This is a genomic window from Teichococcus aestuarii (assembly GCF_003116135.1).
GTDB lineage: Bacteria > Pseudomonadota > Alphaproteobacteria > Acetobacterales > Acetobacteraceae > Pseudoroseomonas > Pseudoroseomonas aestuarii.
Window position 1 is genome coordinate 555125 of the sequence record NZ_PDOA01000001.1, and the last position, 55462, is coordinate 610586.

Below are 55462 nucleotides of genomic sequence, written 5' to 3' on the forward strand. Positions count from 1 at the left end.
GCCCTTTTTTATGCCTTGCGGGGCGGGGTGGCGGCCTTCTATCGTTGTGACATGTCAGTGACACTGAGAGAGACCTGTCATGTCGATGCTGCTGCCCGTGGAGATGCCGCCCTCGCTCACCGAGCAGGCCGTCACGGCACTGCGGCGTGAGATCCTGACCACCCGCCTGCGCCCCGGCGAGACGCTGAGCGAGACCGCCGCCGCCCAGATGCTGGGGCTCGGCAAGGCACCCGTGCGCGCCGCCCTGGCCCGGCTGGCCGAGGAGGGGCTGGTGCAGGCGGTGCCGCGCCGGGGCTGGATCGTCTCCCTCGTCACCATCCGCGACATCCACGAGGTGTTCGGCCTGCGCCTGCTGCTGGAGCCCGAGGCGGCGCGCCGCGCCGCCGGGCGGGTGGATGCCGAGGCGCTGCGCCGGCTCGATGCCGTCTGCGCCTGCGGCTATCGCCCGGAGGACGAGGAGAGCACCCACGCCTTCCTCGACGCCAACAAGGCCTTCCACGTCGCCGTGGCCGAACTGTCGGGCAATGGCAGGCTGGCGCGGCAGATCGACCGGCTGCTGGACGAGAGCACCCGGATGCTGGCCCTCGGCCTGCGCCGGCGGGACCGCACGGGCGAGATGGCGCATGAGCACCACGCCCTGACCGAGGCGCTGGCCCTCGGCCGCGCCGAGGAGGCCGCCGCCATCATGCACGAGCAGGTCGCCGCCTCGCAGGCCATGGTGCTGGCCGCGCTCACCGCCCCCGATTCCGCCACCGTCATCTGAAGGCCGCGCGCCCATGTCCTTCATCGCCCCGAATCCCGCGCCGCCGGCCAAGCCCTTGGCCGCCCCCCTGGCCGCCATGCTGGCCGACATCGCCGCCGCCGCCCGCGCGCCGGAGGCGGAGCGGCCGGGCCGCGTCGCCGCCGCCATCGCCCCCTACCTGGCGGTGCCCGACCTGCTGGCGCCGGGGGCCTGCCCCTGCAATCCGGAGCGCTATGTGCGCCACCTGCTGCACGCCGACCCGGCCGGTGGCTACGCGGTGGTGGCGCTGGCCTGGCGGCCTGGGCAGATGAGCCCGGTGCACGCCCACCGTACCTGGTGCGCCCTGGGCGTGTACCGTGGCACGCTGACGGAAGGGCACTACGCCCCCGGCACCAGCGGCACCCCCCGCCAGACCGGCAGCGTGCTGCGCCCGCGCGGCGCCACCTGCCACGGCCCCGCCGACCCCGCGCTGATCCACCGCCTCGCCAATCTCAGCGGCGAGGAGGCGGTCTCCATCCATGTCTATGGCGTGCCCTATGAGCGTTTCGGGGCGGATGTGAATCTGGTCTACGCCGATTGATGGGCGCAGTCTGGACGGCAGACCGATTGCCGGAAGGAAGCCCCGCCTTGGCCGAGACCGCCGCCGACCTGCCCCCCAGCCTCTGGGCATCGAGCGCCCCGCCGCCGCCGCCCACCGGCCCGCTCCCGGGCGAGACCCGCGCCGATGTGGCGGTGATCGGCGGCGGGTTCACCGGCCTCTCCGCCGCGCTGCACCTGGCCGAGGGCGGCGCCGACACGGTGCTGCTGGAGGCGGCGCAGATCGGCTTCGGCGCCTCGGGCCGCAACAACGGGCAGGTCATCCCCAACCTGTCGCGGCTGGACCCGGACGACATCGTGGCGGGCGTGAAGCCGGAGCATGGCGGGGCGGAGAAGGGGGAGCAGCTGGTCGCCCTGATCCGCGACAGCGCCAGCCTGGTCTTCGACCTGATCCGCCGGCACGGCATCGCCGCCGAGGCGGTGCAGAATGGCTGGTTCCAGCCGGCGCACCGCCCCTCGCGCATGAAGGTGGCGGAGCGGCGCGTGGCGCAATGGGGCCGGCGCGGCGCCCCGGTGCGCCTGCTGGGGCGGGAGGAGACGGCCCGCCTCGCCGGCAGCGAGTTCTGGCATGGCGGCTGGGAGAACCCGACCGGCGGCCGCATCAACCCGATGGGCTTCGCGCGTGGCCTCGCCGCCGCCGCCATCGCCGCGGGGGCGCGGGTGCACACCGGCAGCCCCGCCACCGCCATCGCCCGCACGGAAGCCGGCTGGCGGGTGGAGACGCCGCGCGGCGCCGTGCTGGCGCAGCGCCTGATCGTCGCCACCCATGCCTACACGCCGCCCGGGCTGTGGCCGGGGCTGGAGCGCAGCCTGGTGCCGGTGCGCTCCTACCAGATGGCCACCACGCCGCTCTCCGATAACGTCCGCAAGACCATCCTGCCCGAGGGCCACGCGCTCTCCGACACCCAGGGCGACCTGCACTTCTTCCGCTTCGATGCCTCGGGGCGGCTGATCACCGGCGGCGGGCTGATCCTGCCCTTCGGCTGGGACGGGCGCATCCGCGCGCGCATCCGCGGCCGGCTCCAGAGCGTGTTCCCGCAGATCGGCGATTTCGACTTCACCCATGCCTGGTGGGGCTACATCGCCGCGACGGACGACAAGGCGCCGCATCTCTACGAGCTGGCGCCGGGGGTGCTGGCCTGGACGGGGTGCAATGGCCGCGGCGTGGCGCTGGCCACCGCGCTGGGGCGGGAGATGGCGCGGGCCAGCCTGGGCAAGCCGCTCTCCGAGATCGCCGCGCCGGTGGAGACGCTGCGGCGGATCGCCGGCCACGCTTTCGCGCCGCTCGGCGTCGCCTGGAACCAGGCGCTGTTCCGCTGGAAGGACCGGCGCGACTGAGGGGCAGGGCCGGGGAAGCGCCCCGGCCCCGGCCGCGTCACGCCGGGTGCTGGTCCGGCGCCGCGTCGCTGTTGAGGGCGATGTACTTGGGCAGGCCGATCTGGCGGATCAGCTCGAACTGCGTGTCCACGAAGTCTGCATGCTTCTCCTCGTCGATGAGGATGCGCACGAACAGGTCGCGGGAGACGAAGTCTCGCGCGCTCTCGCAATAGGCGACAGCCTCGCGCAGGTCGGCGATGGCCTTCTCCTCCAGCTTCTGGTCGCAGCGGAGGACTTCCTCGACATTCTCGCCGATCAGGATCTGGTTCAGCCGCTGCACATTGGGCAGGCCGCCGAGGAAGAGGATGCGGTTGATCAGCTCGTCCGCGTGCTTCATCTCCTCGATCGATTCGGCGTATTCGTGCCGGCCGAGCTTGGTGACGCCCCAGTTCTCCAGCATGCGGGCATGCAGGAAGTACTGGTTCACGGCGGTCAACTCATTGGTGAGCTGGGTGTTGAGGTGCTCGATCACCTTGGGGTCGCGCAGCATGGCGGCTCTCCGTCACGAAATGTCCGGACGACAGAGTGGCCGCGCGGCCGGAAACCGTCAAGTTATTGTATTTCCTTGAAAACGCGAGTGAGAGACGATCTCAGTCGCCCACCGCCACCTGGCTGGCGCCGGCCGGCTGGTCGCGGATGATGGACAGCATCGTGCCGGTGCAGCAGCCGCATTGCGCGTTGCAGTTGCAGGCGGCGTAGACCTCCTTCGGCCGACGCGCGCCGTCGGCGATGGCGTTGCGGATCTGGGTGTCGGTCAGGCCGTTGCAGAGGCAGACATACATGAAGGGCACCGCGTCGGAAGGGACGACGCGGTTGATAGCCATTCGCACTTCCAATTGCAAGTCAGTCGCAATCTCGGAGTGTGTCGAGAACGGCCCGGCCGTAGCGCTCCAGCTTGGTGGCGCCGACGCCGGGGATGGTGCCCAGCGCCGCCAGGCTGTCCGGCCGGCTGGCGGCGATCTCGGCCAGCGTCCGGTCCTGGAAGATGACATAGGCCGGCACGCCCTGGGCGAGGGCGGTGCGGCGGCGCCAGTCGCGCAGCGCGGCGAAGCACGGGTCGCCCGCGCCGGCCGCGACGGCGGCATCGGCGGCGCGGGCGCGGGGCATGGGGCGGCTCGCCGGCGCCACCAGCTCCTCGCGGAACATCACCGGCTGCTCGCCCTTCAGGATCGGGCGGGCGGCGTCGGTCGGCACCAGCTCGCCATGGTTCTCCACCGCCACGTCCAGCGCGCCCTGCGCCACGAGCTGGCGGGCGATGCCCTTCCACGCCGTCTCCGTCAGGTCGCGCCCGACGCCGAAGGTGGGCAGCTGGTCGTGCCCGAACTGCGCCACCTTGGCCGTGGTCTTGCCCTGCAGCACGTCGATCAGGTGGCCGAGGCCGAAGCGGCGGCCGGTGCGCAGCACCGCCGAGAGCAGCTTCTGCGCCGCCACCGTGCCGTCGAACAGGCGGGGCGGGTTCTGGCAGATGTCGCACTGGCCGCAGGGCTCGGGCGCGTCCTCGCCGAAGCAGCGCAGCAGAAGCTGGCGGCGGCAGGTGGCCGCCTCGGCGATCGCCACCATGGCATCGAGCCGCTGCCGCTCCACGCGCTTTTGGTCGTCGCCCGCGCTGCTCTCGCCGATGCGGTGGCGGGCCAGCGCGATGTCGCCCGCGCCGTAGAGCAGCAGCGCCTGGGCCGGCAGCCCGTCGCGCCCGCCGCGGCCGATCTCCTGGTACCAGCTCTCCGGGCTGCGCGGCAGGTCGGTGTGCGCCACCCAGCGCACGTCGGGCCGGTCGATGCCCATGCCGAAGGCGATGGTGGCGGCCATCACCACCGCGTCGCCGCGGGCGAAGCGGCGGTGCGCCTCGCGCTTCTCGCCCGGCTCCAGCCCGGCGTGGAAGACGAGGGAATCGTGGCCGTCGGCGCGCAGCCACTCGGCGGTCTGCTCGGCCTTGCGGCGGCTGCCGCAATAGATCAGCCCGGCGCCGGTGCCGTCGCCGGCGCGGCGGATGAACTGGCGGATCTGCGTCCGCTCCTGCTCGCGCGGCTGGGCGGCGATGAAGATGTTCGGCCGGTCGAAGCTGGCGCGGAAGAGGGGGCTGTCCTCCAGCCGCAGCTGCCGCTGGATGTCCTGCACCGTGCGCGGGTCGGCGGTCGCGGTCAGCGCCAGGCGCGGCACGGCGGGGAAGCGCTCGGCCAGCACGGTCAGGCCGCGGTACTCGGGGCGGAAGTGATGGCCCCACTGGCTGACGCAATGCGCCTCGTCGATGGCGAAGAGGGCGAGGCGCATCTCGTCGAGCCGCGCCAGCGTCTCCTCGTTCACCAGCCGCTCGGGCGAGACGTAGAGCAGCTTCAGCGAGCCGTCGTTCAGCGCGCGCCGTACCGTGCGCGCCTCGTCGGGGTCGAGGTCGGAGTGGAGGGCGGCGGCGGGGATGTCCTGCTGCCGCAGCGCCGCCACCTGGTCCTCCATCAGCGCGATCAGCGGCGAGACGACGACGCCAAGCCCCGGCCGGCACAGCGCCGGCACCTGGAAGCACAGACTCTTGCCGCCGCCGGTCGGCATCAGCACCAGGCCGGAGCCGCCCGCCACGGCATGGCGGACCACCTCCTCCTGCATGCCGCGGAAGCCGGTGTGGCCGAAGACCCGGTGCAGGACCTCCAGCGGCTCTTGCGTCTCCCGCATGAAGTCTCCGTTCAGCGCGCCGGGGCCGGCGCGCCCAGCACGATCTCCACCCGGCGGCTTTCCAGCGGCATCATCTCGAAGGGCACCGGGCCGCGCGGCGCCACGCTGATGCGCGCGGCCGGTACGCCCTGATCGCGCAGGGAGTTCGCCACATGCTCGGCGCGGGCGGCGGAGAGGGCGCGGTTGTAGGCCCGCCCGCCATCGGGGTCGGCAAAGCCCATCACCCGCACCGGCAGGCTGGCATCGGCCTGCGCCTTGCGGGCGGCGTCGGCCACCACGGCCTGCGCCGCCTCGTCCAGCGCGGCGCTGTCCTCGGTGAAGAACACGACATGGACGGGCTCCTGCGATGCCTCGCCGCCGGGCATGGCGCAGCCCGCGAGCAGCGGCAGGGCGAGGAGGCCGAGTAGGAAGGGGCGGCGCATGCGCGCGTTCTCCGGTGGGGAGTCGATGGGGACGGCGCAGAGATGCGCGGCGGGCGGCGCAACGTCAACCGCGCGCCCGGAAAGGGCTGGCCTGCGCCGCGGCCACGCACTAGGTTCCGCGCCTTTCACGCAGGGGAGGGGCGGATGGCGCCGTTGTCGCTCGGCATCGTGGGCTTCGGGATCATGGGGGAGCGGCTGGTGCGCACCGCCTTCCCGCATCCGGAGATGCGGCTGGCAGGCGTTTGGGATCCTTCGCCCGAGGCGGCGGCGCGGCTGGAGGCGGCGGCGCCCGGCGTGCCGATGCTGGCCGACGCGGCGGCGGTGATCGCGGCCTGCGACGCGCTCTACATCGCGGCGCCGCCGGCCGCGCACATCCCGCTGGCGCGCGCCGCGCTGGCGGCCGGCCGCGCCGTGTTCCTGGAGAAGCCGCTGGCCACCGGCCTGGAGGAGGCGGAGGCCTTCGTGGCCGAGGCGGAGGCCGCCGGCGCGCGGGCGGCGGTGAACTTCCCCATGGCCTCCTCGCCGGCGGTGGCGCAGCTTTCCGCCTGGCGGCAGGCCGGGGCGGTGGGGGCGCCGCAGCGGCTCGAGATCGTCACCGAGTTCGGCCGCTGGCCGCGCGGCTGGCAGAGCGACGCGGCGGGCTGGCTCGCGCGCCGTGCCGAGGGCGGCTTCACCCGCGAGGTGGTGTCGCACTTCCTGTTCCTGACGCGCCGCCAGCTCGGCCCGCTGGTGCTGCATTCGGCCCGTGTCACCTATCCGGCCGGCGATGGCGCCGAGACGGCGATCGAGGCGGAGCTGAGCGCTGGCGGCGTGCCCGTGACGCTGCGGGGCGGCGTCGGCCGCATCGCGGAGGACGAGGCCAACAGCTGGACGCTGACCGGCGCGGCGGGGGCGATCCGCCTGCGCAACTGGTCGCTGGCCGAGAAGCTGGAGCCGGGCGGCGAATGGCGCCAGGCGCCGGATGCGCTGCCCAACGAGGCGATGCGCCCGATGGTGCTGCGCGGGCAGGTGGAGAAGCTGGCCGCGCTGACCCGGGGGACGCCGCAGAGCCTCGCCACGCTGCGGGAGGCGCTGGAGGTGCAGCAGGTTGTGGAGACGCTGTTGCGCTCCTGAAAATTTCACGGCTGCGGCGCGGGAAACCTCCACAAAAGCTTCTTCATTTCGGTTTCGGACACGTTTGAGTTGTGATATACCTTTGGTTGCGCGCAACGGCTCCGCTTCCCGTGCCAGGAGGGAAACAGAGCCGGCGCGCCACCTGCCGGAGAGGGACGGCAGGCGGCGTTGTGGCGGGGGGCATGATGCCAGTGCGGCTGCTCCACACGGGAATGTGGTTCAACGATGCAATCTGGTTACGATTCGTGGCTCGACATGAAGCGGGGTCGTTGCGCATCACAGGGCGACACGCTTCCACCGGGCCGCATGGCTTCCGGTTCGGCCTTCTCGGCGGGCCGGAAGGTCCGGAGGGAGGCCTGGAGCTAGGGGCTTTCCCGAAAGCTTTGCGGGCGCTGCATGTCCGCCTCCCTAACTCCACTCTGGCGACAAAATAAGCGGGATCGTATCGAAACCATAGCCATCCCGCTCCGATTAAGCCTCCCGGAACGACCGTTTCCTGGATTGCCGGCCGGCATGCGGCCGATACCGTTTCCAATCGCTCTGTCGGGCCCGTCAGCCGGGCGGGCAAAGCCTGTTGAGGACATAAACCTGAAATGCCTGTTTATAACGCTCCGGATCAGTTGATCGGTATTCTGCGCGATACCGTTGTCGCCTTGGTGCGGCGCGATGGGCACGATCTTTCCGCGCGGCAGCTGGGCGTCTTCCTGACCGTCTACATGGGCGAGGGGCCGCACACCGTGCGTGGCCTGGCGGCGACGCTGAACGTCTCCAAGCCGGCGATCACCCGTGCGCTGGACCGCCTGGGCGAGCTCGATCTGGCGCGCCGCAAGACCGACCCGCAGGACCGCCGCAGCGTCCTGGTGCAGCGCACCGTCAAGGGCGCCGCCTTCCTGCGGGAGATCCGCGGCATCATGGTCGAGGCGGACAGCGTGGCGCATGCCGTCTCGCCCTCCGAGCCCGCCAACACCGAGAGCGCCGCGCGCCGCGCCGGCTGAAGGCCGCCTCCGGAACCGCCTGCCGCTCCGGCACCAAGGCCGGCAGCGCGGGCGGTTCTCCGCGCGTTTCGCGTGGCATCTCCCTTCGCGGTGCCCGGCCTGTAGCGCCGGCCCGGCGGATCGTCCGGAGAGGAGGGGGGTCGCGCGTCAGGCAGGATGCTTCTAGGCTGGCGGTGCTGTCATCCGCTGCCACGGAGCGTCCCGCATGCCGGATTCCCTGCCCGTCGACCCCAGCCGTCTGAAATTCGGCATCGGCCAGCCTGTGCCGCGCAACGAGGACCCGCTCCTGCTGCGCGGCCAGGGCCGCTATACCGACGACCTCCAGCTTCCCGGCCAGCTCTGGTGCGTGATGGTGCGCAGCCCCTACGCCCATGGCGTGCTGCGCGGCATCGACACCAGCGCGGCGAAGGAGGTGCCGGGCGTCGTCGCCGTGTTCACCGGCGAGGATCTGCAGGCGGCCGGCTACGGCACGCTCCGCTGCACCATCTCGCTGCCGGGGCTGACCAATATCGAGCGCCCGGTGCTGGCCACCGACAAGGTCCGTTTCGTGGGCGACCCGATCGCCTTCGTCGTCGCCGAGACGAAGGAAGCGGCGAAGGACGGCGCCGAGGCGGTTCTGCCCGACATCGACCCGCTGCCCGCGGTGACCGAGGCCTCCGCCGCCGCCGCGCCGGATGCACCCCAGCTCTACGACCACGTGCCCGGCAACCAGGTGCTCGACTTCCACTATGGCGATGCCGCCAAGGTGGCCGAGGCCTTCTCCGGAGCCGCGCATGTCACGCGGCTCTCGCTGCGCAACAACCGCGTGGTGGTCTGCGCGATGGAGCCGCGCAGCGCCATCGGCGTCTATGACGCGGAGGAGGGGCGCTACACGCTGCATGTCGGCAGCCAGGGCGTGTTCGGCCTGCGCAACCAGATGGCGGGCGACCTGCTGAAGGTGCCGGTCGAGAAGCTGCGCATCCTGACAGGCCATGTCGGCGGCAGCTTCGGCATGAAGGCCTCCGCCTATCCGGAATATCTCTGCCTGCTGCACGCGGCGAAGGTGCTGGGCCGCCCGGTGAAGTGGACCGACGAGCGCACCGGCAGCTTCCTCTCCGACCAGCACGGCCGCGACCATGAGGTGAATGCGGAACTGGCGCTCGATGCCGAGGGCCGCTTCCTGGCCGTGCGGCTCACCAGCTTCGCCAATATGGGTGGCTACCTCGCCACCGTCGGTCCGCTGATGGGCACGCTGAACTTCACCCGCAACGTCCAGAGCAACTACGCCACGCCGCTGATCGAGGTGGCGACGCGCTGCCTGGTGACGAACACCACGCCGGTCTCCGCCTATCGCGGCGCCGGGCGCCCCGAGGGCAACTACTTCATGGAGCGGCTGATCGAGACGGCCGCCGCCGAGATGGGCCTCGACCCGATCGAGATGCGCCGGCGCAACCACATCCGCCCCGAGCAGATGCCCTACGCCGCCGCCTCCGGTTCCAACTACGATGGCGGCGAGTTCTCCGCCGTGCTGGAAGAGGCGATGCGCGCCGCCGACTGGGAAGGCTACGAGGCCCGCAAGGCGGAGAGCACCGCGCGGGGCTTCCTGCGCGGCCGCGGCGTCGGCAATTTCCTGGAGTGCACGGCGCCGCCGGCCAAGGAGATGGGCGGCCTGCGCTTCGGCGAGGATGGCAGCGTCACCATCGTCACCGGCACGCTGGATTACGGCCAGGGGCACTGGACGCCCTTCGCCCAGGTGCTGCACCAGACGCTGGGCATCCCCTTCGAGCGCATCCGGCTGGTGCAGGGCGATTCCGACCAGCTCATCGCCGGCGGTGGCACGGGCGGCTCGAAGTCGCTGATGGCCTCCGGCGCCGCCATCGTCGAGGCCTCGGCCCTGGTGGTGGAGAAGGCCCGCGCCGCCGCCGCGCATGTGCTGGAGGCGGCGGTGGCGGATATCGAGTTCGAGCCCCATGCCGAGGGCGGCGCGCGCCTGTCCATCGCCGGCACGGACCGCGGCATCGGCCTGCTGGAGCTGGCGCAGCGGCTGCGGCAGGAAACCCACCTGCCGGACGGCGTGCCGGAGACGCTGGATGTCTCGCACATCTTCGACCAGGCGCCGATGGCCTTCCCCAATGGCTGCCACATCGCCGAGGTGGAGATCGACCCCGAGACGGGCGTCACCCGCATCGACCGCTACGTCACGGTGAACGATTTCGGCGTCATCGTGAATCCGCTGCTGGTGCAGGGCCAGGCGCATGGCGGCATCGTGCAGGGCATCGGCCAGGCGCTGATGGAGCGCACCGCCTACAGCGAGGATGGCCAGCTCCTCTCCGGCTCCTATTCCGACTACGCGCTGCCGCGCGCGGTGGACGTGCCGAGCTTCGAGTTCATCAGCCATGCCGTGCCGGCCAAGACCAACCCGCTCGGCGCCAAGGGCTGCGGCGAGGCGGGCTGCGCCGGGTCGCTGCCCGCGGTGATGAACGCCGTGGTCGATGCGCTTTCCGCGCGCGGCGTCACGCATATCGACATGCCGGCGACGCCGGAGACCGTCTGGCGCGCCCTGCACGCGCACGCCTGATTCCTTAGCCTGCCACCCATACGGGAGAAAACATGCCCAACCCCCCCATCGGCTTCGCCCCCGGCATCAGCCTTTCCGTCGCTTCCCGCATCGGCGAGGCGGCGCTGGCCAAGGGGCGTGAGCTGAACCTCGCGCCGCTGACCGTGGTGGTGCTGGACCAGGCGGCGCAGCCGAAGCTGCTGCTGCGCGAGGACGGCGCCAGCCTGCTGCGGCCCGAGATCGCCACCGGCAAGGCTTTCGGCGCCATGGCGCTGGGCTTTGGCGGCCGCGAGCTGGCGCGCCGCTCGGCCAAGATGCCGGGCTTCATGAACGCCTTCTCCGACCTGTGCGGCGGCCGCGCCGTGCCGGTGCCGGGCGGCGTGCTGGTGCGTGACGCGCAGGGCACCGTGCTCGGCGCCGTCGGCATCTCCGGCGATGCCTCGGATAAGGACGAGGTCTGCGCCGTGGCCGGCATCGAGGCCGTGGGCCTGGTGGCCGACACCGGCGACCCGGAATGATGAACTGACAGAAAAAAGATGGGGGTCCGGGGGAATTCCTTCCCCCGGCCTTCCTGCCTTTCAGTCCTTCCCCAGCCCCAGTTCGCGCAGCAGCTTCCTGTTGGTTTCGCTCTCCGCCTGGAAGCGCTTGTGGAAGGCGCGCCCGGTGAGGAAGGTGGGCACGGCGTTCAGCCGCTCCGCCGCCAGCCGGAAGGGCTCGCTGGTCACCGCCAGGCGGCAGGCTTCCTCTATGGCGTTGGCCGCCTCGTCCGGGATGTCGGCCGGCGCCACCAGCCCGCCGGCCGAGGTGCCCGCCACGGGCAGCCCCATCTCCTCCGTGGTCGGCACCGCCGGCAGGCCGGGCAGGCGCCGGTTGCCGAACACCGCCAGCACCGGCAGCCCCGTGGCCGCGGGAATCGAGGGGCTCTCCACGAACACCATGATCTGCCCGCCGAGCGCCCCCTGGGCCATCGGGCCGGCGCCGGTATAGGGCACGTGCAGCCCGTCGGCCCCGGCCATGCGGAGGAGCGCGGCCAGCAGGATGTGCTGGGTGCTGCCCTGGCCGGGCGAGCCGAAGACCAGCGCCTCCGGCGCGCTGCGCGCCAGCGCCACCATGCCCTTCAGGTCGCGGAAGGGCATGTCGCGGCTTCCCACCAGCACCTGCGGGTTGTCATAGACCATGCAGAGGTAGCGGAAGCTGTCCACGCTGTAGGACAGGGATTGCAGGTGTGGCTGCGCCGTCAGCGGGTTGTTGGGCGACATGCCGATGGTGTAGCCATCCGGCCGGGCGCGGGCGACCTCGGCGTCGCCGATGGTGCCGGCCGCGCCGCCGCGGTTGACCACCACCACCGGCTGGCCGAGCGCGCGTGCCAGCTCCTGCTGCAGCGCGCGGGCCATCAGGTCGGTGTTGCCGCCGGGCGGGTAGGGCACGACCATCTGCAACGGCCGGCTGGGGAAGCGCTCCTGCGCCCGGGCCGGGAGATGGGTGGCCGCCAGCAGGGCGCTGGCGGCCAGGGCCAGCGCGAGGGCGCCGCGGCGTCGTGTTCTGCGCATGGCGCGGCCGTGCTCGGGCCGGCTCAGCCGCCGACGCGGGCGGGCTGGGGGAAGAACTCGGCGGGGCGCATCAGCGAATTGAGCTGGCTGACCAGGTAGCCGGCCTCGGCGCTGCGGCGCATGAACTCGATCCATTCCGGGTCCGCCTGCATGGCGGCGCGGCGGCGCTCGCGGTCGGCGGCGTTCTCATAGGCCCAGATATGCACGTAGCAGTTCACGTCGCCGGTCTCGGTGACGAGGTAGGCCACCGGCATGCCCAGGTGCCGTGTCTGCGCCGCCAGCCCGTATTCCTGGTACAGCGCCAGCTGCTTGCGGATGGTTCCCGGGCGGCAGACGTAAGTGCGGTGGTCGAGCAGCATGGTTCGTTTTCCTCCGTTGCCGGAGCAGCATGATCCGGGCGCCGGCCCAGAGCAACCCATGTGGCAACCCATGTGGCAACCCATGTGGCAACCCGGGGTGGGCCGGGGTGTTGCCCCATGGGCGCCGGCACGGCGGCGGCCTGGCATTCATCGGCACGGACAGGGCGGGGTTGAGTGATGGCGGAAGGCAAGGTGCGCTACGCGGTGGTGGGCGGCGGCTGGATCTCGCAGGCGGCCTTCATGCCGGCGGTGGCGCGAACGCGGAATTCTGCCCTCGCCGCCATCGTCACCGGCGATGCCGAGAAGCGCGCGGCACTCGGCGCCCGCTACGGCATTCCCGCCTATGACTACGGCGATTACGACAGGCTGCTGGAGTCCGGCGACATCGACGCGGTCTATCTCGCCACCCCCAACTGGCTGCACCGGGAGGGCACGGAAAAGGCGCTGGCGGCCGGCATCCATGTGCTGCTGGAGAAGCCGGCGGCGGCCAGCCTGGAGGATGCGGAGGCGATCCGCGATGCCGCCGCCCGTGCCCGCGCGAAGCTGATGGTGGCCTACCGGCTGCATTTCGAGCCCGCCACCCTGGCGGCGCTGGAGGTGGTGCGCAGCGGCCGGCTGGGGCAGGCGCGCCTGTTCTCCTCCGCCTTCGCGCAGATCGTGGCGCCCGGCAACCACCGCAGCAAGCACGGCTACTGGGCCGGCCCCGTGGTGGATATGGGCCCATACCCGATCAACATGGCGCGGCACGTCTTCGGCGAGGAGCCGGTGGAGATCGCTGCCATCGGCACGCGAGACCCGGCGCTGGAGATGAATTTTGACGACACCGTCTCGGTGTCGATGCGCTTCCCCGGTGGCGGGCTGGCGCAGTTCTCGGTCAGCTATGCCGGGCGGCCGGTGGACCAGTACCGCATCCTCGGCAGCGCGGGCGATCTGGCGGTGGAGCCCGGATTCACCTTCGGCACAGGGCTGCGGCACCGGCTTTCCCTGCCAGGCGGCGTGCAGGAGGAAGGCTTCGCCGCGACCGACCAGTTTGCCGGAGAGCTGGAATATTTCTCGGATTGCGTGCTGCGCGGGCTGGACCCGGAGCCGGATGGCGAGGAAGGCTGGTGCGACATGCGCATCCTCGATGCCATCGAGCGCGCCCTGGCGCAGGGCGGGCGGGTGGCGCTGCCGCCCTTCCAGCGGCGCGCCCGGCCAGTGGCCAGCCAGCGGCGGGAGATCCCGCTGGACGCACCGCCGCCGCCCCTCGTCAACGCGCACGCCCCCGGCGAGGGATGAGCGGCGCGGCGCGGCTCAGGCCGGCACCGCCGCCGGCCGTGCCGCGTCGCGGATCGGCAGGTGCACCAGCGCGGCGAACACGCCGGCCAGGATGCTGATGATCCACATCAGGTCGTAGCTGCCGGTGCGGTCGAAGATGAGGCCGCCCAGCCAGGCGCCGGTGAAGCCGCCGATCTGGTGGCCAAGGAACACCAGGCCGAACACGGTGGCGAGCCAGCGCATGCCGAAGTTGCGGGCGCAGAGCGCCACGGTGGGCGGCACGGTGGAGAGCCACAGGACACCCATCACCGCCGAGAAGGCCAGCACCGTGCCGGTGGTTTTAGGCGCCAGGAAGAAGATGGTCATCAGCACGGCGCGGCTGGCGTAGATCGCCACCAGCAGCTCCCGCCGCCGCCATTTCTGCGTCAGCTCCCCCGAGATCAGCGAGCCCGCCACGTTGAACAGCCCGATCAGGCTGATGGCGCCGGCGCCGACATAGCTGGGCAGGTGACAGCTCGCCACGAAGCCCGGCAGGTGCACCGCCAGGAAGCTGACATGCAGGCCGCAGACGAAGAAGCCGAAGAACAGGCACCAGAAGGAGGTGCTGCGGAAGGCGCGGCGCAGGGTCTGGCCCGCCGTCTCCTCGGCCGCCGCGGCGGCGCGGCCCGCGGCGGTGGTGGGCGGGGGCGCGGGGCGGTCGTTCAGCGGCAGGGCCAGCGGCACCATCAGCAGCGCCGCGCCCGCCATGACCAGCAGCGCGCCCTGCCAGCCGAAGCCGGCGATGCCGAAGCCCGCCAGCGGCACCACCAGGAACTGCCCGAAGGAGGAGCCGGCGGTGCCGAGCCCGGTGGCACGGCCGCGCTGCGATTCCGGCAGCAGCCGCGTCATGCTGGCCATGATCACCGGCATTCCGGCGGCCGAGACCGCGACCCCCATGACCAGCCCGGCGAAGAAGGTGAAGAGCGGCAGCCCGTCGGACAGCGCCATGCCCAGGATGCCCAGCATGTAGAGCACCGCGCCGCCGATGATGACGTTGCGGCCGCCGATCCGGTCCGCCAACTGCCCGCAGAGCGGCTGGGAGATGCCGTTGACCAGCACCTGCAGCGCGATGGCGAAGGCGAAGCCGCTGGCGGTCCAGCCATTGGCGGCGGTCATCGGCGCCAGGAACAGGCCGAAGGATTGCCGCAGCCCCATGGCCAGGGCGGCGGCGCCCACGCCGCAGAGCACCAGGATCATCATGGGGGAGAGGCGGCGCCCGGGTAGGGCGCCGGGGCTGGCCCCCTGGGCTGCGTTGGGTTCGGGCGGCATGGTGCTTCCTCGCGGGCGTCGTTGCGCGAGGATGTCGCCCTCCGCGCGGGGCGGCAAGCCCGCCGCCGGCATGGCTGGGCGGGTTGCCCCGGCGCTGGCGGCATGGGAGAGGCAGGCGATGCTGCGCGCCCTGTACGACCGCATCCTCGCCCTCGCCGGCCACCGCCACGCGGAGCGCTGGCTGGCCGCCGTCTCCTTCACCGAGAGCAGCGTGTTCCCGGTGCCGCCGGATGCGCTGCTGCTGCCCATGTGCCTGTCCCGGCCGGAGCGCGCCTGGCGCTACGCGGCCATCTGCACCGTGGCCTCGGTGCTGGGCGGCCTGGCCGGCTACCTGCTGGGCTTCTTCCTCTACGAGACGCTGGCCGAGCCGCTGCTGCGCGCCTACGGCCAGGAGGGGGCGCTGGCGAATTTCGAGGCATGGTTCAGGGAGTGGGGCGTGGTGGCGGTGCTGGTGATGGGGCTGACCCCCATCCCCTACAAGGCGGTGACCATCGCCGCCGGGGCCGCCGCCTTCAGCCCCGCTGCCTTCATCCTGGCCAGCCTGGTGGCGCGCGGGCTGCGCTTCTTCCTGCTGGCCGGGCTGCTGCGCCGCTACGGCGCGCCGATGCGCGACTTCGTCGAGCGCCGGCTGGCGCTGCTGACCACGCTTGCGGCGGGGTTGCTGGCCGGCGGCGTGCTGGTGCTGCGCGGGGTCTGAGCCGGCGGCGGGGCGGCCGGCGGAGAACCGGCCAGGCCCCGCGCCCAGCCGCCCCTCGTATCTCAGCCCAGCGCCTTCGCCGCCTCCATCACCGCCTTGGCGTGGCCCGGCACCTTCACCTTGCGCCAGACCTTCGCCACGCGGCCGTCGCGGTCGATCAGGAAAGTGCTGCGCTCCATGCCCATGTAGGTGCGGCCATACATGGATTTCTCGACCCAGGTGCCATAGGCCTGCGCCACCGTCTTCTCCGCGTCCGAGGCGAGGGGGAAGGCGAGGCCGTACTTCTCGGCGAATTTCTCGATCGGCTTCATCGGGTCCGGCGAGACGCCGATGACGGCGAGGCCGAGGCCCTGGAGCGCCGGCAGCGCCTCCTGGAAGTCGCAGGCCTCCTTCGTGCAGCCCGAGGTGTCGGCCTTGGGATAGAAATACAGCACGAAGGGCTGCCCCTTCATGGCGGCGAGCGAGACGCTGCGCCCGCCGCTGGCCGGCAGCTCGAACGCCGGGGCGTCCATGCCTTCCTCGATGCTCATCCAGTTCCTCCTGCGAGCCGGCCGAGGCGGCGCTCGAAAATGTCGCGCACCTGCTCGGCCTGGATGCGCATCTGCTGGCGGAAGGCCGGAAGGTCGACCGCGCCCGCATCGGCGCCCGCACCGACGCCCGCCTGGCCCAGCAGCGGCGCCGTGGCGCGCAGCAGGGCGGCGGCGGTGGGGGCGGGCAGCGCCTCCTGCCGCCAGCGGCCGAGCGTCAGCCGCAGCAGGCCGAGGGTGGTGCGCCACAACCGGTCGGCGGCGATCAGCGTCTCCGCCTCCGCCGCCGGCAGCAGCCGGGCGCGGGCGAGGTTGGCCAGGGCCAGCCGCGTGGTGGGCGCCAGCACCTTCGGCTGGCGCGCCGCATGGGCGAGCTGCAGCGCCTGGGCGATGAACTCCACCTCCACCATGCCGCCCGGCATGGCCTTGATGTCCCACGGGCCGTCCACCGGCAGGTCGCGCAGCATGCGGGCGCGCATCGCCACCGCGTCGGCGACCGCGGTCTCGCCCGCATGGGCGATGATGGCGCCGCGCACCGCCTGCCCGATGCGCCGCCGCAGCGCCGGCGGCCCCGCCACGCAGCGGGCGCGGGTGAGCGCCATGCGCTCCCAGGTCCAGGCGCTCTCGGCATGGTAGCGGGTGAAGGCGGAGAGCGAGGTGGCCACCGGCCCCTTGTTGCCCGAGGGGCGCAGCCGCATGTCCGCCTCGTAGAGCTTGCCCTCCGCGCCGGGGGCGGTGATGGCGCCGATCACCTGCTGCGCCAGCCGGCTGAAATAGACGCTGGGCGGCAGGGAACGCGGCCCGCCGCGGCTTTCCTCGGCATCCTCCGGGTGGTCGTAGATCAGCACCAGGTCGAGGTCGGAGCCCGGCAGCATCTCCTGCCCGCCCAGCTTACCCAGCGCCACCACCGCCAGCGCGCCGCCGCGCACCTTGCCGAAGCGGGCGGCGAATTCCCGCGCGACATGCGGCAGCAGGGCGCCGATGGCGGCATCCGCCAGGGCGCTGCGCGCGGCGCCGGCGGCATCGGCGTCGAGCACGCCCTCCAGCGCCGCGGCGTCGATCTCGAACTTGCCCTCGGTCACCATGCGGCGGGCGCCGTCCAGCGCCTCCTCGAAGTGGCGCGCCTGCTTCAGCAGGGCGGGCAGCACGGCGGCGGCGGCGCCGGGGTCGTCGCCGCCGCCGCCGCCGCCGGCCAGCAACCCGTCGAGCGAGGCGGGGTTGTTGGCGAGATGGTTGGCCAGCGCCGGCGCCGCGCCGAGAATGCCCGCCACGCGCCGCAAGAGTGCCGGGTTGCGATGGAACAGCGACAGCATCTGCACCCCCGCCGCCATGCGCGAGAGCACGGTGTCGAACCGCGCCAGCGCCGCGTCCGGCTCGCGCTGCGCGGCGAAGGCGGCGAGCAGCGTCGGCATCAGCTGGGTCAGCAGCTCGCGCGCCCGCTCGCTGCGGGTGGCGCGCAGCCGGCCGTGGTGCCAGCCGCGCACCATTCCGGCCACCTGGGCGGGCTGCGCGTAGCCCATGGCGGAGAGGGTGGCGAGGGTCTCCGGGTCGTCCTGCGCCCCGGTGAAGACGAGGCTGCCGCCGGCCCCCTCCGCGCCCGTGTCGTGGCTGAGCGCCGGCTCGCGCTCGAACATCTGTGCGTAGCGCTGCTCCACCCGGTTGAGATGGCCGGTGAGGGTGGCGGCGAAGCTGGGCGTGTCGGGGAAGCCCATGAAGCTGGCGATGCGCGCCAGCCCCTCCTCATCCTCCGGCAGGCGCTGGGTCTGGCGGTCCGCCACCATCTGCAGCCGGTGCTCGACATCGCGCAGGAAGACATAGGCATCGGCGAGGTCGGCGGCGGCGCGGCGTTCGATGCGCCCGGCCGCGGCCAGCGCCGCCAGCGCGCCGAGCGTGGTGGGGTCGCGCAGCCCCGGGTCGCGCCCGGCCCAGATCAGCTGCAGCACCTGGGTGGTGAACTCGATCTCGCGGATGCCGCCGCGGCCGAGCTTCACGTCGTGCCCGGCCACGCGCACCTCCGCATGCGCGCCGCGCGCGCCATGCGCCACGTGGATCTGCCGCTTGATCGAATGGATGTCGGCGATCATCGCGAAGTCGAGGTGGCGGCGCCAGACGAAGGGGCGGATCTCGCTCAGGAAGTGCTCGCCCAGCGCCCGGTCGCCGCCGACGGGCCGGGCCTTGATCATCGCCGCCCGCTCCCAGTTCTGGCCGAGCGATTCGTAGTAGGAGATGGCGGTGGCGATGTTGACGGCGAGCGGCGTGGCCGCCGGGTCGGGGCGCAGCCGCAGGTCGGTGCGGAAGACGTAGCCACCCGCCGTGCGCTCCTCCATCAGCTTCACCAGGTCGCGGGCGATGCGGACATAGAGGCCGCCGGCACGCTCGGCGTTGCAGGCGGCGGCCAGGGGGTCGTAGAGGACCATCAGGTCGATATCGGAGGAGTAGTTGAGTTCGCCGCCGCCCAGCTTGCCCATGCCCAGGATGACCAGCCCCGAGCCGCGCGCCACCCCGCGCGAATCGCGGGCCCCCGCGCGCGGCAGACGCAACTCCCCACGCCCGGCCGCCTCGCGGAGCAGATGCGCGCAGGCATAGTCGATCGCCGCCTCCGCCAGGGTGGAGAGCGCGCCCGTCACCCGGTCCAGCGGCCATTGCCCGGCCAGGTCGGCGGCGGCGATGATCAGCGCCGCCTGCCGCTTGGCCTGGCGCAGCAGCGCCGCCACGGCCGGGCGCGCCGCATCCGGGTCGGCACGGCCGAGCGGGTCCAGCGCCAGGGCGAAGGCGTCGTCCGGCCCGCGCTCGGCATAGCGCAGCAGGGTGGCGCTCTCCCGCTCGGCCAGTTCGGCCAGATAGGGGCTGTGGCCGCCCAGCGCCGCCAGCAGGGCGGTGCCGGCCGGGGTGGCGGCATAGGCCCGCTCGGCCGCGCCGCGTTCGGCGAAGGCCTCCAGCAGCCGTTGCGCGGCCATCCGGTCGTGCGGGGCGGGCAGGGTTCGGGCGGGGAGAGTCGCGGGGCGCATGGCAGGAGAGCCAACCCATGCGCCGGCTGAGCGGTCAAGCCCTGCGTTGCTGCGGCTGGCTCGGCGGCTGGCTGGGCCGCACCCTGTTGGCGCTGCTGCTGGTCTCGGGCCTCGGCCTCGCGGCGCTGTCCTGGCGGCTGTCGCAGGGGCCGCTGCACCTGCCCGTGCTGGCCTCGGTGCTGGAGGACATGGCGCCGCGGCTGGGGCTGGAGGAGGCGCTGGAGGTGGAGGATGTCGCCATCGCCTGGTCCGGCTTCCGGCAGGCGGACCGCTCTCCGCTGGAGTTGCGGATCAGCGGCGTGCGGCTGCGCGACGCCGCGGGCGCGGTGCGGCAGGAGCTGCCGGATGCCACCGTGACCCTGGCCTTCGGCGAGCTGCTGCGCGGCACGGTGATGCCGTTGCGCATCGCCGTGCAGAAGCCGAACGTGGTGCTGGAGCGCGCCGCGGATGGCAGCGTCACCCTGGCCCTCGGCCGCACCCCGCCGCAGCCCTCGCCCGAGGCGCCGGCCACCCCCTCCGCCGAGGGCGGCGATGTGCTGCGCGGCCTGATCGGGCCGGAGGCGGAGGACACGCCACTCGGCGCGCTGCGGCGGCTGGACCTCGCCGATGGGCGCCTGACCATCCTCGACCGCCAGCTGAACCTGGTCTGGCGGCTGGAGGCGGTGAATCTGGCGCTGCGCCGCCTGCCGGGCGGCGGGGCGGAGGGCGAGGGCAGCGCCGCGCTGCGCCTGCCGGATCATGGCGCGCCGCTGCCGGTGCGCCTCGCCGGCCGGGTGGAGGGCGCCCTGGAGCGGCTGGAGGGCAGCCTGTCCCTGCCGGCGCTGGAGCCGGCCCGCATCGCCCGGCTGATGCCCGCCCTGGCGCCGCTGGCGCTGTTCGACGCGCCGGCCTCGCTCGAGATCTCCGGCCGGCTGGACGGGCGGCAGGCAGGCGCCCTGCCGCAGCTTGACCTGAAGCTGGAGGCGGGGCCGGGCGGCATCGTCCATGCCGGGCGGCGCATCGCCTTCGCCGGCCTGTCGCTGGCGGCGGAAGGCAACCCGGCGGCGCTGGAGCTGCGCCGGCTGCGCCTCGCCCTGCCGGCGGTGGCGCGGGAGAACGGCACCGCCACGCCGGCGCCGCCGGTGATCGAGGCCAGCGGCCAGGCACGGCTGGAGGGCGGGCGCTGGCGCGCCGGGCTGGACCTCTCCCTGGCCACGCTCGCCGCCGCCGATCTCGGCGCCTACTGGCCGGAAGGGGTGGTCCCCGGCGCCCGGAAGTGGGTGGTGGAGAACGTCACCGGCGGTGCCTTCCAAGGTGGCCGGTTCGCGCTTGCCGCCGAGGCGGCGGCCGATCTTTCGGGGCTGCGCGTCACCGCGCTGGACGGCACGCTGGGGCTCGAGCAGGGGGTGGTGCACTGGCTGCGCCCCATCCCGCCGCTCGAGGGGGTGGCGGCCACGGCGCGCTTCGGCCTGAAGGAGATCCGCATCGAGGCCGCCACGGCGCGGCAATCGGGCACGGCGCTGAACAGCCCGGGCGCGGTGATCCGCTTCCACGGGCTGGACGGCAGCCAGGAGCAGGCCGAGATCGAGGCGAAGCTGCGCGGCCCGGTGCCGGAGGTTGTGGCGCTGATCCGCCACCCGCGGCTGAAGCTGTTCGAGAAGCGGCCGCTCGACCTGAAGGAGCCGGGCGGCCAGATGGAGGGCACGCTGCGGCTGGCCTTCCCGCTCCTGGAGGACATACCCTCCGAGGTGCTGCGGGTGCAGGTGCAGGCGAGGCTGACCCAGTTGCGCCTGGCCGATGTGGTGCTGGGCAAGCGGCTGGAACGCGGCACCGCCGAGCTCAGCGTGACCAACAGCACGCTGAAGGCCAGCGGCAACGCGCAGCTCGACGGCATCCCGACCCAGCTCAGCGTGGAGATGGATTTCCGCCCCGGCCCCGCCACCCAGGTGGTCGAGCGCATCCGCGCCGAGGCGAGGCCGGATGCCGCCCGCATCGCCGATTTCGGGCTGGACCTGGAGGGCTTCGTGGCCGGCCCGGTCGGCGTGCAGGCGGTGATGGAGAAGCGCCGCGCCGGCGACATGCGCGTCAGCATCAATGGCGACCTGCGCGAGAGCCGCATGACGCTCACCCCCTTCGCCTGGAGCAAGCCGCCTGGCCAGCCCGCCACCGCCCAGGCCGAGCTGCGGGTGGAGGGGGAATCGCTGCGGGCGGTGGAGAGCTTCCGCGTCACCGCACCCTCGCTCTCGGCGCGGGGGCGGGTGGGCTTCGCCGCCGCCAGCCGGCCGGAGCGGGTGGACGTGGCCGAGGCCGCCATCTTCGCCGGCCGCTTCGCCGCGCAGGCCTGGCCGCCGGCGCGGCCCGGCACGCCCTGGCGCTTCCGCCTGGAGGGGCCGGTGCTGGACCTCGGCCCGGCGCTGGCCGCGCAGGACGCCGCCGGTGGCGACGCGGCCGGCGGCGACGGCCCGCCCGTGGCGGTGGAAGGCCGGTTCGACCAGGTGCGGCTGGGCGAGGGGCGCGTACTGGCCGGTGTCGCCGGCCGTGCGCTGGCCGATGCGCGCGGCGTGCTGCGCGAGGCCCGCTTCACCGGCCAGACCGGCCCGGGCGGCGGCTTCGACGTGGCGGTGACGCCGGATGGCGCGGGCCGCGCCCTGCGCCTGCACGCCGAGAATGCCGGCGACCTGCTGCGCGCCTTCGACGTGCTGCGCACCGTGCAGGGCGGGCGGCTGGCGGTCACCGGCCGCTGGCCGGGCAACGCCCCGGGGGCGACGCTCGGCGGCACGGCGGAGATGGAGAATTTCTCCGTCAGCGAGGCGGAGGGCATCGGCAAGCTGCTGCAGGCACTCACCGTCTATGGCGTGTTCGACGCGGTGCGCGGCCCGGGCCTCAGCTTCTCCCGCATGGTGGCGCCGTTCCGGCTGACGCCGGAGACGCTGTTCGTGCAGGAGGCGCGCGCCTTCTCCGCCTCGCTCGGCGTCACGGCGAAGGGCAGCATCCCGCGGCATGGCGGCGCGATCGATCTGGAGGGCACCATCGTGCCCGCCTATGTCCTCAACTCGCTGCTGGGGCAGATCCCGCTGCTCGGGCGGCTGTTCAGCCCGGAGCAGGGAGGCGGGCTGTTCGCCGCCACCTGGCGGATGCGCGGGCCGGTGCAGGACCCCGCCGTCTCGGTGAACCCGCTGGCGGCGCTGACGCCGGGCTTCCTGCGCGGGCTGTTCGGTGGCGGCGCCGCGCCGGGGCAGCAGCCAGCGCCACCCGCGGAACGCTGACGCGGAACCCGGCGCGGGCCGGGTTCCGCACCGGTCAGGCGGCCGGGCGCACCAGCACGTGGCGCTTGCGGCCGGCGGAGAGCTTGGCCGCGCCGTCGCGCAGATCGGCCGCCGAAACCTCCAGCGCCTCGTCGGTGATGGCGGCGTCGTTCAGCCGCAGCCCGCCCTGGCGGATCAGCCGGCGCGCCTCGCCCTTGCTGGCGGCGAAGCCCGCCTGCACGGCGAGGTCGATCGCCGGCGCCGGCAGGGGTGCCGCGATCGAGGGCAGCGTCTCGGCCGCCTGGCCCTCCTCGAAGGCGCGGCGCGCCGTCTCGGCGGCAAGCGTGGCGGCTTCCCGCCCGTGCAGCAGGGCGGTGGCCTCGGTGGCCAGGATCTTCTTGGCCTCGTTCACCTCCGAGCCGGCCAGCGCGCCGAGGCGGCGCACCTCCTCCATCGGCAGCTCGGTGAACAGCGCCAGGAAACGGCCGACATCCGCGTCCTCCATGTTGCGCCAGAACTGCCAGTAATCGTAGGGCGCGAGGCGGTCGGGGTTCAGCCAGACGGCGCCGCCGGCGGTCTTGCCCATCTTGGTGCCGGAGGCGGTGGTCAGCAGCGGCGTGGTCAGGCCGAACACCTCCGCGCCGTCGCAGCGCCGGTTCAGCTCCACCCCCATGATGATGTTGCCCCACTGGTCGGAGCCGCCCATCTGCAGCGCCACCCCGTGCCGCCGCCGCAGCTCCAGGAAGTCGTAGGACTGGAGCAGCATGTAGTTGAACTCGAGGAAGGAGAGCGGCTGCTCGCGGTCCAGCCGCAGCTTCACGCTGTCCATCGTCAGCATGCGGTTGACGCTGAAGTGGCGGCCGATGTCGCGCAGGAAGGGGATGTAGAGGAGCTGGTCCAGCCAGTCCTTGTTGTCCACCATCATTGCGTCCGTCGGGCCCTCGCCGAAGGACAGGAAGGCGGCGAAGGTCTTGCGGATGCCGGCCTTGTTGACCTCGATCTGCTCGTCGGTCAGCAGGGGCCGGGCCTCGTCGCGGAAGGAGGGGTCGCCGATGCGGGTGGTGCCGCCGCCGAGCAGCGCCACCGGGCGGTGCCCCGTCTTCTGCAGCAGCCGCAGCATCATGATCGAGAGCAGGTGGCCGACATGCAGGCTGTCGGCCGTGCAGTCGAAGCCGACATAGGCGGGAAGCGGCCCCTGCTTCATGCGCGCGGCCATCGCCGCCTCGTCCGTCACCTGGTGGATGTAGCCGCGCTCGCGCGCGACATGCAGGAACTCGTCCATCGTCGCCTTTGTCCGCTTCATGTCCCAGCCCGGCCCCAAGAGTTGTTCCCCGGGGGACTTCCGCTGGCGCTGCGCCCCTAGCACAGTGCGCGCCATGCTGCGAACCATTGGTCTGATGAGTGGCACCTCGCTGGATGGCGTGGATGCCGCGTGGGTTGAAACCGACGGAGACCGGATCGGCCGGGTGGGGCCGAGCCTGACGCTGCCCTACGAGCCGGAACTGCGGCGGGACCTGCGGAAGCTGCTGGATATGGCGGGCGACCTGCCGGCCGACGACCCCTTCCTGCTCGACTGCGAGCGGCGCGTGACGGAGCGCCACGCCGAGGCGGTGATCCGCCTCGGCCAGCCGGCCGAGCTGCTCGGCTTCCACGGCCAGACCATCCTGCACCGCCCGGCGGCGGGCCGGCCGGGCGAGGGCCGCACCTGGCAGATCGGCGACGCGGCGCTGCTGGCGCGCGCCACCGGCCTCCGCGTCGCGCATGATTTCCGCAGCGCCGACGTGGCGGCGGGCGGGCAGGGGGCGCCGCTGGTGCCGATCGTCCATGCCGTGATGGCGGCCGACCTGCCGAAGCCGCTGGCCATCCTGAATTTGGGCGGCGTCGGCAATGTCACCTGGATCGGCGCCGACCACCGATTGGTGGCCTTCGACACCGGCCCCGCCAACGGCCCGCTGGACGACTGGGCGCGCCGCGCCACCGGCGCCGACTATGACAAGGACGGCCGGCTGGCGCTCGCCGGGCAGCCGGATGGCGCGGTGCTGGGGCGGCTGCTGGCGCATCCCTACCTCGCCGCGCCGCCGCCCAAATCGCTGGACCGGCTGGATTTCGACCGCGCGCTGCGCGAGGCGGGCGCGGCCGAGCTCTCCCCGGCCGATGGCGCGGCGACGCTGGTGGCGTTCTGCGCCTGCGCCGTGGCGGCGGCGGGCCGGCACTTCCCCGAGCCGCCACGGCAATGGCTGGTGGCCGGCGGCGGCCGGCGCAACCCGGCGCTGATGCGCGCCCTGGCCAGCGCCCTGGCCGAGCCGGTGCGCCCGGTGGAGGTGGCCGGCTGGGATGGCGACGCGCTGGAAGCCCAGGCCTTCGGCGTGCTGGCAGCGCGGGTGGCGAAGGGCCTGCCGCTGACCTATCCCGGCACCACCGGCACGCCGGAGCCGCTGACGGGGGGGCGCCTGACCGCCTGACTCCGTGCCGCCCCCTCCGGGGCCGCGCGGCTCAGGCGCCGCGCGGCCGCAGCCGGGCGCGCATCGCCGCGTGCGCGGCGAGGAAGCGGGTGGCGGCGTCTGGTGCCGCGTTCCAGGGCAGCGAGACGCGGATGGCGCAGGCCGCGTCGGCCTCCAGCCCCATGGCGCGCAGCACCGGGCTCGGCCCCACCTTGCCCGAGGAGCAGGCGGCGCCGGAGGAAACCCGCACCCCGGCGAGATCCAGCGCGATCACCTGCGTCTCGGCGGGCACGCCGGGCAGCACCAGGCAGGCGGTGTTGGGCAGGCGCGGCGCCGCGCCGCCCGCCACCGGCAGGCCGGCGCCGGCCTCGATGGCGTCCCGCAGCGCGGCGAGGCGCCCGGCCTCCTCCGGCTCGAGCGCCGCCACGGCGGCGGCGAAGCCGGCGATGGCGGGCAGCGCCTCGGTGCCGCCGCGCCGGCCGCGCTCCTGCCCGCCGCCCGGCAGCAGCGCCGGAATGTCCAGCCCCGGCCGCAGCAGCAGCGCGCCGGCCCCCTTCGGCCCGCCCAGCTTGTGGGCGGAGAGGGCGAGCGAATCAGCGCCCAGCCCTTCCAGCGTCACCGGCAGGCGGCCGGCGGCCTGCACCGCGTCCACATGCAGCAGCGCGCCATGGGCGCGGCACAGCGCCGCGGCCTCGGCCAGCGGGTGCAGCACGCCGGTCTCGTTGTTGGCGGCCATCAGGCAGATCAGGGCGGGGCCGCCCGTGGCCAGGGCGGCCTCCAGCGCAGCGAGGTCCAGCGTGCCGTCCGGCCGCACGGGCAGGGTCTCCACCGCCGGGCCGGCGCGCAGGATGGCCGGGTGCTCGGTGGCGCCGGCCAGGATGCGCCGGCCGGCGCCCAGCCCGTGCAGCGCCAGGGCATTGGCCTCGGTCGCGCCGGCGGTGAAGACGAGGTCCCGCGGCCGGCCGCCGAAGCGGGCGGCGATGGTGGCGCGCGCCTGTTCCAGCAGCTGCCGCGCCGCGCGGCCCTCGGCATGGATGGAGGAGGGGTTGCCGGTCAGCTCCAGCGCCGCCAGCACGGCCTGCCGCGCCTCGGGGCGCAGCGGCTCCGTGGCGTTGGCATCCAGGTAGAGGGAGGGCGCGCTCATGCCGGCTTCGAGGGGGCTTCCGGGGCCGGGGGGATGGCGCGTCCGCAGACCCGGCCCTCCACCACGTCCAGCAGGGTGGTGTGCTGGAGGAAGAGGCGGATCTGCTCCCCCAGCTCGTGCCACAGATCGTGCGTCAGGCAGCGCTTGCCGGCGAGGCAGCCGGGCGAGCCTTCCTCGCAGCGCGTGGCGACGATCGGCTCGTCCACGGCGTCGATGATGGTGCCGATGGCGATGCTCTCCGGCGCCAGGGCCAGGCGGTAGCCGCCCCCCGGCCCGCGGGCCGAGGCGACCAGCCCGGCGCGCCGGAGCCGCGCGAAGAGCTGCTCCAGATAGGCGACCGAGAGGCATTGCGCCTGGGCTATCTCGGACAGGCTGACGGGCCGCTCCCGGGCCGAAATGACATCTGCGCCTGCCGCATGGCTGTCATCCGCCGGGGGCTGGCCTCGCGCGCGCGCGGCCAGCTCGACCATTGCCATGACAGCGTATCGTCCACGTGTAGACAGGCGCATCAATCGGTTCTTCCTGTCTGAACCGGATCGGGCCGCTCAGGGGCGGCTAGCAAGAAAGCCACACCGGGCTGATGCCCATGACATGAATTCCGTTATGAAAGCGACGATGTGTTGCCTATATTGATCGCGTCGCGGGGAGCGGAAGCCTGCCCCGGGACGACAAAGGCATGACGGACGCCAGACGCCCACGGCGCACTTGCCGTGGAGAGGGAAGCTATTGATCCCGACTGTGCGAGTCAACATTGGCCGCCGGAAGGGTGAGCCCGGTCTGTGCTGAACAGCCCCCTGTGGGGGCAGTGCCTTTGGCCGGCCCGGCCGCCCTGCGGGGACCGACGGGCCATCATGGTTTCCCAACCGGGCGCTGCCGCGCCCACCGCACTGGATGCAAGGGGACGATGCCTGAGGTGATGTTTGCCGGGCCTGATGGCCGGCTGGAGGGTCGTTACCACCACGCGAAGCAGCCCAATGCCCCTGTGGCGCTGGTGCTGCACCCGCACCCGCTGCATGGCGGGACCATGAACAACCGGGTGGTGCATGCGCTCTATACGCGCTTCCAGAATATGGGTTTCTCCACCCTGCGCTTTAACTTCCGCGGCGTGGGCCGCAGCCAGGGCCGCTACGATGGCGGCATCGGCGAGATCTCGGACGCCGCCGCGGCGCTCGACTTCCTGCAGGCGGTGAACCCGAACGCCTCGATGCTGTGGGTGGCCGGCTATTCCTTCGGCTCGTATGTCGGCATGCAGCTGCTGATGCGGCGGCCGGAGATGGGCGGCTTCGTCTCCATCTCCACCCCGGCCAGCCACTACGATTTCGGCTTCCTTGCGCCATGCCCCTGTTCCGGGCTGATCCTGCACGGGGCCGAGGACGAACTGGTGCCGGAATCCTCCGTCCGCAAGCTGGTGGACAAGCTGAACACGCAGCGCGGCATCGCCATCGACTACCGCGTGCAGGAAGGCGCCGGGCACGTCTTCACCGCCGAGCAGACGGAGAAGGTGGCCAACGCCGCCGAGGACCATGTGCGCACCATGCTGAACCGCGCCCGGATGGCCATGGCGGCCGACTGACCGCCCGGCCTCGACAACGCTGCAAAGCCCGCAAAGGGGCCGGATGGCACAAGCCTCCGGCCCCTTTTCGTTGTGGCCCGCCGGCGCTCAGGCCGCGCGCAGGGCGGGGATGAGGGCCTCCTCCACCAGCGCGTGCAGCGCCCGCGCATGGCCGCCGGCACCGCCCGAGGGCTGGTCCGGGTCCGAGATCATGACGATGCTGGCCTCGAGCCCCGGCAGCACATGCGCCATCTGCCCGCCATAGCCCCAGGCATAGGCGCGCTCCTCGCCGCCGGGCTGGTCGAGGAACCAGCCATAGCCATGCGCGTCGCCGGTGAAGACGGAACGGGTGCGCGGTGTCCAGCAGGCCCGCACCCAGGCCTCGGGCAGCACCTCGGCACCCTGCCAGCGCCCGCCCTGGCAGTGCATCTCGGCGAAGCGCAGCAGCGCGCGGGGCGAGAGCAGCATGTCGTTGCCGCCGAAATAGACTCCCTGCGGGTCGCGCGGCCAGGGCGGGATCTCGATGCCGAGCGGCCCGCCCAGCCAGTCCCGCGCCAGGGCCAGGGTGCTGCGCCCGGTGCGCCGCGTCAGGATGGCCGAGAGCAGGTGCGAATTGCCGGTGGAATAGAGCATCGGCCCGCCCGGATCGGCCACGAAGGGGCGGGCGAGGGCGGCGCGCACCCAGTCCCGGCTCGTCACCCAGGCGCCGTAATAGGGGCCGGAGGTGCGCTCCAGCCCCGCCTGCATGGACAGGAGGTGGCCGATGGTGACCTGCGCCAGCCGCGGGTCGGCGTCGCGCGGCAGGCTGGCGCGCAGCAGGGGCGCGATGCGCTGCTCCGTTCCCTCCAGCAGGCCGCGCGCGATGGCGGCGCCCACCAGCGCGGCGATGACCGCCTTGGAGACGGATTTCACGTTCACCGGGCGCTCCGGCGGCGGCCCGTTGAAGCGGCGCTCCAGCAGCACCGTGCCGCCGCGCGCCACGATCAGCGTGCGCAGCTGCGGCATAGCGGCCGCCTGCTCCAGCGCCGCGGCGAAGGCGCCCGGTGCGGCCCTGGCCTGGCGCGCGAGCAGCAGGGCGGGCAGGGCCAGCAGGACGGAGCGGCGTGCAGCGTGGGGAGGGAGCATGCCGCCGGATATGGTCGCGCCACGCCGGGGCGGGAGGGGAGGGCGATGTATCGCATGGCGCGCCCCATCGCGGAACGCAGTCCACGCGCGGCATGTGTCGCCCTGCGAGTTTGCAGGCGCTCACGGGAAAGTTCGCGGATGGAACGAACCGCCCTGGCTGGGTCTTGAGCGCGTGCTAGCGTCTCCGTGACAACAGGGAGACAGAACCATGATGCGTTTCGCCGCCCGTTGGGCTGCCTGCGCCACGCTGGGTTGCCTCGCCGCACTGCCTGCCGCCGCCTCGGCCAACACGCTCACCATCGCGGCGATGACCTCGCCCAGCGCGCTGGACCCGCACTACCATTCGACCAACAACAACAACATGGCGTTGCGGCAGATCTTCGATCCGCTGATCAACGAGGCGAACAACGGCAAGCTGGTGCCGGGCCTCGCCGAATCCTGGCGCGTGGTCGACGACCTGACCTGGGAGATCAAGCTCAAGCCCGGCGTGCGCTTCCACGACGGCACGCCCTTCGGGGCGGAGGACCTGGCCTTCACCTTCAACCGCGTGCCGAACGTGCCGAACAGCCCGGGGCCGTTCACGCCTTACGTGCGCAGCATCAAGTCGGTCGAGGTGGTGGACCCGGTGACGGTGCGCATCCACACGCACCAGCCCAACCCGTTCCTCGACTACGACCTGACGCGCATCATGATGCTCTCCCGCAGCATCCATGCGGATGCCACGACGGGCGGCTTCAACACCGGCAAGCTGGCGATCGGCACCGGCGCCTACCGCTATGCCGGTTTCATCCTGAACGAGCGGCTGACGCTGGAGGCCAACCCCGGTTTCCATGGCGGCAAGCCGGGCTGGGACAAGGTGGAGACGCGCTACGTCTCCAATTCCGGCGCGCGCGTCGCCGCCATCCTCGCCGGCGAGGTGGACCTGATCGACAGCGTGCCGGTGCAGGACGTGGCGCGGCTGAAGCGCGAGGCGGCCATCGAGGTCTATGGCACGGAGAGCTACGGCACCGCCTATCTCTTCCCCGACAGCGACCGCGAGAACGCCCCCTTCATCACCGACAAGCAGGGCCGCCCGCTGGCGAAGAACCCGCTGCGCGACACGCGCGTGCGCGAGGCGCTCTCGCTCGGCATCAACCGCCAGGGCATCGTGGACCGGCTGCTGGCCGGGCAGGGCGCGCCGGCCGAGCAGTTCGCGCCCCCCGCCGTGGCCGACCGCGCGCCCGGCCTGCCGCCCCTGGAGTATGACGTGGCCCGCGCGCGGAAGCTGCTGGCCGAGGCCGGCTATCCGGACGGCTTCCGCATGACCATCCACGGCCCGAACGGCTTCTTCACCAGCGATGGCGATGTGCTCCAGGCCATCGCGCAGGGCTTCAGCCGCGTCGGCGTGGAAACCCAGGTGGAGGTGCTGCCGCCGGCCAACTTCTTCACCCGCGCCACCAACCGCGACTTCGCGCTGTTCATGACCACCTACACCTCGAACCTGGCGGCCAACACGCTGCGCCAGGTGGTGATGACGCGCGACCCGGAGGCGGGCAACGGCCCCTTCAACCGCCAGCGCTACTCCAACCCGGCGCTGGACCGCCCGATCGGCGAGGCGATGCGCACCATGGACCCCGCCCGCCGCCAGGCACTGACCACCGAGGCGATGCGCGTGGCGGTGCAGGACAAGGCGGTGATCCCGGTCTTCTACCTGCGCGTCAACTGGGCCGCCCGCAAGGACCGCCTGACCTACGAGCCGAGCCCGAACTGGGACACCACCGCCCTGTTCGCCACCCCCGTCAGCCGCTGAGACCGGAGAAGATCATGCCCGAGCAACCCGTGCTGGACCGCCTGCGCCAGGCCGTCGACGCCAATTTCGACAGCGAGGTCGCCTTCCTGACCGAGCTGGTGCGCTTCCCGAGCCTGCGCGGCCGCGAGGCGCCGCTGCAGGACTGGATGGCGCGCCAGATGGCCGGCCGCGGCTATGCGGTGGACCGCTTCACCATCGCCGAGACGCCGCTGGAGGCGCATGAGAAGGCGGCGCCGATGGTCGAGGTGGACCCGGCCGGCTCCGTGCAGGTGGTGGCCACCCACCGCGCCAAGGACCCCACCGGCCGCAGCCTGATCCTGCAAGGCCATATCGACGTGGTGCCGGAAGGCCCCGCGGAGATGTGGACCCACCCGCCCTATGCCGGCGTGGTGCGCGATGGCTGGCTCTATGGCCGCGGCGCCAACGACATGAAGGCGGGCGTCGCTTGCATGATCTACGCCATGGACGCGCTGAAGGCCGCCGGGCTGGAGCCCGCCGCCGACGTGCATGTGCAGACGGTGACGGAGGAGGAGAGCACCGGCAACGGCGCCCTGGCCACGCTCGCGCGCGGCTACCGCGCCGAGGCCTGCCTGATCCCCGAGCCCACCGGCCACACCATGACGCGCGCCCATACCGGCACGCTGTGGTTCCGCGTGCGGGTGCGCGGCGTGCCGGTGCATGTGGCGCAGGCGCAGACCGGCACCAACGCCATCCTCTCCGCGCTGCACATCATCCAGGCCTTGCAGCAGCACACCAAGGTGGTGAACGAGGCGGCCAAGTCCGACCGCTGGTACGCGCAGATCCAAGACCCCATCAAGTTCAACCCCGGCATCATCCGTGGCGGCGACTGGGCCAGCTCCACCCCCTCCTGGTGCGAGGTGGATTGCCGCATCGGCCTGCTGCCCAGCACCGAGGTGAAGGATGCCATGGCGGCGGTGGAGCGCTGCATCCAGGACAGCCGCGCCGGCGACACCTTCCTGGCCAACAACCCGCCCGAGGTGACCTGGCACGGCTTCCAGGCGGACGGCTTCGTGCAGGAGCCGGGCACCGAGGCGGAGGCCATCCTCGGCGCCGTGCACCAGTCGGTGTTCGGCGAGGCGATGCAGGAGCGCATCACCACGGCGGTGAACGACACCCGCTACTATGGCCGCTACTACAACATGCCGGCGCTCTGCTACGGCCCCTCCGGCGAGGGCAACCACGGTTTCGACGAGCGCACCAACCTCGACAGCCTGCGCAAGACGACGCTGACCATCGCCGCCTTCATCGCCGACTGGTGCGGCGTGCGGGAGATTACTCCCGGCAAATAAGGTAATGTGCCGGGCGGGGCGGTGGTATTCCCGCCCCGCCCTTCCACCCTGGCGGGCGGTGGCCCATATTCGCGCCATGTCCGCACCGACCCGCCCCATCTACCTGGACAACCACGCCACCACGCCGCCCGATCCGCGCGTGCTGGCGGCCATGCGCCCCTGGTGGGAGCAGAACTTCGCCAACCCGCACAGCGTGGAGCATGCCCTCGGCCGGGCGGCGGAGGCGGCGGTGGAGGAGGCGCGCGGCCATGTGGCGGCGCTGGTCGGCGCCGAGCCGCGCGAGATCGTCTTCACCTCGGGCGCGACCGAATCCAACAACCTCGCCATCAAGGGCGCGGCCCGCTTCGCCCGGGGGCAGGGCAGCGCCCGGCGCCGCGTCGTTACGGTGGCGACCGAGCACAAATGCGTGCTGGAGAGCGTGCGGGACCTCGCGGCGGAGGGGTTCGAGCCGGTGGTGCTGCCGGTCGGGCCCGGCGGGCTGCTGGAGCCGGAGGCGCTGCGCGCCGCGCTGGCGGCGGCGCCGACGCTGCTGGTCTCGGTGATGGCGGTGAACAACGAGATCGGCGTGGCGCAGGACCTCGCGGCGCTGGTGCCGATCGCCAAGGCGGCGGGGGCGCTGTTCCACACCGATGCCGCCCAGGCCGCCGGGCGCATCCCGCTCGACGTGGCGGAGCTGGGCGTGGACCTGCTCTCGCTCTCCGCCCACAAGATCTACGGCCCGAAGGGGGTGGGGGCGCTCTATGTGCGGCGCCGCCCGCGCGTGCGGCTCGCGCCACTCTTCTCGGGCGGCGGCCAGGAGCGGGGGCTGCGCTCCGGCACCCTTCCGGCGCCGCTGCTGGTGGGCTTCGGCGAGGCCGCGCGCATCGCCCGCGCCGAGGGGCTGCTGGAGCGTGGCCGCATCGCCGCCCAGCGCGCCCGCTTCCTCGCCGCTCTTTCGGAAGCGGTGCCGGGCCTCGTGCTGAACGGCGACGCTTCACGTCAGGTGCCAGGCAACCTCAACATCACCTTCCCCGGCGGCGTCTCGGCCCAGGCCATGCTGGCGCGGCTGGAGGGGGTCAGCGTCTCCACCGGCTCGGCCTGTTCCTCGGCCGAGGTCGAGCCTTCCTATGTGCTGCGCGCGCTCGGCCTCACCGACTCGCAGGCGGCCGCGACCTTGCGGATCGGCATCGGGCGCTTTACTTCGCCCCCCGACGTGGACCGCGCGGCGGCCCTGCTCGCCGATGCGTGGCGCCACGCGCTTTCCGAAACCCAGGATGCGGCGGAGTAGACGACGGCGATGCCGAAGATGACGTTCATCGAGCGCGATGGTTCGCGCCGCGAGGTCGAGGCGCCGCTGGGCCTCTCGGTGCTGGAGATCGCGCACAAGCACGACGTGGACATCGAGGGCGCCTGCGAGGGCAGCCTCGCCTGCTCCACCTGCCACGTGATCGTGGGCGGCGAATGGTTCGGGAAGCTCGCCGGCCCGACCGAGGACGAGGAGGACATGCTCGACCTCGCCTTCGACCTGCAGGAAACCTCCCGCCTCGGCTGCCAGCTGATCATGACCGAGGAGCTGGATGGCCTCGTCGTGAAGCTGCCCGCCGGCACCCGCAACGCGAGCTGAAGCAGAGGCCCATGTTCCCATCGCCCTACGGCGCCCCCGACGGCCTGACCAACCGGCTGCGCGAGCACTGCGCCGGGCGGTGGGATTCCTATTGCTGGCACCCCTTCGTGCAGGGGCTGGCCGAGGGCACGCTGCCGCTGCCGGCCTTCCGCCGCTACCTGGTGCAGGACTGGCTGTTCCTGATCCAGTTCGCCCGCGCCAAGGCGCTGGCCGCCTTCAAGGCGGAGAGCCTGGAGGCGATGCGCGGCAAGGCGGCGGGGCTCAACGCCCTGCTGGCCGAGATGCAGATGCACCTCCGCTACTGCGCCGATTGGGGTCTCTCGGAAGCCGATGTGCTGCGCGAGGCCGAGGCGCCGCAGACCGTCTGCTACACGCGCTGGGTGCTGGACCGCGGCATGGCGGGCGACATTCTCGACCTCGAGGTGGCGCTCGCCCCCTGCACCATCGGCTATGGCGAGATCGCGCTGCGCATCGCCGCCCATCCCGGCCGGATGCGGGAGGGCAACCCCTACCAGAGCTGGATCGACACCTACAGCGCCCCCGGCTACCAGGCGCTGGCCTGTGCCGCCGCCGAGCGGATCGACGCCCTGGGCGTCAGCCATGGCGGCGTGGCGCGCCTGCCCGTGCTCTCCGCCACCTTCGCCGAGGCCGCCCGGCTGGAATGCGACTTCTGGCAGATGGGGCTGGACGCCGCGCCATGAGGGTGCTCGTCGCCATGTCGGGGGGTGTCGATTCCTCCGTCGTCGCCGGGCTGCTGAAGGAGCAGGGGCACGAGGTGATCGGCGCCACGCTGCAGCTCTACGACCATGGCGCGGCGGTGGAGAAGAAGGGCGCCTGCTGCGCCGGCCAGGACATCCACGACGCGCGCGACGTGGCGGACCGCCTCGGCATCCCGCACTACGTGCTGGACCGCGAGAGCCGCTTCCGCGACGCGGTGATCGAGGATTTCGCGAGCGCCTACGCCCGCGGCGAGACGCCCATCCCCTGCGTGCGCTGCAACCAGACGGTGAAGTTCCAGGACCTGTTCCTGCTGGCGCGCGACCTCGGTGCCGAGGCGCTGGCCACCGGCCACTACGTGCGGCGGGTGGAGGGGCCGGATGGCCCCGAGCTGCGCCGCGCTGCCGACCCGGCGCGGGACCAGTCCTACTTCCTCTTCGCCACCACGCCGGAGCAGCTGGCCTTCAGCCGCTTCCCGCTCGGCGGCTACGCTTCCAAGGCCGAGGTGCGGGCGGAGGCGGTGCGGCTCGGCCTCGCCGTCGCCGAGAAGCCAGACAGCCAGGACATCTGCTTCGTGCCCAAGGGCAGCTACCACGAGGTGGTGGCCAAGCTGCGCCCCGAGGCCGCCGAACCCGGCACCATCGAGCACGCGGATGGAAGGGTGCTCGGCACCCACCAGGGAATCGCGCGCTACACGGTGGGGCAGGGGCGGGGCCTGGGCATGGCCTCGCGCGATGGCGAGGAGCCGCTCTACGTCACCGCCCTCGATGCGCCGCGCCGCCGCGTGGTCGTGGCGCCCCGCGGCGCCCTGGCCTCGGAGCATGTGCTGGCCGGCGACGTGAACTGGCTGGTGGCGCCGCCCACGGCGCCGCTGGCGTGCCAGGTGAAGCTGCGTGCCCGCGAGGTGCCGCAGCCTGCCACGGCGGTGTGGGACGCCGCGGCGGGCCTGCTGCGCGTGCGCCTGGCGGCGCCGGCCATCGCCGCGCCGGGCCAGGGCTGCGTGCTCTACGATGGCGACCGGGTGCTCGGCGGCGGCTTCATCCGCCGCAACGAAGAGGCGATTGACAGCGCCGGCGAGGCCGCCTAAATCGCGCGCCACCTGGGCAGCGCCATACGACGACGGCCCGGGCCTCTGCGGTGGTGTAGCTCAGCTGGTTAGAGCACGGCACTCATAATGCCGGGGTCGGCGGTTCAAGTCCGCCCACCACTACCAACAGGAAACGGGGCGCTGGCGGAAAGCCGGCGCCCCGTTTTTTCTTGCGTGGTTTTCTTGTCCGGCCACCCTGGTCCGCCCCGCCATTCGGTGCTTTTTCTGGCTCGTCATCTGCCAGGAGAAGCGCCATGCCCGGTTTCCGTCATGCCCTGAACAGCGGGGCCGCGCGCCTCGCCCTGCTGCCGGCCCTGGCGCTGGGCGGATTCCTGGCCGCGCCCGCCACGCAGGCGCAGACGCTGCGCGTGGCCCTCTCCGCCGAGACCACCTCGGCCGACCCGCACAACTACGCGCTCACGCCCAACAACACGCTGCGCCGGCACGTCTTCGAATCCCTCACCGCGCTGGACGCCGATCTGCGCGTGCAGCCCGCCCTCGCCACGCGATGGGAGCGGGAGGACGACCTCACCTGGCGCTTCCACCTGCGCGAGGGGGTACGCTTCCACAACGGCGCGCCCTTCGGCGCGGAGGATGTGGTGTTCAGCTTCTGCCGCGTGCTGAACAACGAATCCGAGGTGGTGCAGTCCTATTCCCGCCTCGTGCGGCCCATCGCCGCGCTGGAGGTGGTGGATTCGCACACGCTGCGCCTGCGCACCCGCGCGCCGGAGCCGCTGCTGCTGAACGACCTCTCGAATGTCGCCATCCTGCCCCGCACCCTTGTGGGCGGCGCGGCCATGGATTTCGCCGCCGGGGAGAAGTGCGGGCATGAGGGCGCCTGGCCCTCCGCCGCGCAGTTCAACGATGGCAGCGCCGCCATCGGCACCGGCCCCTACCGGCTGCGCAGCTACAGCCGCGCCGGCGCCATCGAGCTGGAGCGCAATGACGGGCATTGGGGGGCGAAGCCGCACTGGCAGGCGGTGCGCCTCACCCCCGTCACCGCCGCCGGGCCGCGCCTGGCCGGGCTGCTGGCCGGCGACCACGACCTGATCGAGAGCCCTGCCACCGGCGACCTGCCGCGCCTGCGCGAGAACCCCGGCTTCGCGCTCTCCACCAAGCCCACCACGCGGCTGATCTTCCTGCAGCTCGACACCGCCCGCAGTCCCAGCCCCTTCGTCAATGGCGGGCAGGGCGAGAACCCGCTGCGCGACGCGCGGGTGCGGCAGGCCCTCTCGCTCGCCATCGACCGCAAGGCGGTGCAGGAGCGGGTGATGGACGGCGTCGCCACCCCCGCCGGGCAGTACCTGCCGGAGGGCATGGCCGGCACCATCCCCGGCCTGCCCGTGCTGCCCCACGACCCCGCCCGCGCCCGTGCCCTGCTGGCCGAGGCCGGCTATCCGAACGGCTTCGCACTCACCTTCCACGCCACCAACAACCGCTACATCAACGACGCCCGGCTGGCGCAGGTGGTGGCGCAGTTCTGGCAGCGCATCGGCGTGAAGGTGGAGCTGGACGCCATGCCGAGCTCCGTCTTCTTCGGCCGGCGCGGCAAGCGGGAGTTCAGCGTCTCCATGGGCGGCTGGTCGGCCGACGCCGCCGAGACGCTGATGTTCTTCCGCTCCTGGCTGATGACCACCGACCGCGAGCGCGGCCTCGGCACCAGCAACTATGGCGGCTGGTCCGAGCCGCGCTTCGACGGCCCGGCGATGCGCGCCATGGCCACCATGGACGAGGCGGCGCGCGCCGGCCTGCTGCGCGAGGCGAGCCAGGTCGCGGTGGAGCAGATGCCCGTCATCCCGGTGCATTTCGAGAACGCCGTCTGGGCCTTCCGCAAGGGCCTCGCCTATGGCGGCCGGGTGGACCAGAGCACCTCGGCCATGGAGGTGACGGCGGCGCCGTGAGGCGCCGCGCCACCCCGCCCGCCTTGTCTCCGCAGCCTCAGGATACCGACATGCCGTTTCAGGACACCCTCGCCCAGGCCCTCGCCGCGCCGGGCCGCCAGGCCATCCCCTTCACCGACGCGGCGGGCGACGCCACCCGCCCGCTGGTGCTGCACACCTACCGCCCGCAGGGCTTCACGCCGGACAGCCCGGTGGTGCTGGTGCAGCACGGCATGGGCCGCAATGGCGACGAGTACCGCGACTTCTGGATCGAGGCCGCCGAGCGGCACAGCCTGCTGATCGTGGCCCCCACCTTCAGCAACGAGGCCTATCCGGGTGCCGAGCTCTACAACAACGGCCATGTGCTCGGCGCGGAGGGGCAGGTGCGGCCGCGCGCGGAATGGGGCTATGCGGTGCCGGCGCGGGTGTTCGGCCTGCTGCGCGCGGCCGGCGTCACGCGGCGGGAGAAGGCGCGGCTGTTCGGCCATTCGGCGGGTGGTCAGTTCGGCCATCGCCTGCTGGCCACCCAGCCCCATGAGGCGTTCGAGGCCGTCGCGGTCGGCAACCCCGGCTGGTACACCCTGCCGGTGCTGGAGCAGCCCTTCCCCGAGGGGCTGGGCGGCATCGGGCTGGACGAGGCGGCGCTGCGGCGCCTGCTGGCCTATCCGCTGCTGATCCTGGCCGGCGAGCAGGACACCGAGACCTCCGGCCCCAGCCTGCCCGCCCAGCCCGCCGCCGGGGCGCAGGGGCCGCACCGCTTCGCCCGCGCGCACAACTACCTCCGCGCCGGGCGCGAGGCGGCGGCGCGGCTTGGCATGGAATGCCGGTGGCAGCTCGTGGACGTGCCGCATATCGGGCATGACGGCGCCGCCATGTCCCGCGTCTGCGCCAGCCTCTGGTTCGAGGGGCGGCTGCCGGAGGCGGCGCTGCTGGCGGCGTGGGGCGGCAAGGCCGGCGCGCTCTGAGCCGGCCACCCCGCCCATAGAGGGGCGGGCGCGGGAAGCCGCGAGGGGATATGGGTGTTTGACAGATACCACCATTCTATGTGGTATATTGCTTCAAGCACCATTCCCCGAGGGGTATCGTCATGTCCAGACTCCACGTCATCCACGAGAACCCCCTCTGGCTGCCGCCGCTGGCGGAAGCCTTCGACCGGATCGGTCTGCCCTGGGCGGAGATGGACCTCTCGCGCGGCACCTTCGACCTCTCCGAACCACCGCCGGAGGGCGTATTTTACAACCGGATGAGCGCCTCCTCGCACACGCGCGGGCACCGCTACGCCGCCGAGCTGACGGCCGGCGTGCTCGCCTGGCTGGGGCGGCATGGCCGCCGCGTGGTGAACGGCTCCGCCGCGCTGGACCTGGAAGTCAGCAAGGCACGCCAGTATGCGGCGCTGGAGCAGGCCGGGCTGACCATCCCCCGCACCGTCATGGTGCAGGACGACGCCGCGGCGCTGGTCGAGGCCGCGCGCCGGCACTTCGCGCCCGGCCCGGTCATCCTGAAGCCCAACCGCGGCGGCAAAGGGCTGGGCGTGCGGCTCTTCGCCTCGGTCGAGCAACTCGCCGCGCATCTGGAGGGCGCCCCGGCCGACGAGGCGCCGGTGGATGGCATCTGGCTGCTGCAGGACTACATCCGCGCCCCGCGCCCGGTGATCACCCGCGCCGAGTTCGTCGGCGGCCGCTTCGTCTACGCGGTGGAGGTGGACACCACGGCCGGCTTCGAGCTGTGCCCGGCCGAGGTGTGCGCGGTGGGCGACGCCTTCTGCCCCGCCGCCGCCCCGGCCGCAGCCTTGGCCGCCCCGGCGCCCGCGCCGCGCTTCCGCGTGCTGCCGGAGGGCATCGAGCCGGCGCTGCGCAGCCGGCTGGAGGGCTTCCTGGCGCGCAGCGGCATCGACGTGGCGGGCATCGAGTTCATCCGCGACGAGGCCGGGCAGGTGCTGGTCTACGACGTCAACACCAACACCAACTACAATGCCGGTGCCGAGGAAGCGGCGGGCCTGGCCGGCACGCCGCGCTCCGGCCCCGGCGCCCTGGCCGCCTACCTGGCCGCCTACCTGGCCGCCGAGCTGGGCCGCAGCCAGCGCCAGGCAGCCTGAAGGCGGGCCCGGCCGCGGCCAGGCGCCCCTTCAGGGGGTGGTGGCCGCGACCGGGGCGCTGGCCTCGCCGCACAGGCCGAGGAAGGCCTCGGGCGACATCGGCCGGCCCCAGAGCCAGCCCTGGATCTCGTGGCAGCCGATGCTGCGCGCCTGCTCCAGCTCGGACTCGGTTTCCACCCCTTCCGCCACCAGCCGCAGGTCCAGCGCCTTGGCCATGGCGCCGATGGCCTGGAGGAACACCACCCCCGCCGTGTCGCGCGCCGCGTCGCGGATGAAGATGCGGTCGATCTTCAACTCGTTGATCGGCAGGTGGCGCAGGCGGGAGAGGGAGGAATAGCCCGTCCCGAAATCGTCGATCGCCACGCTGCAGCCCTGCTGCTGCAGGCTGCGCAGGTTCTCGTCCAGCAGGCCGGGACCGCCGATCAGCGCGCTTTCCGTCAGCTCGACGCCCAGCCGGTCCCCCGGCACCCCATGGCGCGCCAGCCGCGCGATGAGCGAGGCGGCCAGGTTCTGCCGGGCGAGCTGGGTGGGGGGGAAGTTCATTGACAGGCGCTGCCCCGGCGGCAGGCGGGAGAGCAGCGGCATCACCTGCTCGAAGACGAATTCCGTCAGCGGCTGGATCAGCCCCGTCTCCTCGGCCAGCGGGATGAAGTCGTTCGGCGGGATCAGCCGGCCATCCTCGCGGCGCCAGCGCACCAGCGCCTCGCCGCCGGTCAGCCGCCGCTGGAGGGCGGTGAAGCGCGGCTGGATCTCGATGAACAGCCCGCCCTGGTCCAGCGCCCGGCGCAGCCCCTGCGCGGTGGAGAAGCGGCGGGCGGCGGTGGCCCGCATGGCGCCGACGAAGCTGCGCACGCTGCCCGGGGCCCGCTGCTTGGCGTCCAGCAGGGCGATCTCGGCAGCTTCCAGCAGCCCGTCGGCGCGGGTGTCGTCCTGCGGCGCCATGGCGATGCCGATGGTCACCGGCGGCAGGCGGAAGCTGCTGTCCGGCACCCCCTCCGGCGCCGCGCCCTCCACCGAGACGGCGATGCGCCCGGCCAGGATCTGCGCCATCTCCGGCTCCGGCGTGTCGCGCAGCAGCACGGCGAAGCGGTCGGCGCCGAAGCGCGCTAGCAGGCTGTCGTGCGGTAGCACGCGGGCGATGCGCCGTGCGGCCGCGCGCAGCATCCGGTCGCCGGCGGCGAAGCCGATGGTGTTGTTCAGCGCGCTGAAATCGACGAGGTCCACCAGCAGCAGGCTGGGCCGCGTCTCCGCGCGGTCGAGCTGCTGCGCCAGCTCCTCCTTCAGGCGGCGCTGGTTCGGCAGGCCGGTCAGCTCGTCGTTGAAGGCCAGCCGCTCGATGCGCTGCTGCGCCTCGTGGATGGCGGTGTTGTCGCGGATGACGCCGATGTAGTGCGGCGTGCCGTCCAGCTCGATGCCACTGAGACGGAGATGGATGCGCAGCATCCGCCCGTCGCGGTGCCGCACGAAGCCTTCCTGCTCCATCTCACCCGGCTGCGGCGGGCCGATCTGGCGGTGCAGGTAGGGGTCGAGGGCGAAGGCGCCATCCCCGCGCTCCTGCGGGGCGGAGAGGTGGCGGATGTGGCGGCCGTGCAGCGCCTCCGCCTCCCAGCCCAGGATCTCCGCCACCTTGTGGTTGGCATAGACGATATGGCCGGATGCATCGGTCAGCACGATGCCCTCGGCGATATGGTCCACCACCGCGCGGAAGCGCTGCTCGCTCTCCGAGACGCGCAGCAGCGCCTCCTGCACCTCGGTGATGTCGCGGCCGATGGCGTGGATCTCGACCAGCCGGCCTTCCGCGTCGAAGGCGGCGATGTCGGTCCAGCGGCACCAGCCGGGGCGGCCGCCGGCGGAGCGGGCGCGCAGCGTGTAGCTGCGGAGAGGCTCGTCCGGCTTCAGCAGGGCGCGCTGGCGCAGCAACTCGGGCCGGGCCTCCGGGTCCAGCGCCTCCAGCGCCATGCGGCCGAGCAGCGTGTGCGGCGGGAAGCCGGCCGCGCGGGCGAAGGCGGCATTGACGAAGGTGAGGGTGCTGTCCGGCAGGCAGCGATAGACCAGCGCCTCCTGCGCCGAGACGGTGTCGATCAGCAGCTGCCCACCGGTCTGGTGGGCCATGCGGCGGCGGGCCATCTCGCCCGGGTCGATGCCATAGCCGACCAGCCACCGCGTCTGGCCCTCGCGCCCCGGCACCGGCACCACGGCGATGTCCCAGTCGCGCGGGCCGGTGGCGTGGGGCAGGCAGGCGGTGAGGTCGATGACCTCCTGGCTTTCCCAGGCACGGCGGAAATGCGCGCAGAGCTGCCCGGCCAGCGGCGGCGGGAACAACGCCTCGAGCGGCCGGCAGAGGATCTGCTCGGCGGTGGACGAGGCGGCATCGAGCAGCGCCGCGTTGACCTGGGCGAAGCGGAAACTCGCGGCGAAGCGCTCGGCCACGAAGGCGGGCAGAGGGCAGCGTGCCAGGAAGTGGTGAAGATCACCAAGAGGCATGGCGACACGAGGCCTGGCTGGCGAGGAACCGGGAGGGATGCGCAGGCAGCGGTGGGCCCTCTGACCGCCGCCTATCGGCCCCTTCCGCGGCTCAGAACCGCCGGGAGGAAAGGACCCGTCCTCCTATCAACTCCACGTTATGAATGGCAAGGGCGACTCTGCGCACGAGCCCTGCCGCTTGCGGAACCGCTCCGCCGGCCATGGCCGGCGGAGCGGTTCCGCGGCAGCCCGTTCAGGGCGCCCGGCTGGTCAGAGCGCCCGGTTGGCGCGCGCCACCACCGCCTCGAACAGCACCTGGCAGCCGGCCGCCGCCTCCTCCGGCAGGATGCTCTCCGCCTCGTTGTGGGAGAGGCCGTCCTTGCAGGGGGTGAAGATCATCGCCGTCGGCACGCTGCGCGCCACATAGACGGCGTCGTGCCCGGCGCCGGAGACGATCTCCCGCGTGCTGTAGCCAAGCCGCGCCGCGCCCTGGCGGACGAGGTCGACGCAGCCGGCATCGAAGGGCTGCATCCGGATGCGGAACAGCTCGGTCAGGTCCAGCGTGCAGCCATTGGCCTCGGCCAGCGCCTTCGCCTCGGCCGGGAAGGTGGCGGCCAGCCCCTCGATCTGCGCGTCGTCCGGGTGGCGGAACTCGATGGAGAAGCGCACCTCGCCCGGCACCACGTTGCGGCTGTTGGGCAGCACGTGCAGCTGGCCCACCGTGCCGCGGCCATCCTCGCCGCGCTCGCGCATCAGCGCGTCCACCCGCTCGATGACGCGCGCCGCGGCCAGCAGCGCGTCGCGCCGGGCGGAGGGGGGCGTGGTGCCGGCATGGGCGTCCTGCCCGGTGATCACCGCGTCGTACCAGACCTGCGCCTGGGCGCCGGTGACGATGCCGATCTGCTTGCCTTCGCGCTCCAGGATCGGGCCCTGCTCGATATGCAGCTCGAAATAGGCGTCGGCGGGGAAGGGCTCCGCCGGGTGCTCGCCCTTGTAGCCGATCCGCTCCAGCGCCTCGCCGACGCTGACGCCCTCCACATCCTTCAGCCCGTACACCTTCTCCAGCGAATAGATGCCGGCCCAGGCGCCGCTGCCCATCAGCGAATGGCCGAAGCGGCTGCCTTCCTCGTCGGTCCAGTTGACCAGCTCGATCGGTGCGTCGGTGGTGATATTGAGGTCGTGCAGGGTGCGCATCACCTCGAGCCCGGCGATGACGCCGAGCGCGCCGTCGAACTTGCCGCCCGAGGGCTGGCTGTCGAGATGGCTGCCCATCAGCACCGGCTTGCGGGCCGGGTCGCGCCCCTCGCGGCGGGCGAACATGTTGCCGATGGCATCGACGCGCACGGTCAGGCCCAGCGCCTCGCACCATTCGGTGAAGCGCTGGCGGCCGGCCTTGTCCACCTCCGTCAGGGTCAGCCGCTTGACGCCGCCCTTCGGCGTGGCGCCGATCTCGGCCATCGCCATCAGGCTGTCCCACAGGCGCTTGGCATCGATCCGCTGGTTGGTGCCCGACATCGGCATAATTCCCTTCATAACCGGCCGGCATCTTGCCGCCTGCCGGCCACTCTGCAAGCCTGCCGGAGCGGCACCGATGGCAGCATCGATGCCGGATGCCGCCGCGGAGAGAGACGAACCATGGCCCATGCCCTCGGCGCCCCCGGCGCCCCCGCCATCCTGCGTAATTCCGACCTCGACGCCGACGCGGTGCGGCAGGCGCGGGTGGACCTCGCCGCCTGCTTCCGCATGGCGGCGCGGCTCGGCCTGCACGAGGGGATCTGCAACCACCTCAGCGCCATGGTGCCGGGGCGGGAGGATCTGTTCCTGGTCAACCCCTATGGCCAGGCCTTCGCCGAGATCACCGCCTCCAGCCTGCTGGTCTGCGACTTCCACGGCAATGTGGTGGCGGGGCAGGGCACGCCGGAGGCGACGGCCTTCTACATCCACGCCCGGCTGCACATGAAGCACCCGCGCGCCCGTGCCGCCTTCCACACCCACATGCCCAACGCCACCGCGCTCTCCATGCTGGAGGGGCCGCCGCTGGTCTGGGCCGGGCAGACGGCGCTGAAGTTCTACGGCCGCACCGCCATCGACGAGGATTACAACGGCCTGGCGCTGGACGAGGCGGAGGGCGACCGCATCGCCGCCGCCATGGGCGAGGCGGACATCGTCTTCATGAAGAACCATGGCGTGATGGTGGTGGGCCCGACCATCGCCGAGGCATGGGACGACCTCTACTACCTGGAGCGCGCCTGCGAGGTGCAGCGCCTGGCCCTCTCCACCGGCCGCACGCTGAAGCCGGTGGCGCCCGAGCTGGCGCAGCGCACCTACGCGCAGATGCGCGAGGGCGACCGCGAGAGCGCCCGGCTGCACCTGGAGAGCATCAAGCGCATCCTGGCGCGGGAGGAACCGGGCTATCTCGCCTGAACCCGCGGGCGAGGCCGCCCGGCAGCGCCGCGCGGGCTTCCTGTGCCTGGCCGTCACCGCCCTCGGCTGGGGGCTGACCTGGCCGATCCTGAAGGCCGTCATCCAGGAGCTGCCGCCGCTCACCGCGCGCGGCCTGGGCGGGCTGCTGGCGGCGCTGGGGCTGGCGCTGCTGGCCCGCGCGCTGGGCTGGCCGCTCGCCGTGCCGGCCTCCGAGCGGCGGGCGCTGCTGGGCTTCGGGCTGCTCAATGTCAGCGCCTGGATGGGCTTCTCCACCCTCGGCCTGCTCTGGCTCGGCGCCGGCGAGGCGGCGGTGGTGGCCTACACCATGCCCGTCTGGGCGGCGATGCTGGCCTGGCCGCTGCTGGGCGAACGGCCGACGCTGCGCCGCGTGCTGGCGCTGCTGCTGGGGCTGGCCGGCGTGGCCGTGCTGATGGGCGGCGGATTGCCCGATGGACTGCCGGGAGGGGCGGGCAAGACGCCGGGGCTGCTGCTGCTGCTGGCCGCCGCGCTGTGCTTCGCGCTCGGCGCGGTGATGAGCAAGCGGCGGCCGCTGGCGCTGCACCCCGTGGCGGCGGTGGTGTGGCAGGTGGCGCTGGGCACGGTGCCGATCCTCGGCCTCTCCTTCCTGCTGGAGCGGCCGGACTGGAGCCGCCCCGGCCTCATCGGCTGGGGCGGGGTGCTCTACATGGCGGCGGTGCCGCTCTCGCTCTGCTACCTCACCTGGTTCGGCGCGCTGCGGCGGCTGCCGGCCAACACAGCGGCCATGGGCACGCTGGCCACGCCGCTGATCGGCATGTTGGCCAGCGCCGCCCTGCTGGGCGAGCCGCTGGGCTGGCGGCAGGGCGTGGCCGTGGCGCTCACCCTCTCCGGCGTGGTGCTGGCGCTGCGAGGGTGAAATTCCCGTGCCACTTCAGGAACGGTGCGCAAGACGCTGTTCCTGAAAGATTGCTACATTGAGGCCAGAAGGAAGAACCGGCGGAAGGGCAGCAGCACGGTGCCATCCGCCTGGGTGGAGTAGTGCGGGCGCAGCGCCTCGCTATAGGCGGCCAGGAAGTCGGGCCGCTCGGCTTCGTCCAGCGCGTCCAGATAGGGGCGCAGGCTGCTGCCCATGGCCCATTGCACCACCGGGTCGGCGCCCTGCAGCACATGGACGTATTCGGTGAACCACATCTCCAGCCTGGCCACCCGCGGCCGCAGCAGGTTGTAGTAGTCGCCGGCCGGCAGGATGGGCGGCGCCGAGGAGACGCCGCGCAGCCGCTCCGCCCAGCGTCCCTGACGGGCAATCTGGTCCTGCAGGGCGCGCAGCGGCGCGTCGTGCATGGCCGGCATCTGCACCGCCAGCGTGCCGCCCGGCGCCAGCGTGCCGAGCAGGCGGGGGAACAGGCCCGCATGGTCCGGCAGCCAGTGCAGCGCGGCGTTGGAGAACAACACGTCCACCGGCCCGGGCGGCGCCCAGCGGGCGATGTCGGCCTGGTGCGTGGCGAAGCCGGCCTCCGCCGCGCGGGCCAGCATGGCCGCCGAGCCATCCACGCCGGAGATGGTGGCACCCGGAAAGCGCACCGCCAGCAGCGGCAGCGCGTTGCCCGCGCCGCAGCCGAGATCGACCACCTGCACCGCGCCCGGATGGTCCAGCCGGGCGATCAGGTCGATGGCGGGGCGCAGGCGCTCGTCGGAGAAGCGGAGATACTGGGTGGGGTCCCACCCCTCGCGGTCACCGTTCATCGCAGGGTCCTGTCGAAGTGCCGTTTCACCAGCAGCAGGCCATAGGCGATCGCACCGATGAAGAGGGCGATGCCGATATGCTGGGTGGTGATCAGCGGCGTGTTGCTGCGGGCGATCAACAGCCCCATCAGGGCCAGGATGGCCACCCCGACGAGGCGCATGACGTCACTGAAGATCATCCACTAACTCCTTGATCTTCAAAAATGTCTCGAAGGGAGGGCGGGCCGGGGAAACCCCCGGTCCCGGCACCGTGGTTCAGGCCGCCGACCACCCGCCATCGATCGATAGCGCCGCGCCGTTGATGCTGCCGCTGTCCGGTCCGCAGACATAGAGCGCCATGCGCGCCACTTCCTCCACCTCAACCCAGCGCTTGCTGGGCTGCTTGGCGAAGAGGTGGTCGTTCAGGGCGGCCTCCTCGCTGATGCCGTTCTTCTCGGCCAGGGCGCCGACCTGCTTCTCGGCCAGCGGCGTGCGGACGAAGCCGGGGCAGATGGCGTTGCAGGTGACGCCGCCACGGGCGATCTCCAGCGCCACCGTCTTGGTCATGCCCACCACCCCGTGCTTGGCCGCCACATAGGCCACCTTCTCCGGCGAGGCGACGAGGCCGTGGATGGAGGCGATGTTGACGATGCGGCCCCAGCCGCGCGCCTTCATCCCCGGCAGCAGCGCCTTGATGGTGTGGAAATTGGCCGAGAGGTTGATCGCGATGATCGCGTTCCACTTGTCGTCCGGGAAGTCCTCCACCGGGCTGGTGAACTGTATGCCGGCATTGTTCACCAGGATGTCCACCTGGCCGAGCACCTTCTCCGCCTCGGCGCACATGGCGCGGAGCTGGGCGGGGTCGGACAGGTCGGCGGGCGAATGCTCGGGCTCGGGGCCGTTGCCGGCCTTGGCCACGGCGCGCCGGGCGTTGGCGATGTCCTCGGCGCTGCCGAAGCCGTTCAGCATGACGCGCGCGCCCGCCGCCGCCAGCATCGTGGCGATGCCGAGGCCGATGCCGCTGGTGGAGCCGGTGATCAGGGCGGTGCGCCCGGCGAGGGTCTGTTCCATGCGAGAGGCTTTCCTGTTCCTGTGGCGGAGGGTGAGCGGCGGAGGCGGCGCCGGGCGGTCAGCGCAGGCGCGCGGCCAGCCCCGACCAGAGGCGGGCGAGGCCGCCCGCCGGCTGCGGGGTGGAGACCATCGCGGCGGCACGCCGGGCGGCCTCCGCGCGGGTGGCGTGGGGCAGCATGGCCTCGGCCAGGGCGGAGAGGGGCAGCTTCCGCCCCATCATCAGCCCCAGCACCGCCGCCACCTCGCCCGCGCCGGCGCCGACGATGCCGGCGCCGAGCAGGCGGCCCGACCCGTCCAGCACCAGCTTCACCTGGCCCTCGGTGTCGCCCTCGGCGATGGCGCGGGGATTCTGGGCGAAGGGCTGGCGGGCCACCTGCACGGCATGGCCGGCGGCGCGCGCCTCCGTCTCGGTCATGCCCAGCTGCGCCAGCTCTGGCGCGGTGCGGACGAGGCGGGGGAGGGCGGCGTAGTCCAGCCGCGCCGGCAGGCGGTGCAGCATGCCGCGGGCGACCACGCGCGCGTGCTGGGCGGCGGCGTGGGTGAGGCCGCACGGCCCCAGCCCCTCGGGGTCGGCCACCGCGCCGGCGGCCCAGATCCGGCGGTTGTCCGGGCTGCGCAGGTCCCGCCCAACCGCCACGCCGCGCGGCGTGGCCCGCAGGCCGCCCGCGGCGAGGTCGAGCGCCGCCAGGCGCGGCGCATGGCCCATGGCGAAGAAGATGTGCGAGCCGCGCACCAGCGCGCCATTGTCCAGCCGCAGCGCCACGCCGTCCGGGGTGCGCTCGGCGTCCACGACATGGCTGTTCTCCAGCACCTCCACCCCGTCGCGCCGCAGCGCCTCCCGCACCGCCAGGCGCAGCTCGGGGTCCTCTTCGGCGAGGATGTTGGGGCGCAGCTCGATCAGGGTGACGCGGCAGCCGAGGCAGGCATGGGCCTGCGCTATCTCCACCCCCACCGTGCCGCCGCCCAGCACCAGCAGGTGGCGCGGCGCCTCCTCCAGCGCGAGCAGCGTCTCGCTGGTCAGCCAGGGCAGGTTCACCAGCCCCGGCAGGTCCGGCACCACCGGCGCCGTGCCGGTGGCGATGACGGCGCGGCGGAACCCGTAGGTGCGTCCGGCCGCCTCGATCCGGTCGGGCGCGATGAAATGCGCGCTGGCCCGCACCACCGTGACGCCCTGGCTCTCCAGCCGCTCGCCCGATTCCTGCGGCGCCGCCTGCGCGATGGCCTGCCGCACATGCCGCCGCACGCCCTGCCAGTCCACCCGGACGCCCTCCGCATGGATGCCCAGGGCGCCGCCGCTGCGCGCCTCGGCGGCGCGGCGGGCGGCGGCCAGCAGCGCCTGGGCGGGCACGCCGCCGGTGTTCAGGCACGCCCCGCCCATGCGATCGCGCTCGAACAGCACCACGTTGCGGCCGAGCGAGGCGGCGATGGCGGCCACCGAGAGGCCGGCGGCGCCGGCGCCGATGATCGCCACGTCATGGTCGGGCATGTCGGTCTCTGCTCCTCGTCTGGAAATGGGCACCCGCGCCCGGGGCGGCGCGAATCCGGGCGCCGCGCCAGGATGCGCGGCCCGCGGCGTACCGCAAGCGCCCCCGCCCTGGCGAGGGCGGCCCGGAGCGGCGCCCGGGGCGCAGCGCCAGGCCTGCGGCGGAGGGCGGGGAGGCGGGTTGCGGGAGCATGTCGCGGCACAGATGGGGCCAGCGCCGCCCCGCCGGAAGGGCCGTGCGGAGCCGAGAGCGGTTGACGGGACGCGATGCGCCTCCCTATACGTCGCCACCTTCGCCGGCCGCCCCTGCGGGACGTCCGGCCTGTGCCGCAGCGGTCCTGGGAAGGGCGGCGCGGATCTGACCCTGACCAGTGGAGTAGCGCGTCGTGAAGCGTACCTATCAGCCCTCGAAGCTCGTCCGGAAGCGCCGGCATGGTTTCCGCGCCCGCATGGAGACGGTGGGCGGCCGCAACGTGCTGGCCAACCGCCGCGCCAAGGGCCGCAAGAAGCTCTCCGCCTGAGCGGCGGCGCACCCCGCGCAGCCTAGCCCATGGCCTCGCCGCCCCGACTCAAGCGGCGGCGCGAATTCCTTCGCGTCGCCGGCAAGGGCAGCCGCGCCGCAAGGCCGAGCCTGGTGTTGCAGGCCCTGCCGGGAACGGCGGGGCCGCTTCGCGTTGGCTTCACCGCCACCAAGAAGCTGGGCAACGCCGTGGTGCGCAACCGCGCCAAGCGCCGCCTGCGCGAGGCCGCCCGGCTGACCCTGGGCCGCGACGCGCCGGAAGGGTGGGACCTCGTGCTGATCGGGCGCGACGGCACCGCCGGGCGGCGCTTCGCGCTGCTGCTGGCCGACCTGCGTGGCGCGCTGCGCCAGGCCGGCGTCCTGAAGCCATGAACCGGTTGGCCGGCCACCGCCGCGCCAGCCCGGCCGCCTGGGTGCTGAAGGGCGCGGTGCGCACCTACCAGCTTACCCTGCGCGGGGTGATCGGCAGCCATTGCCGGTTCTACCCGCATTGCAGCGCCTATGCGATCGAGGCGCTGGACATCCACGGCGCGGCGCGCGGCAGCTGGCTTGCCGCGCGGCGTATCCTGCGCTGCCACCCCTGGCATCCCGGCGGCTACGACCCGGTGCCAGCGGTGACGGCGCCGGACGCGACCGAGCCGGCGCCCGACACGGCGCCGCCCCCATGCCCGCCGCCCCGCGCGGTGGCCCACACCAAGGCCTGACGGCACGGATCCGATGGACCAGAAGCGACTCTTCGCGGCGATTGCGATTTCGATCGGCATCCTGCTCGCCTTCGACCTCTGGAAGCGCGAAACCACCCCGCCGCCCGCCGATGCGCCGGCCGCGGTCTCGCAGCAGGCACCCGTGCCCGCCGCGCCGGTTGCGCCCAGCAGCCCCGGCAGCACGGATGCCCAAGCGGCCGCGCAGGCCAACCGCCCGGCGCCCGAGCGGCTGCGCATCGACAGCCCGCGCCTCTCCGGCAGCCTGCTGCTGCGCGGCGCGCGGCTCGACGACCTGGTGCTGAAGGACTACCGCGAGACGGTGGCCCCCGGCTCGCCGCTGGTGCGCATGTTTGCGCCGCGCGAGGAGCTGCAGCCCTATTTCGCCCAGTGGGGCTGGTCGGCCGCCGATGGCCGCACCCGCGTGCCGGATGGCGATACGGACTGGACGGCGAGCGGCGGCCCGCTGGCGCCCGACAGCCCGGTGACGCTCTCCTGGGAGAACGGCCAGGGCCAGACCTTCCAGATCGTGCTGAGCCTGGACCGGAACTTCATGTTCCAGGCCGAGCAGCGCGTGGTGAACAACGCCGCCGAGCCGGTGCAGGTGCTGCCCTGGGCGCGCGTGCGCCGCGAGACGACGCCCCGCACGGAAGGCTTCTACATCCTGCATGAGGGCTTCGTCGGCGTGCTGAACGGCCGCCTGAACGAGCAGACCTACAGCTCCGCCAAGGAAGATGCCAACCGCGGCATCGCGCTCGAGCAGGAGACCACCGGCGGCTGGGCCGGCTTCACCGACAAGTACTGGCTCTCCGCCATCGCGCCGGTGGACACGGCGCAGCCGATGCGCGCCGCCTGGCGCCATGTGGCGGAAGGCGGGCAGGACCGCTGGCAGGTGGATTTCGCGCCGCCGTCGCCGCTCACGGTCGCGCCCGGTGCCACCGGCAGCCTGGCCACCCGGGTGTTCGCCGGCGCCAAGGAAGTGCATCTGCTGGATGCCTACCAGGACAATCTGGGCATCACGAACTTCGACAAGGCGATCGACTTCGGCTGGTTCTATTTCATGACCAAGCCGTTCTTCTACGCCCTTGATTTCCTGTTCAAGATGTTCGGCAATTTCGGTGTCGCCATCCTGGTGTTCACCGTGGCGCTGAAGCTGCTCTTCTTCCCGCTGGCCAACAAGGCCTACAAGTCCATGGCGCGGATGAAGGTGCTGACGCCGAAGATGACGGAGATCCGGGAGCGCTACAAGGACGACCCGGCCAAGGCGCAGCAGGAGATGATGGCGCTGTACCGGACGGAGAAGGTGAACCCCGCCTCCGGCTGCCTGCCCATCCTGATCCAGATCCCGGTCTTCTTCGCGCTCTACAAGGTGCTGTTCGTCACCATCGAGATGCGGCACGCGCCCTTCTTCGGCTGGATCCGCGACCTCTCGGCGCCGGACCCGACGAACCTGTTCAACCTGTTCGGGCTGATCCCGTGGGACCCGCCGGCGATGCTGCACATGCCGGTCTGGGCCATCATCATGGGCATCACCATGTTCGTGCAGCAGAAGCTGAACCCGACGCCGCCGGACCCGATCCAGGCCAAGATCTTCACCTGGATGCCGGTGATCTTCACCTTCATGCTGGCCAGCTTCCCGGCCGGGCTGGTCATCTACTGGTCCTGGAACAACCTGCTCTCGGTGGCGCAGCAATGGTACATCATGCGGCATGAGCGGGCGGCGCGGCGCCAGGAGAAGGCGCTCGCGAAGTCCGGCGCGAAGGCCAAGGGGTGAGCCCGGGCCTTCTGGAGGCGCGCGACGACGAGGAGCGCGCCGCCCTCATCGAGGCGGGGCGGCTGCTGTTCTGCCGCCCCTGCGAGTTCTACTTCGCCAGCCAGAAGCTCGAGCAGCTGCCCGAGGCCCGGCTGCCGGAGGTGGCCTTCTGCGGCCGCTCCAACGTGGGCAAGTCGTCGCTGGTGAACGCGCTGACCGGGCAGAACAGCCTGGCGCGCGTCTCCGGCACGCCGGGGCGCACCAAGCAGCTCAACTTCTTCGACCTGGGCGGCCGCCTCGCGCTCGTGGACATGCCGGGCTATGGCTACGCCCAGGCCTCCCGCAGCGTGAAGGAGGACTGGCAGGGGCTGATGTTCGAATACCTGCGCGGCCGGCCCAACCTGCGCCGCGTGGTGCTGCTGCTCGATGCCCGCATCGAGACCAAGGCCTCCGACCGCGCGGCGATGGAGCTGCTGACCGACGCCGCCGTCACCTTCCAGATCGTGCTGACCAAGGCGGACAGCGCCAAGCCCTACTGGCTGCGCCAGCGGCAGGAGGAGGCGGCGGCGCTGGTGAAGGAGCACACCGCCGCGCATCCGCTCGTCATCACCACCAGCAGCGAGACGGGCGAGGGCATCCCCGAGCTGCGCGCCGAGCTGACGGCGCTGGCCGCGCCGGCCTGAGCCGGGCCGCCCGGGGGCGGGGCGCCGGAGGGTGCCCCTTGACCCTCCGCCCACGCTTCCGTAAGGCGGGCCACCCACGGGACCGGACGAGCCAAGGCCATGACCGAAGAAGCGCGCAGCCAGATGGAACTCCTCGCGGAGGCGCTGCCGCTGCTGAAGCGATACGACGACCAGACCATTGTGGTGAAGTATGGCGGCCACGCCATGGGCGAGACCGCGGCGGCCGACCGCTTCGGCCGCGACATCGCGCTGCTGGAGCAGGTGGGCGTGAACCCCGTGGTGGTGCATGGCGGCGGCCCGCAGATCAACGCCATGCTGAAGCGCCTCAACGTGCAGTCCGAGTTCGTCAACGGCCTGCGCGTGACCGATGGCAATGTCGTGGACGTGGTCGAGATGGTGCTCTCCGGCACCGTCAACAAGCAGGTGGCGGATTGCATCACCCGCGCCGGGGCCATGGCGGTGGGCATCTCCGGCAAGGATGGCGGGCTGATCCGCGCGAAGAAGCTCACCCGCACCTATATCGACCCCGAGAGCAACATCGAGAAGGTGCTGGATCTCGGCTTCGTCGGCGAGCCGGAGCATGTGGACCCGCATGTGCTGGAGCTGCTGATCGGCGCGCAGATCGTGCCGGTGGTGGCACCGGTCGGGGTGGGGCCGGATGGCCAGACCTACAACATCAACGCCGACACGGCGGCCGGCGCCATCGCCGGCGCGCTGAACGCCTCCCGCCTGCTGATGCTGACGGATGTGGCCGGCGTGCTGGACGAGACCAAGACGCTGATCCCCGAGATGAGCGTGGCCGAGGCGCGCGCCGGCATCGCCGCCGGCTGGATCTCGGGCGGCATGATCCCGAAGATCGAGACCTGCATCTACGCCATCGAGAAGGGGGTGAAGGGCGCGGTGATCGTCGATGGCCGGGTGCCGCATGCCGTGCTGATCGAACTGTTCACCGAGGGCGGCGCCGGCACCCTGATCCGCCCCTGAGCGGACAGGAAAAAGGCGGGGGCGCGGGGGAATTCCTTCTCCCGCCCGTTTCCTGGCGCCGTTGACAGGATGCAGCCCCCCTAGGATACCCGCCGGACGTCTTGTTCACGCGCCGACCGACCGGGGTAGACCGACCATGGACCTTTCCGCCACCATCGCCGCGCTGTGGGAGCGCCGCGCCGAGCTTTCCCCCGCCACGAAGGGCGCGGATCGCGACGCGGTCGAATCCGCGCTGGCGCTGCTCGATTCCGGCCAGGCGCGCGTGGCCGAGCCGGACGGGCAGGGCGGCTGGCGCGTCAACCAGTGGCTGAAGCAGGCGGTGCTGCTCTCCTTCCGGCTGGAGGACAGCGCGCCGATGGGCGTCGGCATGACGGCCTATGACAAGGTGCCGCTGAAGTTCCAGGGCTGGGGCGACAACCAGTTCCGCGCCGCCGGCTTCCGCGCCGTGCCCGGCGCCGTGGTGCGACGCTCGGCCTATATCGCCCGCGGCGTGGTGCTGATGCCCTCCTTCGTGAACCTCGGCGCCTATGTCGACGAGAACACGATGGTGGACACCTGGGCCACCATCGGCTCCTGCGCCCAGATCGGCAGGAACTGCCACATCTCCGGCGGCGCCGGCATCGGCGGCGTGCTGGAGCCGCTGCAGGCCAACCCGGTGGTGATCGGCGACAACTGCTTCGTCGGCGCCCGCTCCGAGGTGGCCGAGGGTGTCATCGTCGGCGAGGGCAGCGTGCTGTCCATGGGCGTGTTCCTCGGCGCCTCCACCAAGATCGTCGACCGCGCCACGGGCGAGGTGTTCATGGGCCAGGTGCCGCCCTATTCGGTGGTGGTGCCGGGCAGCCTGCCGGGCCGCCCGCTGCCGGACGGCACGCCGGGCCCCAGCCTCTACTGCGCCGTCATCGTCAAGCGCGTGGACGCGCAGACGCGCAGCAAGACCTCGATCAACGAGTTGCTGCGCGACTGAGGCCGGCCATGGACCCGCTTCCGCTCCTGCAGGACCTGATCCGCTGCCCCAGCGTCACGCCGGCGGAGGGCGGGGCGCTCGGGGTGCTGGAGGCGGCGCTCGTGCCGCTCGGCTTCACCTGCACCCGGCTGCGCTTTGGCCCGGCCGAGGGCGGGAAGGGCGAGGCGGTGGAGAACCTCTTCGCCCGGCGCGGCAGCGGCGCGCCGCATCTCTGCTTCGCCGGCCATACCGACGTGGTGCCGCCCGGCGACCCGGCGCTCTGGACCACCGACCCCTTCGGCGCCGAGCTGCGCGACGGTTTGGTGATGGGCCGCGGCGCCACCGACATGAAGGGCGGCATCGCCGCCTGGATCGCCGCCATCGCCAGCCTGCCGCGCGAGCTGCCCGGCAGCCTCTCCCTGCTGATCACCGGCGACGAGGAAGGCCCCGCCCATTACGGCACGGTGAAGGTGCTGGAATGGATGGCGGAGCACGGCCACACGCCGGACATGTGCCTCGTCGGCGAGCCCACCAGCCGCGCGGTGCTGGGCGACACCATCAAGATCGGCCGGCGCGGCAGCATGAACGCGGCGATCACGGTGCAGGGCACGCAGGGCCACAGCGCCTACCCGCAACGCGCCGACAACCCGGTGCACCGGCTGGTGCGGGTGCTGCACCGGCTGACGGCGCAGCCGCTGGACGAGGGGAGCGAGTGGTTCGAGCCCTCCACCCTGCAGGTCACCAGCGTCGATGTCGGCAACCCGGCGACCAACGTCATCCCCGGCGCGGCGCGGGCGCGGCTGAACATCCGCTTCAACGACCGCCACAGCAGCGCCTCGCTGACCGAGGCGCTGCACGCCGCGCTGCGCGCCGAGGAGGCGCGCTACGCGCTCGAGGTCTCCTGCTCGGGCGAGAGCTTCCTCACCGCGCCCGGCCCCTTCGTCGCGGCCCTGGTGGCGGCCGTGCGGGAGGCGGCGGGGGTGGAGCCGAGGCTCGACACGGGGGGCGGCACCTCCGATGCCCGCTTCGTCGCCCGCTACTGCCCGGTGGCCGAGCTGGGCGCGGTCGGCGCCACCATGCACAAGGCCGATGAATCGACGCCGGTCGAGGAGCTGCGCCAGCTTTCCCGCCTCTACGCTGCCGTGATCCGCGCGCTGCTCGGCGTGGAGCGGGCGGTCTGACGCCGGCCGAGCGCCTGGGCGAGATCCTGTGCGGCCTGCGCGGCGCGCTGGATCTGGCGCGCGGCAGGCCGGAGGCGCTGCGGTGGTTCCCCACCACGCCCGCGGGGGCGCTGCGTTCCTTCTGGGCGGCGGCGGTGTGCCTGCCGGTCTTCCTGCTGCTGCGCCTGCTGCTGGAGCCGTTGATGCTGCTCACCCCGCGGGGCGTGGCGGCGGAGGGAATCGGCTACGTCCTCGCCTGGGCCGGCTATGCGCTGCTGTCCAGGCCCCTGGTGCGGATGCTGGGGCGCGGCGCCGAATGGCCGCGCTTCCTGGCGGCGTGGAACTGGGCCACGGCCTTCCAGTACGCGCTGGTGCTGCTGCTCAGCCTGCTGGCGCTGCCATTGCCGGAGCCGGCGCAGGATCTGCTGAGCCTCTTCATCATCGGCTACACGCTGTGGCT

51 protein-coding genes and 1 tRNA gene (1 of these 52 only partly in view) are annotated in these 55462 nt (G+C 72.7%); 33 read left to right on the top strand and 19 right to left on the bottom strand.

Going from position 1 to position 55462, the window contains the following annotated elements:
* The first annotated feature begins 79 nt into the window (after positions 1-79).
* The 3 genes from CR165_RS02615 to CR165_RS02625 are packed head-to-tail and all read left to right on the top strand — an operon-like array spanning position 80 to position 2677.
* A complete protein-coding gene (locus CR165_RS02615) occupies positions 80-763 on the top strand; it encodes a GntR family transcriptional regulator (RefSeq protein ID WP_109515381.1) in 684 nt (227 codons plus the stop codon).
* A 13-nt stretch (positions 764-776) separates the two neighbouring features.
* Positions 777-1322 carry a cysteine dioxygenase family protein gene (locus tag CR165_RS02620; protein WP_109515382.1) on the top strand — a complete coding sequence of 182 codons (546 nt, stop codon included), beginning with the start codon at positions 777-779 and terminating at the stop codon, positions 1320-1322.
* 47 nt (positions 1323-1369) lie between these two features.
* Positions 1370-2677 carry an NAD(P)/FAD-dependent oxidoreductase gene (locus CR165_RS02625; protein ID WP_245906067.1) on the top strand — a complete coding sequence of 436 codons (1308 nt, stop codon included), beginning with the start codon at positions 1370-1372 and terminating at the stop codon, positions 2675-2677.
* 37 nt (positions 2678-2714) lie between these two features.
* On the opposite strand, the gene bfr is transcribed toward CR165_RS02625, so the two are convergent.
* The 4 genes from bfr to CR165_RS02645 form a co-directional block, all read right to left on the bottom strand.
* Positions 2715-3206, bottom strand: a complete 492-nt coding sequence (gene bfr, locus CR165_RS02630; protein WP_109515384.1) for a bacterioferritin — start codon at positions 3204-3206, stop codon at positions 2715-2717.
* Between the two features lie 100 nt (positions 3207-3306).
* On the bottom strand, positions 3307-3540 hold the full coding sequence (locus CR165_RS02635; RefSeq protein ID WP_245906069.1) for a (2Fe-2S)-binding protein: 234 nt from the start codon (positions 3538-3540) through the stop codon (positions 3307-3309).
* Positions 3541-3559: 19 nt separating this feature from the next.
* Positions 3560-5377, bottom strand: a complete 1818-nt coding sequence (gene recQ / locus CR165_RS02640) for a DNA helicase RecQ (protein WP_109515385.1) — start codon at positions 5375-5377, stop codon at positions 3560-3562.
* A gap of 11 nt (positions 5378-5388) precedes the next feature.
* Positions 5389-5799 carry an OmpA family protein gene (locus tag CR165_RS02645; RefSeq protein WP_109515386.1) on the bottom strand — a complete coding sequence of 137 codons (411 nt, stop codon included), beginning with the start codon at positions 5797-5799 and terminating at the stop codon, positions 5389-5391.
* Between the two features lie 144 nt (positions 5800-5943).
* On the opposite strand from CR165_RS02645, the gene CR165_RS02650 reads away from it, so the two are divergent.
* The 4 genes from CR165_RS02650 (at position 5944) to CR165_RS02665 (ending at position 10961) form a co-directional block, all read left to right on the top strand.
* On the top strand, positions 5944-6912 hold the full coding sequence (locus CR165_RS02650) for a Gfo/Idh/MocA family oxidoreductase (RefSeq protein WP_109515387.1): 969 nt from the start codon (positions 5944-5946) through the stop codon (positions 6910-6912).
* 593 nt (positions 6913-7505) lie between these two features.
* Entirely contained in the window at positions 7506-7907 is a 402-nt protein-coding gene (locus CR165_RS02655; RefSeq protein ID WP_109515388.1) for a MarR family winged helix-turn-helix transcriptional regulator, read from the top strand.
* A gap of 205 nt (positions 7908-8112) precedes the next feature.
* Positions 8113-10464, top strand: a complete 2352-nt coding sequence (locus tag CR165_RS02660) for a xanthine dehydrogenase family protein molybdopterin-binding subunit (protein ID WP_109515389.1) — start codon at positions 8113-8115, stop codon at positions 10462-10464.
* Between the two features lie 32 nt (positions 10465-10496).
* Entirely contained in the window at positions 10497-10961 is a 465-nt protein-coding gene (locus CR165_RS02665; protein WP_109515390.1) for a GlcG/HbpS family heme-binding protein, read from the top strand.
* Positions 10962-11021: 60 nt separating this feature from the next.
* On the opposite strand, the gene CR165_RS02670 is transcribed toward CR165_RS02665, so the two are convergent.
* Both CR165_RS02670 and CR165_RS02675 read right to left on the bottom strand, forming a co-directional pair.
* The gene (locus CR165_RS02670) at positions 11022-11993 is read right to left on the bottom strand and encodes a tripartite tricarboxylate transporter substrate binding protein (RefSeq protein ID WP_181377968.1); all 972 of its coding nucleotides are present in this window, start codon (positions 11991-11993) and stop codon (positions 11022-11024) included.
* 23 nt (positions 11994-12016) lie between these two features.
* Positions 12017-12352, bottom strand: coding sequence for an NIPSNAP family protein (locus CR165_RS02675; RefSeq protein ID WP_109515392.1), 336 nt, complete (start codon positions 12350-12352; stop codon positions 12017-12019).
* Between the two features lie 177 nt (positions 12353-12529).
* Between CR165_RS02675 and CR165_RS02680 the strand changes: the two genes are divergently transcribed.
* Positions 12530-13630, top strand: coding sequence for a Gfo/Idh/MocA family protein (locus tag CR165_RS02680; RefSeq protein ID WP_109515393.1), 1101 nt, complete (start codon positions 12530-12532; stop codon positions 13628-13630).
* A gap of 15 nt (positions 13631-13645) precedes the next feature.
* Here CR165_RS02680 and CR165_RS02685 read toward each other — a convergent pair whose 3' ends face one another.
* Positions 13646-14917: an MFS transporter gene (locus tag CR165_RS02685; protein ID WP_109515394.1), complete on the bottom strand. Its 1272-nt coding sequence runs from the start codon at positions 14915-14917 to the stop codon at positions 13646-13648.
* A gap of 118 nt (positions 14918-15035) precedes the next feature.
* Here CR165_RS02685 and CR165_RS02690 point away from each other — a divergent pair, with 118 nt between their 5' ends.
* Positions 15036-15614, top strand: coding sequence for a YqaA family protein (locus tag CR165_RS02690; RefSeq protein WP_109515395.1), 579 nt, complete (start codon positions 15036-15038; stop codon positions 15612-15614).
* Between the two features lie 62 nt (positions 15615-15676).
* Here CR165_RS02690 and bcp read toward each other — a convergent pair whose 3' ends face one another.
* Together bcp and CR165_RS02700 are read right to left on the bottom strand one after the other, a co-directional pair.
* Positions 15677-16144 (bottom strand): thioredoxin-dependent thiol peroxidase, encoded by a 468-nt coding sequence (bcp, locus tag CR165_RS02695; protein WP_109515396.1) that lies wholly within the window; start codon positions 16142-16144, stop codon positions 15677-15679.
* Positions 16141-19149 (bottom strand): bifunctional [glutamine synthetase] adenylyltransferase/[glutamine synthetase]-adenylyl-L-tyrosine phosphorylase, encoded by a 3009-nt coding sequence (locus CR165_RS02700; protein ID WP_109515397.1) that lies wholly within the window; start codon positions 19147-19149, stop codon positions 16141-16143. The genes bcp and CR165_RS02700 overlap by 4 nt, the downstream gene beginning before the upstream one ends.
* 17 nt (positions 19150-19166) lie before the next feature.
* Between CR165_RS02700 and CR165_RS02705 the strand changes: the two genes are divergently transcribed.
* Positions 19167-22394, top strand: coding sequence for a YhdP family protein (locus CR165_RS02705; protein ID WP_109515398.1), 3228 nt, complete (start codon positions 19167-19169; stop codon positions 22392-22394).
* A 34-nt stretch (positions 22395-22428) separates the two neighbouring features.
* On the opposite strand, the gene tyrS is transcribed toward CR165_RS02705, so the two are convergent.
* Complete coding sequence (gene tyrS / locus CR165_RS02710) at positions 22429-23655, bottom strand: tyrosine--tRNA ligase (RefSeq protein WP_109515399.1); 1227 nt, start codon at positions 23653-23655, stop codon at positions 22429-22431.
* Between the two features lie 97 nt (positions 23656-23752).
* Between tyrS and CR165_RS02715 the strand changes: the two genes are divergently transcribed.
* Positions 23753-24835 carry an anhydro-N-acetylmuramic acid kinase gene (locus CR165_RS02715; RefSeq protein ID WP_109515485.1) on the top strand — a complete coding sequence of 361 codons (1083 nt, stop codon included), beginning with the start codon at positions 23753-23755 and terminating at the stop codon, positions 24833-24835.
* A gap of 31 nt (positions 24836-24866) precedes the next feature.
* Here CR165_RS02715 and CR165_RS02720 read toward each other — a convergent pair whose 3' ends face one another.
* Both CR165_RS02720 and CR165_RS02725 read right to left on the bottom strand, forming a co-directional pair.
* Positions 24867-25958: a cysteine desulfurase family protein gene (locus tag CR165_RS02720; RefSeq protein WP_109515400.1), complete on the bottom strand. Its 1092-nt coding sequence runs from the start codon at positions 25956-25958 to the stop codon at positions 24867-24869.
* Positions 25955-26434, bottom strand: coding sequence for an Rrf2 family transcriptional regulator (locus tag CR165_RS02725; protein WP_109515401.1), 480 nt, complete (start codon positions 26432-26434; stop codon positions 25955-25957). Before CR165_RS02725 ends, CR165_RS02720 begins: the two co-directional genes overlap by 4 nt.
* Before the next feature lie 428 nt (positions 26435-26862).
* Between CR165_RS02725 and CR165_RS02730 the strand changes: the two genes are divergently transcribed.
* A complete protein-coding gene (locus CR165_RS02730) occupies positions 26863-27531 on the top strand; it encodes an alpha/beta hydrolase (protein ID WP_109515402.1) in 669 nt (222 codons plus the stop codon).
* An 87-nt stretch (positions 27532-27618) separates the two neighbouring features.
* Here the strand turns inward: CR165_RS02730 and CR165_RS02735 are convergent, their stop codons facing one another.
* The gene (locus CR165_RS02735) at positions 27619-28635 is read right to left on the bottom strand and encodes a serine hydrolase domain-containing protein (protein ID WP_109515403.1); all 1017 of its coding nucleotides are present in this window, start codon (positions 28633-28635) and stop codon (positions 27619-27621) included.
* Positions 28636-28843: 208 nt separating this feature from the next.
* Here CR165_RS02735 and CR165_RS02740 point away from each other — a divergent pair, with 208 nt between their 5' ends.
* The 10 genes from CR165_RS02740 to CR165_RS02785 all read left to right on the top strand — a co-directional run bounded on the left by CR165_RS02740 (position 28844) and on the right by CR165_RS02785 (position 39116).
* The gene (locus CR165_RS02740; RefSeq protein ID WP_109515404.1) at positions 28844-30424 is read left to right on the top strand and encodes an ABC transporter substrate-binding protein; all 1581 of its coding nucleotides are present in this window, start codon (positions 28844-28846) and stop codon (positions 30422-30424) included.
* A gap of 14 nt (positions 30425-30438) precedes the next feature.
* Positions 30439-31734 (top strand): ArgE/DapE family deacylase, encoded by a 1296-nt coding sequence (locus CR165_RS02745; RefSeq protein ID WP_109515405.1) that lies wholly within the window; start codon positions 30439-30441, stop codon positions 31732-31734.
* 76 nt (positions 31735-31810) lie between these two features.
* Entirely contained in the window at positions 31811-33001 is a 1191-nt protein-coding gene (locus CR165_RS02750; protein WP_109515406.1) for a cysteine desulfurase family protein, read from the top strand.
* 9 nt (positions 33002-33010) lie between these two features.
* Positions 33011-33337: a ferredoxin family 2Fe-2S iron-sulfur cluster binding protein gene (locus CR165_RS02755; protein WP_109515407.1), complete on the top strand. Its 327-nt coding sequence runs from the start codon at positions 33011-33013 to the stop codon at positions 33335-33337.
* Between the two features lie 11 nt (positions 33338-33348).
* Positions 33349-34038 (top strand): TenA family protein, encoded by a 690-nt coding sequence (locus CR165_RS02760; protein ID WP_109515408.1) that lies wholly within the window; start codon positions 33349-33351, stop codon positions 34036-34038.
* Entirely contained in the window at positions 34035-35141 is a 1107-nt protein-coding gene (gene mnmA / locus CR165_RS02765) for a tRNA 2-thiouridine(34) synthase MnmA (protein WP_109515409.1), read from the top strand. The genes CR165_RS02760 and mnmA overlap by 4 nt, the downstream gene beginning before the upstream one ends.
* A 49-nt stretch (positions 35142-35190) precedes the next feature.
* A tRNA-Met gene (locus CR165_RS02770) sits at positions 35191-35267 on the top strand.
* A gap of 128 nt (positions 35268-35395) precedes the next feature.
* On the top strand, positions 35396-37042 hold the full coding sequence (locus tag CR165_RS02775) for an ABC transporter substrate-binding protein (protein WP_109515410.1): 1647 nt from the start codon (positions 35396-35398) through the stop codon (positions 37040-37042).
* A 50-nt stretch (positions 37043-37092) separates the two neighbouring features.
* Positions 37093-37986: an alpha/beta hydrolase gene (locus tag CR165_RS02780; RefSeq protein WP_109515411.1), complete on the top strand. Its 894-nt coding sequence runs from the start codon at positions 37093-37095 to the stop codon at positions 37984-37986.
* Positions 37987-38108: 122 nt separating this feature from the next.
* Positions 38109-39116, top strand: a complete 1008-nt coding sequence (locus tag CR165_RS02785; protein WP_109515412.1) for an ATP-grasp domain-containing protein — start codon at positions 38109-38111, stop codon at positions 39114-39116.
* A 30-nt stretch (positions 39117-39146) separates the two neighbouring features.
* Here CR165_RS02785 and CR165_RS02790 read toward each other — a convergent pair whose 3' ends face one another.
* Complete coding sequence (locus tag CR165_RS02790) at positions 39147-41600, bottom strand: EAL domain-containing protein (protein ID WP_109515413.1); 2454 nt, start codon at positions 41598-41600, stop codon at positions 39147-39149.
* A 249-nt stretch (positions 41601-41849) separates the two neighbouring features.
* Positions 41850-43094, bottom strand: a complete 1245-nt coding sequence (locus CR165_RS02795) for a Zn-dependent hydrolase (RefSeq protein ID WP_109515486.1) — start codon at positions 43092-43094, stop codon at positions 41850-41852.
* 120 nt (positions 43095-43214) lie between these two features.
* On the opposite strand from CR165_RS02795, the gene CR165_RS02800 reads away from it, so the two are divergent.
* On the top strand, positions 43215-44003 hold the full coding sequence (locus tag CR165_RS02800) for an aldolase (protein WP_109515414.1): 789 nt from the start codon (positions 43215-43217) through the stop codon (positions 44001-44003).
* A gap of 46 nt (positions 44004-44049) precedes the next feature.
* Positions 44050-44898: a DMT family transporter gene (locus tag CR165_RS02805; protein ID WP_219929667.1), complete on the top strand. Its 849-nt coding sequence runs from the start codon at positions 44050-44052 to the stop codon at positions 44896-44898.
* A gap of 53 nt (positions 44899-44951) precedes the next feature.
* Here the strand turns inward: CR165_RS02805 and CR165_RS02810 are convergent, their stop codons facing one another.
* The 4 genes from CR165_RS02810 to CR165_RS02825 form a co-directional block, all read right to left on the bottom strand.
* On the bottom strand, positions 44952-45725 hold the full coding sequence (locus tag CR165_RS02810; RefSeq protein WP_109515416.1) for a methyltransferase domain-containing protein: 774 nt from the start codon (positions 45723-45725) through the stop codon (positions 44952-44954).
* The gene (locus CR165_RS02815; RefSeq protein ID WP_109515417.1) at positions 45722-45904 is read right to left on the bottom strand and encodes a hypothetical protein; all 183 of its coding nucleotides are present in this window, start codon (positions 45902-45904) and stop codon (positions 45722-45724) included. The genes CR165_RS02810 and CR165_RS02815 overlap by 4 nt, the downstream gene beginning before the upstream one ends.
* A 76-nt stretch (positions 45905-45980) precedes the next feature.
* On the bottom strand, positions 45981-46775 hold the full coding sequence (locus CR165_RS02820) for a 3-hydroxybutyrate dehydrogenase (RefSeq protein WP_109515418.1): 795 nt from the start codon (positions 46773-46775) through the stop codon (positions 45981-45983).
* 58 nt (positions 46776-46833) lie between these two features.
* The gene (locus CR165_RS02825) at positions 46834-48261 is read right to left on the bottom strand and encodes a dihydrolipoyl dehydrogenase family protein (RefSeq protein ID WP_109515419.1); all 1428 of its coding nucleotides are present in this window, start codon (positions 48259-48261) and stop codon (positions 46834-46836) included.
* A 383-nt stretch (positions 48262-48644) separates the two neighbouring features.
* On the opposite strand from CR165_RS02825, the gene rpmH reads away from it, so the two are divergent.
* The 9 genes from rpmH to CR165_RS02870 form a co-directional block, all read left to right on the top strand.
* Entirely contained in the window at positions 48645-48779 is a 135-nt protein-coding gene (gene rpmH / locus CR165_RS02830) for a 50S ribosomal protein L34 (RefSeq protein WP_099093630.1), read from the top strand.
* A 29-nt stretch (positions 48780-48808) separates the two neighbouring features.
* Positions 48809-49150: a ribonuclease P protein component gene (rnpA, locus tag CR165_RS02835; RefSeq protein ID WP_109515420.1), complete on the top strand. Its 342-nt coding sequence runs from the start codon at positions 48809-48811 to the stop codon at positions 49148-49150.
* Positions 49147-49482 carry a membrane protein insertion efficiency factor YidD gene (gene yidD / locus CR165_RS02840; RefSeq protein WP_109515421.1) on the top strand — a complete coding sequence of 112 codons (336 nt, stop codon included), beginning with the start codon at positions 49147-49149 and terminating at the stop codon, positions 49480-49482. Before rnpA ends, yidD begins: the two co-directional genes overlap by 4 nt.
* Before the next feature lie 13 nt (positions 49483-49495).
* Positions 49496-51253, top strand: a complete 1758-nt coding sequence (yidC, locus tag CR165_RS02845) for a membrane protein insertase YidC (protein ID WP_109515422.1) — start codon at positions 49496-49498, stop codon at positions 51251-51253.
* Positions 51250-51915 carry a ribosome biogenesis GTP-binding protein YihA/YsxC gene (gene yihA / locus CR165_RS02850; protein ID WP_109515423.1) on the top strand — a complete coding sequence of 222 codons (666 nt, stop codon included), beginning with the start codon at positions 51250-51252 and terminating at the stop codon, positions 51913-51915. The genes yidC and yihA overlap by 4 nt, the downstream gene beginning before the upstream one ends.
* 99 nt (positions 51916-52014) lie before the next feature.
* Entirely contained in the window at positions 52015-52899 is an 885-nt protein-coding gene (gene argB, locus CR165_RS02855; RefSeq protein ID WP_109515424.1) for an acetylglutamate kinase, read from the top strand.
* A 136-nt stretch (positions 52900-53035) separates the two neighbouring features.
* Complete coding sequence (dapD, locus tag CR165_RS02860) at positions 53036-53863, top strand: 2,3,4,5-tetrahydropyridine-2,6-dicarboxylate N-succinyltransferase (RefSeq protein ID WP_109515425.1); 828 nt, start codon at positions 53036-53038, stop codon at positions 53861-53863.
* 8 nt (positions 53864-53871) lie between these two features.
* Positions 53872-55023 carry a succinyl-diaminopimelate desuccinylase gene (dapE, locus tag CR165_RS02865; RefSeq protein ID WP_109515426.1) on the top strand — a complete coding sequence of 384 codons (1152 nt, stop codon included), beginning with the start codon at positions 53872-53874 and terminating at the stop codon, positions 55021-55023.
* Positions 55024-55157: 134 nt separating this feature from the next.
* Positions 55158-55462, top strand: partial view of a hypothetical protein gene (locus tag CR165_RS02870; RefSeq protein ID WP_109515427.1) — the 5' portion only. 127 nt of this gene lie beyond the right edge of the window; 305 of the gene's 432 nt are visible here — the first part of the coding sequence; the start codon lies at positions 55158-55160; its stop codon lies off the right edge, out of view.

Coding starts and splice junctions, on each gene's coding strand:
- CR165_RS02750 (WP_109515406.1), top strand. CDS start 31,811: ATGTCCGCACCGACCCGCCCCATCTACCTGGACAACCACGCCACCACG.
- bfr (WP_109515384.1), bottom strand. CDS start 3,206: ATGCTGCGCGACCCCAAGGTGATCGAGCACCTCAACACCCAGCTCACC.
- CR165_RS02705 (WP_109515398.1), top strand. CDS start 19,167: ATGCGCCGGCTGAGCGGTCAAGCCCTGCGTTGCTGCGGCTGGCTCGGC.
- yidC (WP_109515422.1), top strand. CDS start 49,496: ATGGACCAGAAGCGACTCTTCGCGGCGATTGCGATTTCGATCGGCATC.
- CR165_RS02665 (WP_109515390.1), top strand. CDS start 10,497: ATGCCCAACCCCCCCATCGGCTTCGCCCCCGGCATCAGCCTTTCCGTC.
- CR165_RS02790 (WP_109515413.1), bottom strand. CDS start 41,600: ATGCCTCTTGGTGATCTTCACCACTTCCTGGCACGCTGCCCTCTGCCC.
- CR165_RS02720 (WP_109515400.1), bottom strand. CDS start 25,958: ATGAGCGCGCCCTCCCTCTACCTGGATGCCAACGCCACGGAGCCGCTG.
- yidD (WP_109515421.1), top strand. CDS start 49,147: ATGAACCGGTTGGCCGGCCACCGCCGCGCCAGCCCGGCCGCCTGGGTG.
- CR165_RS02740 (WP_109515404.1), top strand. CDS start 28,844: ATGATGCGTTTCGCCGCCCGTTGGGCTGCCTGCGCCACGCTGGGTTGC.
- CR165_RS02615 (WP_109515381.1), top strand. CDS start 80: ATGTCGATGCTGCTGCCCGTGGAGATGCCGCCCTCGCTCACCGAGCAG.
- CR165_RS02725 (WP_109515401.1), bottom strand. CDS start 26,434: ATGGCAATGGTCGAGCTGGCCGCGCGCGCGCGAGGCCAGCCCCCGGCG.
- CR165_RS02635 (WP_245906069.1), bottom strand. CDS start 3,540: ATGGCTATCAACCGCGTCGTCCCTTCCGACGCGGTGCCCTTCATGTAT.
- CR165_RS02755 (WP_109515407.1), top strand. CDS start 33,011: ATGCCGAAGATGACGTTCATCGAGCGCGATGGTTCGCGCCGCGAGGTC.
- CR165_RS02785 (WP_109515412.1), top strand. CDS start 38,109: ATGTCCAGACTCCACGTCATCCACGAGAACCCCCTCTGGCTGCCGCCG.
- tyrS (WP_109515399.1), bottom strand. CDS start 23,655: ATGGACGAGTTCCTGCATGTCGCGCGCGAGCGCGGCTACATCCACCAG.
- bcp (WP_109515396.1), bottom strand. CDS start 16,144: ATGAGCATCGAGGAAGGCATGGACGCCCCGGCGTTCGAGCTGCCGGCC.
- CR165_RS02735 (WP_109515403.1), bottom strand. CDS start 28,635: ATGCTCCCTCCCCACGCTGCACGCCGCTCCGTCCTGCTGGCCCTGCCC.
- CR165_RS02690 (WP_109515395.1), top strand. CDS start 15,036: ATGCTGCGCGCCCTGTACGACCGCATCCTCGCCCTCGCCGGCCACCGC.
- CR165_RS02660 (WP_109515389.1), top strand. CDS start 8,113: ATGCCGGATTCCCTGCCCGTCGACCCCAGCCGTCTGAAATTCGGCATC.
- CR165_RS02670 (WP_181377968.1), bottom strand. CDS start 11,993: ATGCGCAGAACACGACGCCGCGGCGCCCTCGCGCTGGCCCTGGCCGCC.
- CR165_RS02655 (WP_109515388.1), top strand. CDS start 7,506: ATGCCTGTTTATAACGCTCCGGATCAGTTGATCGGTATTCTGCGCGAT.
- CR165_RS02700 (WP_109515397.1), bottom strand. CDS start 19,149: ATGCGCCCCGCGACTCTCCCCGCCCGAACCCTGCCCGCCCCGCACGAC.
- CR165_RS02820 (WP_109515418.1), bottom strand. CDS start 46,775: ATGGAACAGACCCTCGCCGGGCGCACCGCCCTGATCACCGGCTCCACC.
- CR165_RS02620 (WP_109515382.1), top strand. CDS start 777: ATGTCCTTCATCGCCCCGAATCCCGCGCCGCCGGCCAAGCCCTTGGCC.
- dapD (WP_109515425.1), top strand. CDS start 53,036: ATGGACCTTTCCGCCACCATCGCCGCGCTGTGGGAGCGCCGCGCCGAG.
- CR165_RS02780 (WP_109515411.1), top strand. CDS start 37,093: ATGCCGTTTCAGGACACCCTCGCCCAGGCCCTCGCCGCGCCGGGCCGC.
- CR165_RS02775 (WP_109515410.1), top strand. CDS start 35,396: ATGCCCGGTTTCCGTCATGCCCTGAACAGCGGGGCCGCGCGCCTCGCC.
- CR165_RS02685 (WP_109515394.1), bottom strand. CDS start 14,917: ATGCCGCCCGAACCCAACGCAGCCCAGGGGGCCAGCCCCGGCGCCCTA.
- CR165_RS02760 (WP_109515408.1), top strand. CDS start 33,349: ATGTTCCCATCGCCCTACGGCGCCCCCGACGGCCTGACCAACCGGCTG.
- CR165_RS02675 (WP_109515392.1), bottom strand. CDS start 12,352: ATGCTGCTCGACCACCGCACTTACGTCTGCCGCCCGGGAACCATCCGC.
- CR165_RS02815 (WP_109515417.1), bottom strand. CDS start 45,904: ATGATCTTCAGTGACGTCATGCGCCTCGTCGGGGTGGCCATCCTGGCC.
- rnpA (WP_109515420.1), top strand. CDS start 48,809: ATGGCCTCGCCGCCCCGACTCAAGCGGCGGCGCGAATTCCTTCGCGTC.
- mnmA (WP_109515409.1), top strand. CDS start 34,035: ATGAGGGTGCTCGTCGCCATGTCGGGGGGTGTCGATTCCTCCGTCGTC.
- CR165_RS02745 (WP_109515405.1), top strand. CDS start 30,439: ATGCCCGAGCAACCCGTGCTGGACCGCCTGCGCCAGGCCGTCGACGCC.
- recQ (WP_109515385.1), bottom strand. CDS start 5,377: ATGCGGGAGACGCAAGAGCCGCTGGAGGTCCTGCACCGGGTCTTCGGC.
- dapE (WP_109515426.1), top strand. CDS start 53,872: ATGGACCCGCTTCCGCTCCTGCAGGACCTGATCCGCTGCCCCAGCGTC.
- argB (WP_109515424.1), top strand. CDS start 52,015: ATGACCGAAGAAGCGCGCAGCCAGATGGAACTCCTCGCGGAGGCGCTG.
- CR165_RS02730 (WP_109515402.1), top strand. CDS start 26,863: ATGCCTGAGGTGATGTTTGCCGGGCCTGATGGCCGGCTGGAGGGTCGT.
- CR165_RS02825 (WP_109515419.1), bottom strand. CDS start 48,261: ATGCCCGACCATGACGTGGCGATCATCGGCGCCGGCGCCGCCGGCCTC.
- CR165_RS02650 (WP_109515387.1), top strand. CDS start 5,944: ATGGCGCCGTTGTCGCTCGGCATCGTGGGCTTCGGGATCATGGGGGAG.
- CR165_RS02800 (WP_109515414.1), top strand. CDS start 43,215: ATGGCCCATGCCCTCGGCGCCCCCGGCGCCCCCGCCATCCTGCGTAAT.
- CR165_RS02645 (WP_109515386.1), bottom strand. CDS start 5,799: ATGCGCCGCCCCTTCCTACTCGGCCTCCTCGCCCTGCCGCTGCTCGCG.
- CR165_RS02680 (WP_109515393.1), top strand. CDS start 12,530: ATGGCGGAAGGCAAGGTGCGCTACGCGGTGGTGGGCGGCGGCTGGATC.
- CR165_RS02810 (WP_109515416.1), bottom strand. CDS start 45,725: ATGAACGGTGACCGCGAGGGGTGGGACCCCACCCAGTATCTCCGCTTC.
- CR165_RS02795 (WP_109515486.1), bottom strand. CDS start 43,094: ATGTCGGGCACCAACCAGCGGATCGATGCCAAGCGCCTGTGGGACAGC.